The organism is Amphibiibacter pelophylacis (assembly GCF_037688875.1).
Lineage (GTDB): Bacteria > Pseudomonadota > Gammaproteobacteria > Burkholderiales > Burkholderiaceae_C > Amphibiibacter > Amphibiibacter pelophylacis.
This window is the reverse complement of sequence record NZ_JAWDIE010000001.1, coordinates 224727-275880: the sequence shown is the minus strand read 5'-3', so window position 1 is coordinate 275880 and position 51154 is coordinate 224727. Positions and strand designations below refer to the sequence as shown.

Below are 51154 nucleotides of genomic sequence, written 5' to 3'. Positions count from 1 at the left end.
ATTCCGGTCATTTCGGGACAGCGCTGCACCGTACAACTGATCGTTCCATGAAGATGTCGTCACCCCTCTTTCACCGCCGCCAGCGCGGCCTGACCCTGGTCGAAGTCATGGTCGGCCTGGCGCTGGGCCTGATCGTCGTCGGCGCCATCCTGTCCACTTATCTGACCGTCGCGCGCTCACAGGTGACGCAACTGGGCGAATCGCAGCTGTCGCAGAACAGTGGCAGCGCGATGGGTTTTATAGGCAGTGCTGTGCGTGACGCCGGCCTGACCGTGCCCGACACCAACTGGAACGATTTCAACCAGGACCTGCGTGTCCAGCCTCCCGGCGGGACCTTTGACCTTTTCGGAGCCCGTAACAAAAATCCCTCCGCCGGGAATAAGCCCTGGCCCAGCATCCAGATGATCACAAGTGGCGGGGTCAGCACGCTGGTTGTCCGCCGGGAAATCGACCCCGACAACAGCGCCGACCTCGATTGTCTCGGCCGCCCCTACCCCAAGGTTGCTGGCGGCAGAGCCTGGGGGATCGTGGAGTGCCGGTTCAATTTCGACACCACCAAGCGCGATCTGACCGTTCAGGCGGTGGGCCTGGCCAGCCCGATCACCGCTGCAGCTCCTCTGGTGCCAGCAGGCACCCTGTTTGACTATCAGATCCGCACCGCCCAGCAGCCAGCGGGTAATTTCTACAGCGCCACGCCTGTGCGCGGCGACATCAGCTACTTCGATGCAACAGACGCCACAGACTGGCCGCTGGTCGTGGGTGTTGAGCTGTGTCTTGTGCTTGCCAGCCCGACCGATCCAGCCGCGCGTCCCACCAGCTACACACGCTGCGATGGCTCAACCGCAACGGCGCCCACCACTGGCCCCGCCTACGCCTTTCGCATCGTCCGCTCGACCTTCCAGCTGCGCAACCGCTCGGCCGTCATGCCCTTCCTGAACCCGGACCCCGCATGAATACGACGACGCCATTCCTTCGCAGGAGCCGGACTGCCCCTGCGCCCTTACGCCAGAGCCAGCGCGGGGTCACGCTGTTCTTTGGCATGCTCTTTCTGCTGACCATCGTGCTGCTGACGCTGGGCGGCGTCGCCATGAGCCGTTATCAGCAGCGTCTGGCCCTGGCCATGAACGACCGCGAAGTCGCCTTCCAGAGCGCCACTCTGGCGTTGCGCGCCGCTGAACTTCGCCTGCAGGGCAAACAGGCGGATGGCTCCCGGGACACTGCGGGCGCAAGCAGCGGTGAAACGCAGGCCAGCAGCGGAGAGGCGCCCTGCGGCACAACGGCCACCCCGTTTCCCGCCAACGGTCGCTGTGTTTACGTGGCCGTGCCCGCAGCCAACCCCTATGCCGATGAGGGTGTCGTGTGGCGCAACGCCCCTGCCGCGACACTGCAGGGGTTCGCCGCACTGATTCCCTCCGGCCTTCGCGCGCCGACTTATGTGGTTGAAGAAATTCCGGACCAGTCCGTCGGTGACTCTTCCGGTAAAGGCGGCGCGTCCGTTTTCCGGATCACCGCTGTTGGCTGGGGCCGTTTTGACAGCACCCTCGTCCGGCTGCAGGAAACCTACCGGCCTTACTCCACTGGCAATCTTGGCCAATGACTGAATCTATGAACCCGTCCGCTGATCCCGCTCCCACCCCCGCCGCCCCGCGCCGCAAGCGTCCCCTGCTGGCTTTCTGGTTGAGTACAGCCGTGGCCGTGACCCTGCTGGGCTTGGGTTATTCGGTGGCCAGTGAGACCACACCGTCGGGCACGGTCGATCTGTCGCTGTTCTCGGGCCGGGGCGGTTCGGCCGGTTTTGCTGCGCCGGATCAGGTCACCTGGCTGGGGCAGTACAGCCCGCCGGAGCTCAACAGCACCAGCAGCTATCAGGTGGATCTGGGCTTTTCCAGCTCCAGCACCGGTGCGGGCCTGCCCACTGCGACCAGCATCACGCTGGACGCTCCGGGCAACGCAGACGCCGTTATCGCCGGTGCCGAGCCTGACAACATCATCAAACCCGAAGGCTGGAACGCCCGGTTTTTCGCCGATGACGGCAGTCCGCTGGCCGATGCCGACGGTAACCCGCGTACGCCCAATCCGGGTGAAGCCATACGATCGGCACGTTTCACTTACGAGCCGCTCAAAGCCCCTGCCGTGTTCAGCGCGACCAACTTCACCGGCACAGGCGATGGGTATCACCCCATATCCTTCATCAGCCCGGCCGCGGGAGGCGAGGCGCTGGTGCTCATCGTCAACCACCACTCCAACGCGGGTCCGCTGCAATGCCGCTTGCGCGCCGACGCGTCCAAGGCCTGTCCAGGGTTTCCGCAAAGTGCCACAGGCCAACCCACAGACGGCTTGTCGCTGATGGCCACGCCCGGGAAGACTTTGCCCGCCGGCAAAACCTTCCTGGGCGACATCATGACGCCCAGCACCATGCTCTTCTCCTACCTGGATTCGGCCACGGGCAAACTGTATGCTCCGGGCATTGCCGTGCGCAACGTTCCTGAAGCAGGCGTTAAAGGCCTCGACCTTGGTGTCGTCTGCACCGATCTGTCGTCGATTCCTTACAAATCATGCGGCTTCGCCAATTTCGGCCCATCCAATCCGATGGGCACAGAGTTGCAGACCCGGCTGACGGGCCTGGAAGCCGTGGGCTCGAGGGTGTTCCTGACCGATGCCACGGGCTATGTGTACTGCTACGACGCCCAGACCCAAAGCAAATGCAGCACCAATCCGGCCACAGGACAGACCTACAGACTGCCGCTGGACGAAACAAAACGCCAGGGCAATGGCAGCATTCTGACCCTGGGACAGGTCATGTTTTCATCGGTGGCTGACTCGGGCCTGCTGTTTGTGGCCGCGCAGTACAAGTCCAACAACCAGCAGGTGCTGACCTGCTTCAACACCAGCACCATGGCGCCGTGCGAGGGCCGCTGGCCCATCAACCTGGGCAACAGTGGCCCCGGCGGAACGCCTGTGCTCACATCACCCGGCACTGTGACGCCTGTACCGGACAAAGATGGCCAGCTGGCCGGTGTCTGCCTGCGCGCGCGCCCAGACACCGGAACGAGCGGACAAAGCCCGGGCAACCGGGCCGCCATCATGCCCGATGGCAGCCGCGTCAACACCCCCTTTATGGCGTGCTACACCGCCCAGGGCGACGACCTGCAGGTGCCGTGGGCGTTTTACGAGTTCGCCAGCCGTTACGGCACGATAGACAACAGCCCGGAAATGACTCCCAGCGGCAGCATGAAGCGCTGGTTCTGGTCGGGCACGTCCAACCCCTGGGGCAGCGCCTACACGGGCGCACGATTTGGCTCGCGGGTTTTTGGCAGCACCCAGGTCTGGGACCGCAACCAGGCTCCACGCGATCCCTCGTTCGCAGATTTCAATCTGAAAGGGCCGGCCATCAAAGACGCCGTCTGGTGCGTGGACATGGCCACCAACGCAGCATGCACAGGCCCGGACAACCAGTTTCCGGTTTTCGTGACCCAGGGCCGCCCTTATGTGATCCGGGCCGACAACACGCGGGACGACTGCATGTGGCTGCTGGGCGATCTGTCGGTGGGCTTTCCGTTTGAAGCCAGTACGGGCAAGGTCTGCAGTGACAAAGCCGTCACCTTCAACATCTTCACCAACCCGCGCAACTTTTACCGCTTTGACGACACGCTGGAAAAGCCGCCCGTCTACGAGCGCGTGGTGCTGAGCGGCCTGGAATGGGGCCGCGACATTTCCAACACCCCGGACGGCGTGCGCATCACCGTCTATGACACCAGCAAGCCCGGCCAGCCGCAGGTCAGCGAGTTTTATATGCCCCAGGGCCAGCTGTCCATGGACATGCCGCCCAACATCACCTACAGCAGCTACCCCAGCATACGTACTGAGGTGGTCATCAAGCGGCCCAACGCCGCCGTGCCCGAATTCAGCCGCACCGCGCAGGTGGATGTGCTGTGGAGCGGACCGCCGCTGCAGTTTGGCGTGCGCGGCAAAATCACCGATGCCAACATGTGCCTGATCAACGGCCAGGTCAGCGCCACCGCCACCCCCAGCACGACAGGCGCCGCCCTGCCCACGGCCACGGCCACGGGCAACGCCCTGGTGCGCGGGGTGCCCAGCAGCAACGACGGGCTGCAGCCCATCATCACCAACCGCTTCGGCCTGACCGCCGATTACGGCAGTGGCCCCAGCACCGTCAAGCTGCCGATCAGCCTGGTGCTGCGGCCCACTTACGACCAGGCCACCTACACCGGCGATCTGCTGCTGCGCGGGCTGGTCAGCTACAACCCGGCCTTCCCCGACAGCGCCAATGAGCGCGTGGTCGGCACAGGCGGCATCGTCTCCAGCACCACACCAGCCTTTGGTGCGCGCAATGTGCAGACGCTGAACGCCGCCGGGCTCCCCGTGCCCTTCGTCCGGGCCAGCCTGGACGCCAGCACCCTCGCCCTCCTGAACCGCAACAAGGCTGGGGTTGTCGATGGCAAATCCAGCGAGCGCATCGATTACCTGCGCGGCAAGCGCAGCGACGAGGTCGGCTACACCACGGCCGCCGGGGTCAAGGGGGCAGAGCTCTTCCGCCGCCGCGTCAACGCTGACGCCACTGCCGCCAGCGCCGATCTGCCGCCCCGCATCGGGCCAGTCATCAACGGGGGCGTGGCGATTGTCGATCCCAAGGCCAACAGCTTTTACAGCGGCGCGGCCAAGGGCTATGGCGATTTCATCCGCGCCACAGGCCGCACGCAACCCGTCGCGCTGGTCGCCAGCAACGACGGTATGGTTCACGCCTACCGCATTGACGGCACTTACGGCAACGCCGCAAGCATCGCCCTGAAGGAAACCTTCGCCTATATTCCGCGCGGCCTGGCGCCGCGCCTGCCCGGCCTGACCGAGCGCAGCGCCACGCAGCTGCTGGTCAACAGCTACTACCTGGACAGCACGCCCACCGTGGGCGATGTGGATCTGTCGGCGGGCGCAGGCAGCTCCTGGCGCACCGTGGCGGTGCTGCCCTTTGGTCGTAGCGTCAAGGGTGTGATGGCCCTGAATGTCACCAGCGCGGACAAGACCAACGCGGCCCCTGGCCTGTGGGAGTTCACCGACACAACCCCAGCCATCGGCGGCCAGCCCGATCCAGCGCAGGACATGGGGTTCATCACCTCACAGGCGGGTGCCAGCCCCAGCAATCCGTCGGTGTCCAGCCAGATCGCCCGCGTCAAATCGGGCGGCAGCCTGCGCTCAGCCTATGTGTTTGGCAACGGCTACGGCAGCACCAGCGGCAACGCCACGCTCTTCGTCGCCTACATGGATGGTGCGGTCAACGGCCAGCCGCAGTATGCGGGCGTGACGGTGCCCGACAAAGGCGGCAACGGCCTGTCCACGCCGCTGCTGGTCTCCGACGCCAGCGGCGAACTGCAGTACGCGCTGGCGGGCGACCTGAAAGGCAATCTGTGGCGCTTTGATTTCACCACGGGCACGATCAAGGTCAGCAAACTCTTCCAGACCACCCAGCCCATTGTCGCGGCACCCGCGCTGCTCAACACGGGGTCTGGCCTCTTCCTGGTGTTTGCCACGGGCCAGCCCCGGGTGGACCAGCTGCGCATTGAAACCAGCACCGGGCGCTACGCCATTTACGGCCTGAACCTGAATGGCGTGCTGGGCACTGTCAGCGGCAGTGCTGCTGCAGCGACCAGCCCCATCCTGCAGCGCCTGGGCGGCTCGGTGCTGGGCAGCGTCCCGGCCCTGAGCGTGGCCAGCGTGACCGCCACAACGGTGGACGGCCGCACGGCCCGCACACTGAAGGGCAGCAGCACCCTGAGCGCCAGCGGCTGGGTGATCAACCTGCCTGAGGGCGAAATGGTGCAGGGCAATGTGTTTGTCCACCCGACCAACAACCAGATCATCGTCACCGCGCTGACATCGGCCAGCGCCGGGGCGGTCTGCTCGGCCGGGGAAAGCATCCAGTACCGCATCAACCCGGAAACCGGCGCGGGCGAGGGCCGCTCCAACAACCCGACGCCGGGCAACAACAGCCAGCGCATCGCCCGCCAGGCGCCGCCTAACGCACAAGGCCAGCTGGCCGTGGGCGGTACAGTGGGCGGCAAAGACGCGGCCAGCGACAAGGCCGACCCCAACAAGACGCTGGACAAAGCCTATTACAGCGGCCGCCTGACCTGGCGCGAACTGTGATGCCCTCCCCTTCCGACCCTTACCGAGCAGAACGACCATGAACCGCATCCACCGCTACGCCGCACGCGGCTTCAGCCTGATCGAAATGATGATCGTCCTGGCCATCATCGCCATCCTGGCGGCCATCGTTTATCCGTCCTACACCAGCTATATGGTCAAGACGCGGCGCGCTGAGGCGGCGGGCATCCTGCAGGAAGCGGCCATGGCCATCGAGCGCCAGTACGGCCAGACGCGCGATTACAGCAAGATCACCCTGCCAACCGATCTGGCGAAGAGCCCGAAATCGGGCGACACCTTCTACACCGTGACGCTGGCCACACCGGACAGCCGCACTTACACGCTGACGGCCACCCCGACCACGCGCCAGCCGGATGCCGAGTGCGGCAATCTGATCCTGGATCAGGACGGCAACCGCACAGTCAGCGGCTCGCGCCCCGCAGCCGAATGCTGGGGCAGCTGAAACATCAGCGCCGGCTGAAACGCTTTACAGGTCGATCACCTCACCGCCGCCCGACGTGGGCTGCGGCAACAGGGCCTCAATGACGCTGCAGCAGTCGTTCACATGGCGCTTGCCAATCTGGTGCAGCGCCCAGGCCGCCATCACAGCGGCGGTGGCCTGCCCGGCCACGGGCACCCACTTCAGCACCTGACGCGCCGCCAGGCGCACCGCCATCTGCTTGAGTACGGCCAGCACCAGGCTGCGCGTGATGGTCTGGCCCACCAGCGGGCGGGCGCCGTCGCCCAGCTGCGCGCGCAGCTGCGTCTGCAGTGTGGGCGCCAGCAGGGCGATCTGCTCGGGCGCCAGACCAAAAGCGCGGTTGATGGCGGGCAGCAGCTCCATCAGCAGTGCCACGTCGGCCACGATGTCGGCGCCCGGCACCGGAATCAGCGCCGATCCGCCCGACGTGGCCGCGCGCTGACGCACCATGCCCAGGCACTGCGCGCGCACCTCTTCCAGCGCTTCACGCGACTGGATGCGCATCTGGCCCGGCTGGGGCGTGTCCCTGCGGGTCGTGGCAGGTGCCGCCATGGCGTTCAGGCCCTCGCCTGCAGGCGCGGTGCCCACGCTGGCGCGTCGTAGCCCACGGTGACGGCGCCATCGGGCCATTCAACCACCGGCCGCTTCATCAGCGAAGGATTTTCCTGCAGCGCCACGCAGGCGCTGGCGGCATCCACCACCGCGCCCTGCTGCGCGGCGGACAGGCCGCGCCAGGTGGTGCCGCGCCGGTTGACCAGCGCCTCCCAGCCCAGCGTCTGCATCCAGCCCTTTAGCGTCGGCGCATCCAGGGCCTGTTTTTTCACGTCAATGAAGACGACCTCGTGCCCGGCGTCCGCCAGCGCCTTGCGCGCCTTTTTGACGGTGTCGCAGTTGGGAATGCCGTACAGCCGGATCGGGGATGGGCTCATGAAGACTCCAAGGGAAGCAGTCAGAAAAAACGCTGCGGACACAAAAAAGCCCCGCACGTGCGAGGCTGTTATTTTGACCGAAGCTGAATTGTCTGGAGGCGCGACCCAGAGTCGAACTGGGCTAGACGGATTTGCAATCCGTTGCATAACCGCTTTGCTATCGCGCCACTAAAACCTGCTGACAAAAAAAGGAAGCCACGCTTCCTTTTTTGGAGTGTCTGGAGCGGGAAACGAGATTCGAACTCGCGACCTCAACCTTGGCAAGGTTGCGCTCTACCAACTGAGCTATTCCCGCATTGTTTCTGCGTTTTGTTGAAATCAACGAATCACAGAAGCAAGAATTATGACGGCTCCAGAAGACTTCGTCAAGCACTTCGTGAAATCCTGAAAATTTAGAGGGTTATCGCTCAGTGCTTGATCGCCCCACCCCGCGACGCCAGCGGCAAAACAGGCGTCTCGACGGGCGGCTGCACTTCGCTCACGGCGGTGTCCTCGTCGGCCAGGGGCTCGGGCTGGCGCTCCAGCGCCACTTCAAGCACCTGATCGATCCAGCGCACCGGAATGATCTCCATGCTGCCTTTGACGTTTTCGGGGATCTCCTGCAGATCCTTGGCGTTGTCCTGCGGAATCAGCACCGTGCGGATATTGCCCCGGTGCGCGGCCAGCAGCTTTTCCTTCAGGCCGCCAATCGCCGTCACCTCGCCGCGCAGGGTGATCTCACCGGTCATCGCGACCGACGCCTTCACCGGGATGCCGGTCAGCACCGAAATGATGGCCGTCGTCATGGCTGCACCGGCGCTTGGGCCGTCCTTGGGCGTGGCGCCGTCAGGCACGTGAATGTGGATGTCGCGCTTCTCGAACAGCTCCTCGCGGATGCCCAGACGCGCGGCGCGCGAGCGCACCACGGTACGCGCCGCTTCGACCGATTCCTTCATCACGTCGCCCAGCGAGCCGGTGCGGGTGATGCGGCCCTTGCCGCCCGTGACCGCCGCCTCGATGGTCAGCAGATCGCCGCCCACCTCGGTCCACGCAAGACCGACGACCTGCCCGATCTGGTTGTCCTTCTCGGCCTGACCGAAATCGTGGCGGCGCACGCCCAGGAAATCGTTCAGGTTGTCGGCATCGACGCGCACGCAGTCGGTGTATTTCTTGAGCTGGAAGCCCTTGACCACCTTGCGGCAGATTTTGGCCAGCTCGCGTTCCAGCGAGCGCACGCCCGCCTCGCGGGTGTAGTAGCGGATGATGTCGCGAATGGCGCTGTCCTGGACGTCGACCTCGCCGTCTTTCACGCCGTTGTTTTTTTTCTGCTTGGGCAGCAGGTAGCGCTGCGCGATGCTGAGCTTTTCGTCCTCGGTGTAACCCGACAGGCGGATCACTTCCATGCGGTCCAGCAGCGCGGGCGGCAGGTTCATGGAGTTGGACGTGGCCACGAACATCACGTCCGACAGGTCAAAATCGACCTCGAGGTAATGGTCGCTGAAAGTGTGGTTCTGCTCGGGATCGAGCACTTCCAGCAGCGCGCTGGAGGGGTCGCCCCGGAAATCCGAGCCCAGCTTGTCGATTTCGTCCAGCAGGAACAGTGGGTTGCGCGTGCCGACCTTGGACAGGTTCTGCAGCACCTTGCCCGGCATGGAGCCGATGTAGGTGCGGCGGTGGCCCCGGATCTCGGCCTCGTCGCGCACGCCGCCCAGCGCCATGCGCACGAACTTGCGGCCCGTGGCGCGCGCCACCGACTGGCCCAGCGAGGTCTTGCCTACGCCCGGTGGCCCGACCAGGCACAGGATGGGCGCCTTGACCTTGTCCACGCGCTGCTGCACCGCAAGGTATTCCAGGATGCGGTCCTTGACCTTTTCCAGGCCAAAGTGCTCTTCGTTGAGCACCGTCTCGGCCCAGCCCAGATCGTGCTTGACGCGCGTTTTTTTGCTCCAGGGCAGCGCCACCATGGTGTCGAGGTAGTTGCGCACCACCGTGGCTTCGGCCGACATGGGCGACATCAGCTTGAGCTTTTTGAGCTCGCTCTCGGCCTTCTTGCGCGCCTCCTGGGGCATGCGCTGGGCCTTGATTTTTTTCTCCAGCTCCTCCAGGTCGGCGCCTTCTTCGCCGTCGCCCAGCTCTTTCTGGATGGCCTTGACCTGCTCGTTGAGGTAGTACTCGCGCTGGCTCTTTTCCATCTGGCGCTTGACGCGGCCCCGGATGCGCTTCTCGACCTGCAGGATATCGACCTCCTGCTCCAGCAGCTCGAGCAGGCGCTCCAGGCGGGCGCGCACGTCGATGGCGTCCAGAATGGACTGCTTGGCCTCGAGCTTGAGCGGCAGGTGCCCGGCGATGGTGTCGGTCAGGCGGCCGGGCTGCTCGATGGCAGCGATGCTGGCCAGAATCTCGGGCGGAATCTTCTTGTTGAGCTTGACGTACTGGTCAAACTGCTGGGTGACGGCGCGGCGCAGGGCCTCGACCTCGGCCGTAGACGGCTCTTCGGGCGACACCGGCACCGATTCAACCAGGAAATATTCGCCGGAATCGTCAGCGCGGCGCAGCTGCGTGCGCTGCAGGCCTTCGACCAGCACCTTGACAGTGCCGTCGGGCAGCTTGAGCATCTGCAGCACATTGGCCACGCAGCCGACCTCGAACAGGTCTTCGGGGCCGGGCTCGTCCTTGCTGGCGGATTTCTGCGCGACCAGCACGATCTGGCGGCCGCTTTCCAGCGCTGATTCCAGCGCCTTGATGGATTTGGGCCGACCGACAAACAGCGGGATGACCATGTGCGGAAACACCACCACGTCGCGCAGCGGCAGCATGGGGTGTTCCAGCGGTTCGGAAGGCAAAAAGGGCGTGTCAGACATATAAACCTCTCTCGTTCCGTGCATGTGGGGGCGCAGGCCCGGAAGTCAAGTCAAGATAACACAGCCCGGACATGCCGGGCTGCAAAAGGACCTGATCGGGAGCGCGTGCGCGGGCCATCGCGGGACAGAAGCGGGAAAACCCGATCAGCCCCTCAGCGGACCAGCGCCGGGGCCACCCCGTCGTCTATGGTTTCGGCGGCAACAACCACGCGCTTGACATCCGACTGGCCGGGCAGCGCGAACATGGTGTCCATCAGGCTGCCCTCCAGGATGGAGCGCAGGCCGCGCGCGCCCGTCTTGCGCTTCAGGGCCTTGCGCGCGATGGCAATGAGCGCGTCGGGTTGAACCTCGAGCTCGACGCCGTCCATGCCCAGCAGCTGCTGGTACTGCTTGATCAGCGCGTTCTTGGGCTCGGTCAGGATCTGCACCAGCGCATCTTCGGTCAGCTCGCCCAAGGCGGCGACCACGGGCAGGCGGCCGATCAGCTCGGGGATCAGTCCGAACTTGATCAGGTCTTCGGGCTCGACGTCGCGGAACAGGTCGGAGACCTTGCGCTCCGACTTGGTCTTGACCGTCGCGCCAAAGCCGATGCCGGACTTTTCGGAGCGGTTCTGGATGATTTTCTCCAGGCCGTCGAAAGCACCGCCGCAGATGAACAGGATGTTGGTCGTGTTGACCTGCAGGAAATCCTGGTTGGGGTGCTTGCGCCCGCCCTGCGGCGGGATGGACGCCACCGTGCCTTCGACCAGCTTGAGCAGCGCCTGCTGCACGCCTTCGCCGGAGACGTCGCGGGTGATGCTGGGGTTGTCGCTCTTGCGCGAAATCTTGTCGATCTCGTCGATGTAAACGATGCCGCGCTGGGCGCGTTCGACGTCGTAATCGCAGTTCTGCAGCAGCTTGGAGATGATGTTCTCGACATCCTCGCCCACGTAGCCCGCCTCGGTCAGCGTCGTGGCATCGGCGATGACGAAGGGCACATTGAGCATGCGCGCCAGCGTCTGCGCCAGCAGCGTCTTGCCGCTGCCCGTCGGGCCGATCAGCAGGATGTTGCTCTTGGCCAGCTCGACCTCGGGCGCCGCCAGCGCGTGCGCGGCCTTGATGCGCGCCTTGGCCTTGTCGCCGCTGGCAGGCGGATAAGGCTGGCCCGTGGCGGGGTCGATCTCGGTGACAGCGGGCGTGTCGTCCAGCGTCACGCCCATGTGCAGCAGGCGCTTGTAGTGGTTGTACACCGCCACCGACAGCAGGCGCTTGGCCGCGTCCTGACCGATGACGTAGTCGTCCAGCTTTTCCTTGATCTCGGCCGGTGTGGGCAGCCCCTTGAGGGACTGCGCCAGCTCCTTGCGGGCCTCCTGCGCGTCGTCCTTGAGCAGGTCGACGCAGTCGCTCACGCAATGGTTGCAGATCAGGGTGGTTTTGTCGCCGATGAGGCGGGCCACCTGGTCTTCGCTGCGACCGCAGAACGAGCAGTGCAGGGGATCGGGCGTGTCACTCTTTTTGGCCATGTTCGGCAATCACTTTTTCGTTCGTCGGATGGCCTCAGGGGCGCTTTTCCAGCACCTGGTCGATCAGGCCGTACTCCTGGGCCTGCTGGGCGGTCATGAAGTAATCGCGCTCGGTGTCGATCTGGATTTTCTCCAGCGGCTGTCCGGTGCGCTCGGCCAGGATGCGGTTGAGCTGCTCGCGCGTTTTCAGGATCTCGCGGGCGTGGATCTCGATGTCCGTCGCCTGACCCTGCGCGCCGCCCAGAGGCTGGTGAATCATGATCTTGCTGTTGGGCAGCGAGAAACGCTTGCCCTTGGCGCCCGCAGCCAGCAGGAAAGCGCCCATGCTGGCGGCCATGCCCATACACAGCGTGGACACTTCGGGCTTGATGAACTGCATGGTGTCGAAAATCGACATGCCCGCGCTCACGCTGCCGCCCGGCGAGTTGATGTACAGCGAGATGTCCTTGTCGGGGTTCTCGCTCTCCAGAAACAGCAGCTGCGCCACCACCAGGTTGGCCGTCTGGTCGTTGACCGGGCCCACCAGGAAAATCACCCGCTCGCGCAGCAGGCGGCTGTAAATGTCGTAAGAGCGCTCACCGCGCCCTGACTGCTCGATCACCATGGGGACCAGCCCCAGGTTCTGCACGTCCTGCATGGCTTGGATGTTCATGTGCTGTCCTTGATGAAAATGTCTGCGGCGGAGCACCCGCGCCCCGCCAGAAGGGATGATGTGGGGCCGCAGCCCCGGACATCAAGCCTGCTGCATCAGTTCTTCGAAACCGACGGCTTTGTCGGTGACCTGAACCTGCGACAGGATCCACTGAGCCACATTGTTTTCCAGCACCACGGCCTCGACCTCGCCCATGCGCTGGCGGTCGCCCAGATACCACTGGACCACTTCGGCGGGCTTTTCGTAGCTCTGGGCGATTTCGTCCAGGTGCGCGCGCAGCTGCTCGGGCTTGGCCTGCAGGCTGTGCTGGCGGACCAGCTCCCCCACGGCCAGGCCCAGGCGCACGCGGCGCTCGGCCTGCTCGGTGAACGCATCCTCGGGGATGGGCATCTTGTCGGCGTCCTTCATGCCGCGCGCTTTCAGGTCGGCGCGCATCTGCTCGCCCATGCGCTGCGCTTCGCCCTTGACCAGCGCCGAAGGCAGATCAAAATCAACGACTTTGAGCAGCGCGTCCATGGCCGCGGCCTTGTTGCGGGCCAGCACGCGGAATTTCACCTCGCGCTCCAGGTTCTTGCGGATGTCGGCGCGCAGGCCGTCCACGGTGCCGTCGGCCACGTTCAGCGACTGGGCGAAAGCGTCATCGACCTCAGGCAGGTGCTGCTGCTCGAGCTTTTTCACCGTGACCAGGAAGTCGGCTTCCTTGCCCGCGACGTCCTTGCCGTGGTAATCCTCGGGGAACTGCAGCGGGAAGGTCTTGGATTCGCCGACCTTCATGCCGCGCACGGCCTGGTCGAACTGCTCCAGCATCTGGCCTTCGCCGACGATGAACTGGAAATCCTGGGCGGCGCCGCCCGCAAAGGGCTCGCCGTCGATCTTGCCTTCGAAGTCGATGGTGACGCGGTCACCGGCTTCGGTCGCGACCGAGGCGGCGCGCTGGCTGAAGGTGCGGCGCTGGGCGCGCAGGATACCCACGGTGCGGTCGATGGCACCGTCGTTGACTTCGGCGCTGACCTTGTCCACGGCCACAGCGCTCAGATCGCCGAGGGTGATTTCGGGGTAGACCTCGAAGGTGGCGTGAAACTGCATGCCCGCGGCCTGGTCTTCGGCCTTCTGGCCTTCGACGGGAGCGATGTCCGGCGCACCGGCCACGCGCAGACCGGCTTCGCGGGCGGTCTGGTCAAAGGCTGCGCCCAGCTGGTCATTGAGCACCTCGTACTGCACCGAATAGCCAAAGCGCTGGTTGACCACCGACATCGGCACCTTGCCCGGACGGAAGCCGTCGGCTTTGACGGTGCGGGCGAGTTTCTTCAGGCGCTTGTCCACCTCGGCCGAAACCGCCTGCGGCGAGAGGGTGAGGGTCACGCGGCGCTGCAGCTTCTCCAGGGTTTCAACGGCGACTGTCATGATGTATTTTCCTTGTGCAAATCCAGACTGGGGTTGATCGGATCGCCCTTGACCCACAGGCGGCGCACAGCGCAGCGCCACGCCGGTCACGGCGAATCCGGCATTATCGCATCGTCGCGGCCCACCCGGCGGACCGGATCCGGCAAAGTCGCCCGGCAAAAAACAAAGGGCCGCACCCGCAAGGGCCGGCCCCAGGCGCCTGCCGCGAAGCAGGCCGCTGATGCAGCGGGGATTATTCGCCCAGCATTTTGTGGAATTTGTCGCGCACGGCGCCGACGTCCTTCATGGCGGCCTTGGCGGCGGTCAGATCGCCCTTGTCGGCGACAGCCTTGACCTTGACCAGGCTGGCGTCCAGCTCGGTCATGCCCTGTTTCCAGGCGGCGGGGTTCTTGCCGTACTGGACTTCCTTGCCTTTGGCGGTGGCGGCCTGCAGCTGGGCCAGCGCGGTGTTGAAATCACCGATGGTCTTGCTTTGCATGACGGCGCCGAAATCCGTCTTGAACTCTTTCATCGTGTCTTTAACGGGGCCTGCGTGGGCGTTAGCGGCCGGAGCGAGCAGGGCCAGGCCCAGGGTTGCGGATGCCAACAGGGCGCGAACGCCGTTCGAAGAGGTGGTGAACATGAGATCTCCTAGAAAAGATGGGGCAGATGATAAGGGCTGTGGACACGCTTAATGTGTGCAAATGTTGCACAGGTGCATCGCGCCGCGCTGGTGTGGGGTTTCCTGGACGGCGCTGCGGCCGATTTACGACAGAAATCCTGGACAATCGATGTTAGCGCTGCCACAGTCCCCGAAACCCATTCAGAAGATCGCCCGGACCCAGGCGCGTGACAATGCAGCCCTCAGCCTTCTTCTGATTCCGAACAAGGAAAATCAATGGCCTTCGATCTAGTCCTTTTTGGCGGCACCGGCGATCTGGCCTGGCGCAAACTGCTCCCGGCCCTCTTCCAGGCCTTCCGCCATGGCACGCTGCCCGAAGGGGGCCGCATCCTGGGCATGGCCCGCGACGAGCGCACCGACGACGAATACCGCGCCTTTATCAAGGAGCGCTTTGACGATGTCGAACCCTCCAAGCGCCCCAGTGACGACGAGTTCGCGGCCTTCGCCGAGCGCCTCTTCTACCGCCGGATGGATCTGTCCCGGCCTGACGACTACATCACCCTGCGCGACTGGCTGGGCGAACGCCCCGGAGTGCCTTCGGTGCTGTACCTGGCCGTCAGCCCCAGCCTTTTCCCGGTGGTCTGCGAGCAGCTGGGCGCTCACGGCCTGAACCACGACGGCATCCGCGTGGTGCTGGAAAAACCGCTGGGCCACGACCTGGACAGCGCGCAGGAAATCAACACCATCGTGCGCCGCGTGTTCACCGAAAACCAGGCGCTGCGCATCGACCATTACCTGGGCAAGCCCTCGGTGCAGAACCTGACGGCGCTGCGCTTTGGCAACGCGCTGTTTGAACCGCTGTGGCGCCGCGAGAGCATCGCCAGCGTGCAGATCACCCTGGCCGAAAGCCTGGGCGTGGGCACGCGCGGCGATTTTTACGACGGCACCGGCGCGCTGCGCGACATGATCCAGAACCACGCGCTGCAGCTGCTGACCATGATCGCCATGGAGCCGCCCGCCAGCAACGAAGCCCACGCCATCCGCGACGAAAAGCTCAAGGTGCTGCGCTCGCTCAAGCCCTTCGATGCCGTCAGCGTCGCGCGCGACGTGGTGCGCGGTCAGTACCGCGCCGGGCAGATCAACGGCCAGGCCGTTCCGGGCTATCTGGACGAAGTCAAGGTGCCGCCGGGCAGCACCTGCGAGACCTTTGTCGCGCTGCGCACCGAGATCCAGAACTGGCGCTGGGCGGGCGTGCCGTTTTACCTGCGCACCGGCAAGCGCCTGGCGACGCGCGACGCGCAGATCGTCATCAACTTCCGCCAGGTGCCTCACCCCATCTTCCCCGGCGCGGCGGGAGCCAACCGCCTGGTGATCAAGCTGCAGCCCGAGGACGGGCTGGAACTGCACCTCATGGCCGCCAAGGGCGCGGGCAATTCGGACGCACTGACGCCCGTGCGCCTGGACCTGGATTTCGACCGCGCCTTCTCGGGCACCAAACGCGTCGGCGCTTACGAGCGCCTGCTGCTGGACGCCATCGGCGGGCGCCTGAACCTGTTCGTACGCAGCGACGAGCAGGAACAGGCCTGGCGCTGGGTTGAACCCATCCTGGAGCACTGGCGCACCGACCCGCAAGGTCCGCGCCCCTACGCCGCCGGCAGCTGGGGCCCGGCCTCGGCCAGCGCGCTGGTCGCGCGGGATAACGAGGCTTGGGCGGAGGAGCAGTAAGGGCGGCAAATCCTCCAGGTCGCGGGTATGCTATGCCATTGGGGCCCACAATGGGCTCAGACCGGATGCTCATATGCCTTACGACCTGACCCAGGAGCAGCGCGACCGCTACCGCAGCATCTCGATGCGCGCCCGCCAGCGCAAAGTCGATCTGCTCAAAATGGCGCGCCTGTCCAGTTCACCGCTGAACCTGCAGGACAGGCTGGACGTGCGCGACCTGATGCCGCAATGCGAACCCAGCGGCTTGCGCTGCCTGTCGCTCTTTACCGGCGGCGGTGGGCTTGATCTCGGTTTCGAACGCGCCGGTTTTGAGCACGCGGCCTGCTTCGAATTGCTGGACATCTGCGGCGAAACCCTGAACGCCAATCGCCCGGGATGGGATATCCACGCTGGAGATCAGGCCGGTGACGTGCAACAGGCCGACTTCAGTGTCTACAGAGGTGTTGACGTGGTTCATGGTGGCCCGCCCTGCCAGCCTTTCTCGGTGGCGGGCAAACAGGCCGGCGCCGATGATCCGCGCAATATGTGGGGCGACTTCATCCGGTGCATCCATGAGGCCAAACCGCGTGCATTTGTCGCGGAAAACGTCGTCGGTCTGCTGGACAGGAAATTTGACTCGTTTGTCCAGCGCGTGATCCTGGATCCGCTGGAAAAAGACTACACCGTGTTCCGTTTCAGGCTCGCGGCCCATGACTTTGGCGTCCCGCAGGCCCGCCGCCGGGTGTTTTTTGTCGGCATCAGCCATGCAGAAGACGCCAGCCGCTTTGTTCAGCCAGAGCCTACGCATGGCGACGTCAGCACCCTGTTCGGTCCCTTGCTGCCCCGCAACACGGCGCGCCGCAGCCTCGGTTTGCCCGACACGGGTTTTGATGTGGTGGCTCCCACGCTGCGCTCGGGCTTTACGGGCCCGCGCAAAACCACCGGCATTCTCAACAGCAAGGCCTCGCTGAAAATCTGGAACGATCTGGGCATCTGGCCCAACGGCGTCCAGCACGATCACGCGCTGGCCATGGCTTACCCTCCGGAGAACGGGCATTTCCGGCTGTCCACCGCCGATTGCGCACTGCTCCAGGGCTTTCCGCCGGACTGGATCTTCAGTGGCGCCGTCTACCAGGTGCTGGGCCAGATCGGCAACAGCGTCTGCCCGCCAGTGGCCTATGCCGTCGCCCGGGCTGTGGCTGACACCCTCGGGGAAAGTCACAGCAGTCCTCAACTTGAGCATGGCGCACATTTCCCGCTGGCGGCGAATGCTGTTCGTGATCGGCTTTTACAGCCGTGACCGGCACCGGCCGGAACTGCAGCACTGCCTGTGCCTGACCCCGATGGACCTGGAACCCTGGATCGCGTCCATCGAGGAAAAAATCGCTATCGATTTCCATCTGTCCAAACTGGCTTCGCGCCGTTTGACTCTGGACGACCTTCACGAGGTCTGCGGCGAGAAAAGCAGCTACACGCTGGCAGAAGCCAAACGGTTGCACAGGCAGCAGTGGAGTGCCCAGCAATACACTGAGGCTCTGGACGTGCAAGTGGATGACGAAGCGCGCCTGTCACCCGCTGGGATGCTGAATCTTCTGCAACTGCGCTCTCGCTACATCGCCGAGCGGGGCGCAACGCTCAACAATCCGCACATCACGAGCAGCGTGCTGCGACCGTTTCTGACTTCAGACCGGCTTGCGCCCGCGAACCAGTGGGCCTCGCACATCCGCTCGGTGGCGCTCGATTTCCTGTCGGAACACCCCGGACATCCTGCCGCACAGCGTATCTGATGCCTTCAGTGCGCCCTCAATACCCCCGCTCCCACTCCACCTGATGCTGCAGTGGCTGGCCGCTTCGGCTGGCGGCGACGTTGCTGGCGACGAGTTCGGCGCCGGTTTCGGGGCTGGTTTTGGCCGCGATGTGCGGCAGAACGGTGACGCGCGGGTGCGTCCAGTAGCGGTGGTCTTGCGGCAGTGGCTCGGTGTTGAAGACATCCAGAACAGCGCGGTGCAGATGGCCGTTGTCCAGCGCGGCGAGCAGGTCGTCGTCGATCACATGACCGCCGCGCGCCAGGTTGATCAGGCTGGCGCCCTGGGGCAGCGCGGCCAGTCGGGCGGCGTTGTAAAAGCCGCGCGTCTGCGCGGTGAGCGGTAACAGGTTGATGGCGATGCGGGTGTCCGCCAGCAGGGCGTCCAGATCCTGCGCGGCGGGTTCGCCCACCACGGCCTGCTGGCCGTTCCAGCTGATCTGGCGGGTGCCTGCGCGCGACCAGGCACGCACCGGGTAGCCCAGGCTGGCGATCTGCCGCGCCACGGCCAGGCCCAACTCGCCCGCGCCCAGCACGGTGACCGGGCAGTTGCGGGCCAGCGGCTGCTGGCGCTCCAGCCACTGGCGCTGCGCCTGCTGGTCCTGGTAACCGAAGAAATCGCGGTGCAGCGACAGCACCGCCCAGACCGCTGTCTGCGCCATGGCCTGCGTCATGCGCGGATCAACCATGCGGGCCAGTGGAATGTGGCGCGGCCAGTCGGGCTGGCTGGTCAGCTTCTCGACGCCCGCCCACAGCGACTGGATCAGACGCAGGTGCGGCAGCGCGGCCAGCTGCGCCACCTGCGCCGGGCTGGGGTTGGCGACCAGGGCGATGTCGATGCGGGAGCGCAGCGCTGCATCACTGTCCAGCGCAGGCCAGGGCTGATCGCCGATGTTGAACACCCAGTCGTTGCCCGGCAGGGCCTGGCGCAGCGCGTCCTGCCAGATCGCCACGTCGTGCTGCGGCAGCGTGCCGCACAGGTAGATCGTCGTCATGCGCCCCCCATAACGGCCAGGGCGTCCAGCATGTCGTAGCAGGCGCCCATGTTGTGATAGTCGGCCTTGCCGGCCGTGCATTTCTCGTCGGTCAGCGCGGCGTTGTCCGGCGCCAGAATGCGGAACCACGCCCCGTGGCGGTGATCGACAAAGTGCGTCCAGGCGTAATCCCAGAGCTGCCCGTAGCGCTGGCGGCACAGCGCGCTGTAAGCCGGATCGGCGGCGGCCTCGTGCGCCGCAGCATGCAGCAGCGCGGCCAGCGTTTCGGCCTGGACCCAGTGGTATTTGTGGCCGTCGAACGGCTGCCACTGCGTGTCCTGCGCCGGATCGCCCTGCGGGGCGAAGCCGTAGATCAGGCCGCCGTGCGCCGCGTCCCAGCCCTGCTCCCAGCCGGTATCCAGCATGAGGCGCGCCCTCGGCACCAGCCACTGCGGCACCTGGCGTCCGGCACGGCGCAGGGCGTGGGCGAGCTGCAACAGCAGCTTGGCCCACTCGGTCTGGTGGCCGGTCTGAAAGCCCCAGGGCTTGAAGATATTGGACGTGTCGCCCCGGTTGTAATCCCAGTCGGGCTGCCAGGCGGCGGTGAAATGCTCCCAGACCAGGCCGTGGCTGGCGTTGGCCAGATCGTGGGCCACACGCTCGGCCAGCAGGGCAGCACGGTCCAGGTAAGCCGCTTCGCCCGTCGCGTCCCAGGCGGCCAGGAAGGCCTCGCAGCTGTGCATATTGGCGTTCTGGCCGCGATACGGTGGGATCTGGCCTGAAGCGTCGCGTTCGTCAGCGAAAAGCTGGTGCTCCTGAGACCAGAAGGCCGCGTCCATCGTGGCCACGGCGGACTCCAGTGCGGCGCGGGCGGCGGCGTGCTCGGCCTGGTCGCGCTCAGAGCCGCTGCGCTGGGCCAGATCGCGGCACAGCGCGGTCATCTGCGCGTGCGCCAGCACGACAAAGGCGTGGCCGTAGGCGTAATCGGTGGCGTCGTCCACGGCGGTGACGCGGCCGTCAAACTGCATCTGCCACAGGTAGCGCCGACCGCCGGGCAGCGCCGGGTCCAGCACGGTGTGCGCCTGTTCGACGAAGTTCAGCGCGTGGCGTGCGCGCTGGTGCCAGACGGCAGCCAGCGGGTGATCGGGGAAGCGCCGCGCCGCCTTGGCGTGGGTGAAGACGAAGCGCGTGCTGCTGACCAGATGCCGGGTCGTCCGGTTGAAGACCGTGCCGTCGTCGCGCAGGAAGTGGAAAAACCCGCCCGCCGGATCGACCGCCCCCTCAAAAAAAGCCAGGGTGTCCTGGATGTGACGCGCCAGGACAACGGCGCTGTCAAACATCGGGGCGGGCGGGATCGGGCGGCGCGGGGATGAAGGCATCGTGGAAGCAGTCCGGTCAGCCGAGGCGTTTTCCGGTTTTGGTGATGAAAAGGTGATTGTGCGCCGAAGTCCAGTCCAGGCCCACCAGTTCCCCCACACGGTGCGTGACCTTGCCCGCCACGCGCGCGGTGACGTGGCCCACGGGCGTGTCCACCTGCACATAGGTTTCGGGGCCGGTGGGCTCCAGCATCAGGATGTGGCCGGTGAGCTTGGCCTCGGTCGGATTGCACAGCGTCAGGTCTTCCGGACGCACGCCGTAATCCACCCCGCCGCCCTGCGCGGCAATGGCGGTGCGCTGGCTTTCGGTGGTCGGCAGCTCTTTGTCGCGGCCCACCAGGCGGCCGTTGTCCCAGGCGCAGTGCACGAAGTTCATCGACGGCGAGCCGATGAACTCGGCCACAAAGCGCGTCGCCGGGCGGCTGTAGATGTCATCGGGCGTGCCGAACTGCTGGACTTCGCCGTCGCGCATCACGGCGATGCGGTCGCCCAGCGTCATGGCCTCGACCTGGTCGTGCGTCACGTACACGGTGGTGGTTTTGGTGCGCTGGTGCAGCAGCTTGATCTCGGCGCGCATCTCGACGCGCAGCTTGGCGTCCAGGTTGGAGAGCGGCTCGTCGAACAGGAAGAGCTTGGGGTGACGCGCCAGGGCGCGGCCCATGGCCACGCGCTGGCGCTGGCCGCCCGAAAGCTGGCCCGGCTTGCGATCCAGCAGATGGCCGATCTGCAGCATTTCGGCCACGCGCTGGACCTCTTTGTCGCGCTCGACCTTGGGCACTTTGCGCATTTCCAGCGCGAAGGCGATGTTCTGCGCCACGTTCATGTTCGGGTAGAGCGCGTAGCTCTGGAACACCATCGCGATGTCGCGGTCCTTGCTGGGCAGGTGGGTGATATCACGATCGCCCAGCAGGATGGCGCCCGAGGTGGGCACGTCCAGACCGGCGATCTGCGACAGCAGCGTCGATTTGCCGCAGCCCGAAGGCCCGACGAGGATCAGGAACTCGCCTGTTTCGATTTCGATGTTGATGCCCTTGAGGATCTCCACTTGACCAAAGGTCTTGCGCACCTCACGGATAGACAAAGCACTCATGCTGACTCCTTAACCTTTGACCGCGCCAGCCGTCAGGCCACGCACGAAATATTTCCCGGCCAGCACATAAACCAGCAGGGTGGGCAGACCGGCGATCATGGCCGCCGCCATGTCCACGTTGTATTCCTTGACCGAGGTGGTGGTGTTGGCCAGGTTGTTCAGACCGACCGTGATGGGCTTGCTGTCCGCGCCCGAAAACACCACGCCGTAAAGGAAATCGTTCCAGATGTTGGTGAACTGCCAGATCAGCGTCACAACCAGGATGGGCGTGGACAGCGGCAGGATGATGCGCCAGAAGATGCGCCAGAAGCCCGCGCCATCCAGCATCGCCGCCTTGACCAGCTCGTCGGGCAGGCCGACGTAGTAGTTGCGGAAGAACAGCGTGGTGCTGGGGATACCGGCGATCACGTGGATCAGGATCAGGCCGCTGATCGAGCTGGCGATGCCCAGATAGCCCAGCACCTGGCTCATGGGCAGCAGCACGACCTGCATGGGCATGAAGACCCCGAACAGCAGCAGCGCGAACATGAATTCGCTCCCCCGGAACTTCCACTTGGACAGCACATAGCCGTTGATGGCGCCCACGGCGGTCGAGATCAGCACCGCAGGCACGACCAGGTAGACCGAGTTCATGAAGAAGGGCTTGAGCCCGTTGCAGTCCACGCCCGTGCAGGCGGTGGACCAGGCCTTGGACCAGGCCGCGAAGCTGGGGCTGGTGGGAATGGACATCAGGTTGCCGTTGCGGATCTGGTCCAGATCCTTGAACGACGTGGACACCATGACATACAGCGGCGTCAGGAAAAAGGCCGCAAAAACCAGCAGCAGCGCCCACAGGATGATGCGGTGGATCTGCAGCCCGGTCCCGCCGGGAGTGACAGTGGATGGCGCGCTCATTTGCGGGTCCTCAGCTCGGAGTAAAGATACGGCACCACGATGGCGGCCACGGTGGCCAGCATCACGGTCGCGCTGGCGGCGCCAAGACCGATCTGGCCCCGGCTGAACGCCATGGTGTACATGAAGGTCGCGGGCAGGTCGGACGCGTAGCCCGGGCCTCCGGCCGTCAGCGCCATCACCAGGTCAAAACTCTTGATCGCCAGGTGCGAGACGATCATCAGCGTGCTGAAGAACACCGGGCGCAGGCTGGGGATCAGGATGCGCATGTAGATGCGCGGCAGGCTGGCACCATCGACCTGGGCGGCCTTGATGATGGAATCGTCAATGCCGCGCAGGCCCGCCAGGAAGAGCGCCATCACAAAGCCCGCGCTCTGCCAGATGCCCGCGATGGCCACGGTGTAGATCGCCTTGTCCGAATCGATCAGCCAGTCGAAACTGAAGCTGGTCCAGCCCCAGGCGTGCATCACGCGGTCCAGACCGAGGCCCGGGTTCATGATCCACTTCCAGACCGTGCCCGTCACGATGAAGGACAGCGCCATCGGGTAGAGGTAAATGGTGCGCAGGACGCCTTCGGCGCGGATCTTCTGATCCAGCAGGATGGCCAGCAGCAGGCCCAGCGCCATGCCGCCGCCGATGAAACACAGGCCGAACTTGCCCAGGTTGGTGATGGCCACCCACCAGCGGTCGTTGTTCCACAGGGCCACGTAATGCTCGAGGCCCACGAATTCGTCGTAGTTGGGCAGCAGGCGCGACGGCGTCATCGACAGCCAGCCGTTCCAGAAAATCAGCCCGTAAATGAACAGGAAAGAGATGACAAAGCTCGGCGCGACCACCAGTTTGGGCAACCAGGGCGTGCGCAGGCTGGACGGTGCAGACATGGGGTGTCCTTTTCTCGTCTGGGGCATGCGGACAAAAAAATTCTCCCGGCGGGCCGCAGGGCGGTTGCCGGGAGAACGGGCCAGCCGCGCCACAGGGCGCAGGCTGGCGTGGGCCTTACTGCGTCATCGCGGCGGTCGCGATGCGCTTGGCGGCGTCGGCCGCGCTCAGGCTGTCGTTGTTCCAGTACTGGCTGACGACGTCCTTGACGGCACCCGCAGCAGCGGACGACAGGGCCATGCCGTGGGCCACCGACGGCAGCAGCGTGCCGGTCTTGCTGGTGGCCACGAAATCGCGCGAGGAGTCCTTGGCGCAGCTGTCAAACTTGGACAGATCCATGTTCAGACGAACCGGGATCGAGCCCTTGAGCAGGTTGAAGGTTTCCTGGAACTCGGGCGCCATGATGGCCTGGGCCAGATCGTTCTGGGCCTTGATCTTGGCAGCGTCCTTCAGCTTGAAGAAGGCGAAGGAATCCACGTTGAAGGTGAAATCCTTGGTGGTGCCCGGAGCAGGAGCGCACAGAAAGTCCTTGCCCGGCGCCTTGTTGGCGGCGAGGAATTCGCCCTTGGCCCAGTCGCCCATGAACTGCATGCCGGCTTCGCCCTTGATGACCATCTGCGTGGCCAGGTTCCAGTCGCGGCCCGGCGCGTTCTTGTCGGTGTAGGGCTTGATCTTGCGATAGGTCTCCAGCACCTTGATCATGGTCGGGCTGTTCAGGCTGGCCGCTTCGGGCTTGACCATGGTCTTCTTGTAGAAGTCGGGACCGCCCACGCCCAGCAGCACGTCTTCAAACGTGGTGAAATCCTGCCAGTCCTGACCGCCGTGGGCCAAGGGGATGATGCCGGCCTTCTTGAACTTTTCGGCGGTGGCAAAGAACTCGTCCCATGTCGTCGGGGCCTTGGTGACACCGGCCTTCTTCATGGCGTCGGTGCTCATCCACAGCCAGTTCACGCGGTGCACGTTGACCGGAGCGGCCACGTACTTGCCCTTGTACTTCATCACGTCAGCGACGACCTTGGGCAGTACGCTGTCCCACTTCTCGGCCGTGGCCACGGGGGTGATGTCGGCCAGAACGCCTTCCTGCGCCCATTCCTGGATGGACGGGCCCTTGATCTGGGCCGCAGCCGGGGCGTTGCCCGACAGCACGCGCGACTTCAGCACAGTCATGGCGGAATCACCACCGCCACCGGCCACGGCGAAGTCCTTCCAGGTGTCGCCTTTCTTTTCCAGCGTGGCCTTCAGGGATGCGACGGCCTTGGCCTCGCCGCCCGACGTCCACCAGTGCAGCACTTCAACTTCGCCCGCCTGCGCCGCCGTGGCGGTCAGCACGCCGCCCAGCATCAGGGACAGGCTCAGGGGACGGATCCATTGGGAAACACGTTTCATATTGGGCACCAGAATTGTTGGTTGAAAAGACCAGATGTGAGGATCGTCACGCAGTCAGGCGCACGCCGAACCGGGAACAGGGCGGACTTTAATGTTTTGTTCATGTTTGCCGCCAGAGGGAATTCCCTGGGTGGCCGCGTCCAGGGCCTGCGCCAGGGGACCGGGCGGCAGCGGCTGGCCCCACACGTCCGCGTGAACCAGCTCCTGCAGGGGCAGGCGCTGGCGCCATCCAGCCAGCGCCAGTTCGGGCTGCGGCAGAAAGGCGCTGACATAGCCCAGACATAGATAGGCGACCGGCACGACCGTGTCGGGCAGGCCCAGCACCCGGGCCAGCTCGACGGGTTCCAGAATGCTGACCCAGCCCACACCCACGCCTTCGGCGCGCGCGGCCAGCCACAGGTTCTGAACCGCCAGGCAGGCGCTGAACAGATCGGCCTCCAGCACCGTATTGCGGCCCAGCACATGGGGTCCACCCCGGCTGCGGTCGCAGGTGATGCACAGGTTGAGCGGACTGTCCAGAATCCCCTCAAGTTTGAGCCTGCGGTAGCGCTCGGCCTGCTCGCCACTGAAACGCGCGGCGGCGCGTTCGTTCTCTCGGGCGTACTGGGCTTTGATCTGCTCACGCACCTCGCGGCTTTCGATGACGATGAAATCCCAAGGCTGCATGAAACCCACTGATGGCGCGTGGTGTGCCGCCTGCAGCAGGCGCGCCAGCACTTCGGGCGGCACCGGGCCCGGCAGAAACTGCGAGCGCACGTCGCGGCGCTCGAAAATGGCGCGGTAGACTCCGTCGCGCTCCGTGGCAGAAAACCGCAGGTCAGCCATCGCCATCAGCCCGCCACCGAAGGCGCCGGTGGCTGACTGGCCTGCGCCGCCTGTTCAGCGCTCAGGCGCACGACCACGCTGCTGACCATCACGCTGTTGGGCACCAGCACCTGCCGCCCCTGCGCATCGCGCAGCGTGGTGTAGCCCAGCGAGAGCAGCTCGACGCAGGCCGTGGTCACGCCCGCAGGCGCCGACACCTGCACCCAGTCGCCCACCCGCACCGGGCGGTAGAGCACCAGCGACAGCCCGGCCACCAGGTTGCCCAGCGTGTTCTGCGCTGCCAGGCCGATCACGACCGAGACGATGCTCACCCCCGTCAGCAGTGCCGTGCCCAGCGCGCGCAGGTCGGGCACCAGGTGCGCGTAAAGCACAAAAGTGCCCAGATAGACCATGACCTGGCCCAGCGCACTGGCAAACGCCAGGCCTGTGACATCCGTCAGATGCGGCGCTACCCGCCGCGTCAGCCGACGCACCAGCGCCGCCAGCACCAGCGCTGCGACCAGGAAAACCGCCCCGAGCGAAAGGGCACCGATCAATGTTTTGGGATCGAAAAGCGTGTTCATGGGGCCAGACTTTAACGGCAAGCGATCAGCGCTCCGCCAGCATCCAGCCTGCGGCCTTCTCCGCCAGCATCAGCACGGGGCTGTTGGTGTTGCCGCTGGTGATGGTGGGCATGACGCTGGCATCCACCACGCGCAGGCCGCGCACACCGCGCACGCGCAGGCGACTGTCGAGCACCGCCTGCGGGTCGCCGTCGCGGCCCATGCGGGCGGTGCCGACGGGGTGAAAGATGGTGCTGGCGATATCGCCGATGGCGCGCAGCAGGTCGGCTTCATCCTGAAGATCGGTGCCGGGCTTGATCTCGCGCGGGGCGTAGGGCGCCAGCGCAGGCTGCGCGGCGATGCGCCGGACCAGCGCCAGGCTCTCCAGCGCGACCTGGCGGTCTTCCCCGGTGGCCAGGTAGCTGGGGGCGATCTCGGGCTCGTGGTCGGTGCCCGGCTGGCGCAGGCGGATGTGGCCGCGGCTGGTCGGGCGAAGGTTGCAGACGCTGGCGGTGATCGCCGGGAAACGGTGCAGCGGCTCGCCAAACGCATCCAGCGACAGCGGCTGCACATGAAACTGCACATTGGGCCGCACGTGCGCGCCCGAGGTGCAGGCAAAAGCGCCGAGCTGGCTGGGCGCCATGCTCATCGGGCCGGATCGCGTCAGAGCGTATTCGAGCGCAATGCGCGCGCGCCCCAGCCAGGAGTTCGCCAGCGTGTTGAGCGTGCGTGCGCCCGAGACGCCAAACACCGTGCGGATCTGCAGATGATCCTGCAGGTTGGCGCCCACACCGGGCATATCCTGCCGCACCGGTATGCCCAGGCGCTGCAGCAGATCGCCCGGCCCCAGGCCCGAGGCCTGCAAAATCTGTGGTGTGGCCACCGCCCCCGCCGACAGGATGACGCCCTGCGCCGCCGTCAGCGCGGTGCGCCCCTGGGCCTGACGCACCTGCACGCCGCTGCAGTGCCAGCCCCCGCCGCTGTCCGGCGCCACAATGAGCGATTCCACATGCGCCCCCGTCCAGACGGTGAGATTGCGCCGGTGCCGCGCCGGGCGCAGAAAGGCCTTGGCCGTGTTCCAGCGCCAGCCCCGGTGCTGGTTGACCTCGAAATAGCCCACGCCCGCGTTGCTGCCCTGGTTGAAATCGGGCGTGGGCGCGATGCCCGCCTGCTCGCAGGCCTGCGCGTAGGCGTCCAGAATGTCCCAGCGCAGGCGCTGGCGGCTGACTTTCCACTCGCCATCCTGGCCGTGGGCGCGCAGAAAGCCGTCCAGCGCCGCGCCCGTCAGGCCCGGGTCGGCGGCCTGCAGGCGCCAGTGGTCCTCGTGCGCGATGAAGTGCGGCAGGCAGTTGTCCCAGCGCCAGGCATCGTCGCCCGTGGCGTCGGCCCAGCCGTCGTAATCCTCGCGCTGGCCGCGCATGTAAATCATGCCGTTGATGCTGCTGCAGCCGCCCAGCGTGCGCCCGCGCGGGTAGCGCAGACGGCGGCCGTTCAGGCCCGGTTCGGCGGCGGTCTGGAAGCGCCAGTCGGTGGCCGGGTGGCCGATGCAGTACAGGTAGCCCACCGGGATGTGAATCCAGGGCGAGCGGTCCGGGCCGCCCGCTTCGATCAGCAGCACGCGGCGCGCCGGATCGCGGCTCAGGCGGTTGGCCAGCAGGCAGCCGGCCGTTCCGGCCCCGATGATGATGTGGTCAAAGTGCGCGGCAGAGTCCATGTCAGCCCCAGCAGAAAAGATGATCAGGCCGGATCGCCCGCCGGCAGCACCAGCGCCACGCACTGGGTCTGCTGCAGGGCCAGGAAATTGTCGTCGGCGATGAGCACCAGCGTGCGCTCGCCCGTGGGCAGCGTCGGCCCCCAGGCCATGCCTTCCAGATTGTCGATGCGCGGCAGGGCCGCCCCGGTGATCTGGCCGAAATCGACCAGCACCGTGCTGCGCATGGGCTGTATCTGCCTGGGATCCAGCCGCAGCTGGCCCAGCGTGTCGCTGCCGGTGCGCGTATCGGCCAGCACCAGGCGCACTTCAAAGCCTCGGGTGATGCTGAACGCGCGCTCCAGCACCAGCAGGTGATGCGGCCCCCAGGCCAGCAGCTCGCTGACGCCGATAAAGGCGCGACCAAAGCCGTGCGGCCCTTCGCTCAGGGCGTAAGCGCGCTGGGCGATGGCGCGGCGGCCGTCCAGGTCGTAGCGGGTGAAGCGGCGCAGATCACCATCCTGCTTCAGGGCGCCTTCCATGCCCAGCCAGAGCTGGCGCGTGCCTGGCACCAGCGCCAGGCCTTCCAGCGTCTGGTTGTTGCGCGGGCCAACGCCCTGGGCCATCGTGACCAGCTCGGCGGGCAGCGGCAGCTCGTCCACGGCGCGGCCATCGCGGCGCGTCAGCGTCAGGGCGGGCGGCTCGCCGCGATCGATGTCGCCCTCGCTGGTCCAGACCAGCAGATCGGTGCCAGGGAGCAGGCGCAATCCTTCCGGATCGGGGATGGGGCCGCTGCGCGCCCGCCCCTGCCAGCCCGACGGTCCCGGATAGAGCCGCCCGTCCGGCTGGCGCAGCGCAATCATCTGGCGAAACTGCGGTGCGGCCACGCCATGCGGATTCAGGGCCAGATCGAAGGTGTAGAGCCGCGCCGGGGCGCGCTGCGAGCGGTCGTCACTCAGCGCCCACCACAGGCCAGTGATGGGGTTGTAATCCAGCCCCGACAGCCCGCCCACGGGCGTGCCATCCACCACCAGCCCGGGCCGCGCCGAACTGCTGCCCAGCAGCCGCCAGCCAGAAGGCAGCGCGGGCCGTTCGGGCGTCCCGGACGCCGTACTGTCCGGGCGATGCAGGGCGCATCCGGCCAGGGCCGTGGTGGCGCTGGCGAGGGCCAGGCCGAGCAAAGTGCGGCGTGAAATCTGCGGATATGCCGTACCGAGGCTCAAGCGCCCTCCCCCGAGGCTTCCTGAACCACTTCATCCAGCAGCTCCTGCGGAACGCCCCGGCGCCTTAAGGCCGCCAGAAGGCGCATCTGCGTGTCGCTAACCGCAAACAGGGCTTCATCCCGCCGCAGCCCTTCGCTCAGATAGGATTTGAGCAGCGTCTGATAACCTGCCATGCCGCGCTGGGGCGCAATGGCTTTCATGGAGTCGATCACGTCGACCGGCACGCGCACAGTGATCGAGATCATGGCGCGGTTTTTGTCCAGTCTGGTTTTGAGGGTGTCAGGAATGCTCATGTTCACGTCGCTCCAGCGCAGTGGCCTTGCGGGCCGAGATGATGCGGATGAACGCATCGTCCATCTGGACATGCACCACAAACAGCAGGCGGGACTGGGCATCAAAGCCCACGACCGCGTCGCGCGCCTCGTCGTTGCGTGAGGCATCCACCAGCCGCAGAAACGGATCAAAAAAGACCGAAGCTGCCTGCTCGAACGTCACACCCCCGTGCTTGATCGCATTGCTGGCGGCTTTGTGCGTGTCCCAGACAAAATCGGCCCCGTTCAGGTGGAAGTGGGTATCCATGCATTCAATGATGCCCTGTTGTATTGACAATGTAAATACCGCCTCAGGGCTGCGACCCAAGTCACCCCAGCGCCGCAATCACCTCCGGCGGGGCCTGGACCAGCTCGATCAGGACGCCTTCGCCCGCGATCGGGAACTCGTCGCTGGCCTTGGGGTGCAGGAAGCAGATGTCGTGACCGGCCGCGCCGCGCCGGATGCCACCAGGGGCAAAGCGCACGCCTTTCGCGGTCAGCCACTCGACGGCGCGGGGCAGATCGTCGATCCACAGGCCGATGTGGTTGAGCGGCGTGGCGTGGACAGCCGGTTTTTTGTCCACGTCCAGCGGCTGCATCAGATCGACTTCCAACGTGTAGGGGCCGTGGCCCATGGAGAGAATGTCCTCGTCCACGTTCTCGCGCTCGCTGCGGAAGGTGCCGGTCACCGGCAGCCCCAGCGCATCGACCCACAGGGCTTTGAGCCGGTTCTTGTCGGTGCCACCGATGGCGACCTGCTGCAGGCCCAGAACCTTGAAAGGACGCGGCGCGGCGGCGGCGCTCATGACTGGAACTCCACAATCGCCTGATCCACCGTCAGGCTCTCGCCCGCCTGGGCCAGCACTTTGGCGACCACGCCGTCGGCGCTGGCGAGCAGGACGTTCTCCATTTTCATGGCCTCGATGACGGCGACGCGCTCGCCCGCCTGCACCTTCTGGCCGGGCTGGACAGCCACCTGGACCAGCAGCCCGGGCATGGGCGACAGCACGAAGCGGCTCAGGTCGGGCGGCGGCTTGTGCGGCATCAGGCGGTGCAGGTCGGCCATGCGCGGTGAAACCACCATGGCCTCCAGGCGCGTGCCGTTGTGCTGCAGCGCCAGCGCCAGCGGGTTGCGCGGCGTGCCGCGTTCGGCCTGGGCGGTGAAGGCGCGGCCGTTGCACAGGCCGCTGATGCCGATGTCGTTCAGGCGCGAGGGGCTGCTGAGCGTGTAATCGCGGCCGTTGACGCTGACCGTGGCGCTGGCGCCGTCGCCCGGGGTTTCGACGACGCGCACCGGCGTGTAGCGGTGCTGGCCATCAGAGGCCAGGGCGATCACGGTGTAATCAGTGCCGATCTTGACGTCATAGCCCGGCAGCTGGCCACTCAGACCGGCGGCGCGCTGGCGCGATTTGCGCCGCAGGAAGGCCGCCAGCGCAACCAGGAAATCCGGATCGTCCGCCACGACCAGATCGCTGCGGAATCCATCCGGGTAGTTTTTGGCGATGAAGCCGGTGTTGAAATCGCCCGACACGAAATCCGGGTGCGCCAGCAGCGCCGACTGGAAGGGGACGTTGCTGCTGATGCCGCGAATCACGAAGCCGTTAAGCGCCTCGCGCATTTTGGCGATGGCATCCAGGCGGTCCGTGCCGTGGACGATGAGCTTGGCGATCATCGAGTCGTAGTACATCGGAATCTCGCCGCCCTCGGTCACGCCGGTGTCCACGCGCACGCCCAGGCGCTCGTGCGTGTTGGCCTGCCACATGCTGGGCACGGGCGGCGCGAAGCGCACCAGGCGCCCGGTCGAAGGCAGGAAGTTGCGCAGCGGGTCTTCCGCATTGATGCGGCACTCCAGCGCCCAGCCGTCGCGCTTCACTTCAGCCTGCGTGAAGCCCAGCTTTTCGCCCGCCGCAACGCGGATCATCTGCTCGACCAGGTCCAGCCCGGTGATGCATTCGGTGACCGGATGCTCGACCTGCAGGCGCGTGTTCATCTCCAGGAAGTAAAAATCCTGATCCTTGCCGACGACGAATTCGACCGTGCCCGCGCTTTCGTACTTCACCGCTTTGGCCAGCGCCACGGCCTGCTCGCCCATGGCCTTGCGCGTGGCGTCGGAGATGAAGGGCGACGGCGCTTCTTCGATGACCTTCTGGTGGCGGCGCTGGATGGAGCACTCGCGCTCGTTGAGATAAACCACGTTGCCGTGGCTGTCGCCCAGGATCTGGATCTCGATGTGGCGCGGCTGCTCGACGAACTTCTCGATGAAGATGCGGTCGTCGCCAAAGCTGTTGCGCGCTTCGTTCTGGCAGGCCGTGAAACCTTCGAACGCCTCCTTGTCGTTGAAGGCCACGCGCAGGCCCTTGCCGCCGCCGCCCGCGCTGGCCTTGATCATCACCGGGTAGCCGATGCCCTGCGCGATGCCCACGGCGTCCTGAGCCGACGCGATCGGGTCGTTGTAGCCGGGAATGGTGTTGACTTTTGCCTCGTTCGCCAGCTTTTTGGACGCAATCTTGTCGCCCATGGCCGCGATGCTGTGCGCTTTGGGGCCAATGAAGGCAATGCCCTCGGCCTCGCAGCGGCGCGCGAAATCTTCGTTCTCCGACAGGAAGCCATAGCCCGGGTGCAGCGCCTGCGCGCCCGTGGCCTTGCACGCCGCGATGATTTTTTCGGCGACGAGGTAGCTCTCGCGCGACGGCGCCGGGCCCAGCAGCACAGCCTCGTCGGCCATCTGCACGTGGCGCGCGTTGCGGTCGGCCTCGGAGTACACCGCCACGGTGGCGATGCCCATGCGGCGGGCCGTGGCGATGACGCGGCAGGCGATTTCACCGCGGTTGGCGATCAGGATTTTGGTGAACATGGGGGTGCCTCAGATGCTAGAAAATTGAGCCATCAGCGCCTTGCGCTGCGCCGTGAAATGCCACCAGGGCTGGCGGGGACCGCCATTCATGAAGTCATGGGCGGCCAGAAAAACGTCGAGCACGCAGGGGTCGTGGCGCCGCCCCATGGGACCGCGCAGGCGCTCGTAGGCGGCCCGCGGATCCATGTCGCGCACCTGCTGCGGCGTGTCTATGCCAATGCCCCGCAGATCGGCCGCCAGCGACACCCCGATGTTGGGGATGTCGGTCAGGCGCTGCGCCTCAGCGGCCACCTGGGCTTTGGGTGGGGCTTTGCTCATGTGGCCATCCGATTACAGCGGAATATTCCCATGCTTGCGCCACGGGTTGTCGACCTTTTTGTCCTTGAGCATCACCAGGCTGCGACAGATGCGCTTGCGCGTTTCAGACGGCAGGATCACATCGTCGATGAAACCGCGCGCCCCGGCCACGAAGGGGTTGGCGAAGCGGGCCTTGTACTCGGCCTCGCGCTGGGCCAGTTTGGCCGGGTCTTTTTTCTCTTCGCGGAAGATGATTTCCACCGCACCCTTGGCGCCCATGACCGCGATCTCGGCGTTGGGCCACGCAAAGTTGACATCGCCGCGCAGGTGTTTGGAGCTCATCACGTCGTAGGCGCCGCCGTAGGCCTTGCGCGTGATGACGGTGATTTTCGGCACCGTGCACTCGGCGTAGGCGTAGAGCAGCTTGGCGCCGTGCTTGATGATGCCGCCGTACTCCTGCGTGGTGCCGGGCATGAAGCCAGGCACGTCCACAAAAGTCACCACCGGGATGTTGAAAGCGTCGCAGAAGCGCACGAAGCGCGCCGCCTTGATGCTGGATTTGATGTCCAGACAGCCCGCCAGCACCAGCGGCTGGTTGGCGACGATGCCCACCGTCTGGCCGTTCAGGCGCGCAAAGCCGATCAGGATGTTTTTGGCGTACTCGGGCTGCAGCTCGAAGAAATCGCCGTCGTCCACCGTCTTGAGAATCAGCTCCTTCATGTCGTAGGGCAGATTTGGGTTGTCGGGCACCAGCGTGTCCAGACTGCGCTCGGCGCGGTCGATGGGGTCGGCGCTGGGGCGCACGGGCGCTTTCTCGCGGTTGGACAGCGGCAGGTAGTTGTAGAGGCGGCGCAGCATGAGCAGCGCTTCAATGTCGTTCTCGAAGGCCATGTCGGCCACGCCGCTGCGCGTGGTGTGGGTCAGCGCGCCGCCCAGTTCCTCAGCGGTCACCTCTTCGTGCGTCACCGTCTTCACCACCTCGGGGCCGGTGACGAACATGTAGCTGCTGTCCTTGACCATGAAAATGAAGTCGGTCATGGCCGGGCTGTAGACCGCGCCGCCCGCGCTGGGGCCCATGATCAGGCTGATCTGCGGGATGACGCCGCTGGCCATCGCGTTGCGCTGGAAGACCTCGGCGTAGCCGCCCAGAGACGCCACGCCCTCCTGGATGCGCGCGCCGCCCGAATCGTTCAGGCCGATCACGGGGGCGCCGACTTTCATCGCCTGATCCATGATCTTGCAGATTTTTTCGGCGTGCGCCTCGGAGAGCGCGCCGCCAAATACGGTGAAATCCTGGCTGAAGACGAAAACCAGCCGACCGTTGATCATGCCGTAGCCCGTGACCACGCCGTCGCCGGGCACCTTCTGGGCTTCCATGCCGAAATCGGTGCAACGGTGTTCGACGAACATGTCCCACTCTTCGAAGGTGCCTTCGTCCAGAAGCACCTCCAGGCGCTCGCGGGCGGTGAGTTTGCCCTTGGCGTGCTGCGCATCAATGCGTTTCTGGCCCCCGCCCAGGCGGGCGGCGGAGCGTTTCTGTTCCAGCTGCTGCAGGATGTCTTGCATGAATGACCTCGTCTCTACGTCGTCTCTACGGGCTTGTCAGGGGCCCGGACCGCGGCCCGGGCGTTGTTCTGCACACATTCTGGCGCAAGTTCTTGCCAGGGCCTGACACCGCGCTGTCATCGGGGGAGAACGGCGTGGCCAATGCCGGTCTGGCAGGGGGCTGTGAGGGTGCGGCGGAAGGGGTGGCGAATGGGGATTGAAAAAATTTCAGCTTTTTTTGAAAAAGGCTGTAAGAACCGGCGCGCTGCTGCGTCAAAAGGGGGCGAGACAGATTGTTCTGCTTTGATTTTTCCCGATAACCCCTCCGCCAGGAACTGCATTTCACAGCGTCCGGCCCTTTCAAGAAAGAAACCATCATGAGCACCCTGACCCAGAAAACCGCTTCCGCCGCCGTCCTGTTCGCCCTGGGCAGCGCCCTGGCCATGGCCCAGGTTCCCGCCCACGCCGCTGACACCAAAATGGAAAAGTGCTACGGCGTCGCGCTGAAGGGCAAGAACGACTGCAAGGCTGGCGCTGGCACCACCTGCGCGGGCACCGCCAAGGTCGATTACCAGGCCAATTCGTGGAAATCGGTTCCCGCTGGCACCTGCCTGAAGACCGAATCCAAAACCTCGCCCACCGGTTTCGGCCAGCTGGAAGAGTTCAAGGCCAAGTCCTGATCCCTTGAGCTGCTGATTTCCCCGTATTCATTTCAAACATCCTGATTTTTCAACCCCTTAAGAAAGAAACCATCATGAGCACCCTGACCCAGAAAACCGCTTCCGCCGCCGTCCTGTTCGCCCTGGGCAGCGCCCTGGCCATGGCCCAGGTTCCCGCCCACGCCGCTGACACCAAAATGGAAAAGTGCTACGGCGTCGCGCTGAAAGGCAAGAACGACTGCAAGGCTGGCGCGGGCACCACCTGCGCAGGCACCGCCAAGGTCGATTACCAGGCCAACTCGTGGAAATCGGTTCCTGCAGGCACCTGCGTGAAGACCGAATCCAAGACCTCGCCCACCGGTTTCGGCCAGCTGGAAGAGTTCAAGGCCAAGTCCTGATCCCTTGAGCGTCTGATCGCCTGATTCCCTGACCGTCTGATTGTTGACCGTCCGACCCCGAGCCCTGCCATGAATACCCCGCACCCCTCCATTTCCGGATTGCCCCCACGCGCTGGCGTGGGTCTGAAGCCGCAGCACGGCGACGAGATTCTTGCGTCGCGCCCCGAGCTGGGCTTCTTCGAAGTGCACGCCGAGAACTACATGGTGGCCGGTGGCCCGATGCACGAGCAGCTGGGTCGCCTGTGCGGGCGGGACGGCTCGGGGCCTTACGCGCTGTCGATCCATGGCGTGGGCCTGTCGATCGGCGCCGAAGCTGGGCTATCAAAGGACCACCTGCAGCGCCTGCGCGCACTGCTGGACCGCTATCAGCCCGCTTCTTTCTCCGAACATCTGGCGTGGTCCACCCACGACGACGCCTTTCTGAATGACTTGCTGCCCGTGCCCTACACGGCGCAGACCCTGGAGCGTGTGTGCAGCCACGTCGATCAGGTGCAAAGCACGCTGGGCCGCCGCATGCTGCTGGAAAACCCGGCCACCTACGTCGAATTTGCCGCGTCCACCTGGAACGAGGCCGATTTCATGGCTGAAGTCATCCGGCGCACCGGCTGCGGCCTGCTGCTGGACGTGAACAACGCGTACATCTCCTGCGTCAACCACGGCCGCAATATCCCCGCCTACATGGCCGCGCTGCCGCTGGCTGCGGTGGGCGAAATCCACCTGGCGGGCTACTTCCCCGAACAGGACAGCCTGGGTCAGACCCTGCTGATCGACAGCCACGGCGCGCCGGTCGCCGAGGCGGTGTGGTCGCTCTACGCCCGCGTGATCGAAGAGATTGGCCCCCAGCCCACCCTGATCGAATGGGACAACGACGTGCCCGACTGGTCGGTGCTTTACAGCGAAGCGCAGCGTGCGCAGTCCATCATGGACGAGCTGACTGTGGCGGTGCCGGTATGAACACGTCCGCGACCCTGGCCCCCGCACAAAGCCAGACCGACTGGCGCCTGGCCCTGCTGGACCCCGAGCAGCCCGCGCCCCAAGGCCTGAAAACCTGGAACGGCTCCGACCCCGCTCACCGCTTTGCTGTTTACCGCAACAACGTCATCGTGACCTTGATGGACGCGGTGGCCGACAGCTTTCCCGTCGTCCACGCTTGGCTGGGCAGCGATCTGTTCCGCGATCTGGCCCGCGCTTTTGTGCGCAGCCACCCGCCGGCCACGCCCATCATGGCCGACTATGGCAGCGCGTTCCCCGATTTTGTGACGAGCCTGGCGGCGCAGACGGACGCCCTGCCGCACGATGTGGCCGCAGCCATCGCCGACCTGGCGCGGCTGGAGCTGGCCGTGATCCAGGTGATCAACGAGGTCGACGCCCCGCCGCTGCCGCAGCAGGTGCTGGCTCAGGCGCTGCAGGATGCTGACAGCCTGCCGCTGCTGCGCCTGGCGCTGCAGCCCTCGCTGCGCGTGCTCAGCCTGAACCACGACGTGCTGCCTGTCTGGGCCAGCCACCAGGAGGGCGAGGCCGTCACCGCTCCGCAGCCCGCCGACACCCACGCGCTGGTCTGGCGCGAAGGCAGCGCGGTGCGCCTGCTGCACCTCACCCCTGGCGACGCGCAGGCCCTGCGCGATCTGCAGGGTGGCAGCCCCCTGGGCGAGCTGCTGGAACGCTACAGCGGCGACCCCAGCTTTGATCTGATGCGCCTGCTGGGCCTGCTGATCCGCGAATCCCTGCTGGCGGACGACTGAACGCTTTTTTCTTCTCTCTTTTTTTCGAGAATCACCATGACTTCATCTTCCCCTGCCGCAGCAGTGGCGCGGCTGGTCCGCCGCTGCTTTGCCCTTTTCGAACAGATTCCCTACAGCCTGATCGCTTTTCTGGGGCGCTTTTCCATCGCCGCCGTGTTCTGGCTGTCGGGCCAGACCAAGGTCGAGGGCTTCGCCATCGACCTCATCGGCGGCAGCGTCCAGCTGGGCTGGCCGCACCTGTCGGATTCAGCCATTTCGCTCTTCCAGACCGAGTACGCGCTGCCGCTGCTGCCCCCGGCGCTGGCCGCGCTGATGGCGGCGATCGCCGAACACGTCTTCTCGACGATGCTGCTGCTGGGCATCGGGTCGCGCTTTGCCGCGCTGGGCCTGCTGGGCATGACTTCGGTGATCGAGATTTTTGTCTACCCCGACGCTTACCCCACGCACGGCACCTGGGCGACCATCCTGCTGCTCATCATCTGGCGCGGCCCGGGCTGGCTGTCGCTGGACCACTGGATCAGCCGCCGTTTCGTGGCCAATCCGGTTGGGCGATAATCGCAGCATCATGCTGACCTGCCGCGAAGCCACCGAACGATTGTCCGAATCTCAGGATCGCCCCCTGAGTGCCGGGGAAACCCTGGGGCTCAAAGTCCACCTGGCCGTCTGCAAGAGCTGCCGCCGCACCGGCCAGCAGATGGCACTGCTGCGGCGCTTCTCGCGCCAGTACACCGAGCGCAGCGATGCGCTCCCGCCCGAGCCCCGCGACGGCGCCTGAACCCGAGCCCGCGCGTTCAGGCCCCGGCGGGGGCATCCCCGTCAAACCACTTCATCTCCAGACACTGGCGCAGGCGCATCCGGGCGCGGTAGAGCAGGACGTTCAGGTTGGAGATGGTCACACCGGCCTCCTCACAGATCTCGGGGCTTTCCAGCCCGATGAACTCGCGCATCATGAACACACGGGCCTGCTGCGGCGGCAGCAGCTCCAGGCAAGTCTCGAAAATCGTCCAGAACTGCTGATCCTGCAGCGCCCCGTCGGGGCTGCCCCAGGCCTTCGGGCGTCCATCGGCATCCCAGTGTCCGCGCGCATCAAACAGCTCGCCCAGATCCTGTTCGGCGTCCTCATCCAGCGGGGTGGTGCTGACTTCGGCCAGACGCGTGCGCTGGCGCAGGATGTCGATGATCTTGTTTTTCAGAATGGCGAAGACCCAGGTTTTCAGCGCGGCCTGGCCGTTGAACCGGTCCTGATAGCGCAGCGCCGACAGCAGCGCTTCCTGCACGGCATCCTCGGCCAGATGAACATCGCGCAGCTGCAGCTGGGCAAACTGCAGCATCTGGCGCCGCAAAGGCCCCAGGACCGCGGCGTCCGAGAGATCGCCGCTGGAGTGGTTGGTGGACATACTGAACTGCACTTTTCCCGGATGAGGCCCATAAATAATTCACAGGCACAATTTTAATCCGATAGCCAGTTTCTATGGCAGCTTATATCGAATCCCAGGCAATTCAGGCGGGAAAATTGCGCCGAAGCACAACACTTTCACCGAGTCGACTGACACCGGCCCAGGGGGGTAACACCGCGTGCCAAAATCGGCTGAGGCACCCGGTTTTGCCGTCAGCCCTAGCATCGGGTTTTGCGTCTAATGGAGTGTTTTCATGGTTTTACGCGCTGGCCTGCTGCGCCATCTGGCTTGTGTTCTGGCGCTGGCTCTGCCGGGTTTTCTGGCGGCCTGCTCGTCCACACGCCCACCCGAGGGATTGACGGCGGTCACGCCCTTCGACATCCAGAGCTACCAGGGCCGCTGGTATGAGGTGGCGCGGCTGGATCACTCTTTCGAGCGCGGCCTGAGCGACGTCACCGCCCAGTACAGCCTGCAGAAAGATGGCAGTGTGCGTGTCGTCAACCGCGGCTACGACGCCGCCAAAGGCGGTTGGAACGAAGCCGTCGGCCGCGCGCTATTTACGGGCGAAACCCGCACAGGGTCTTTGAAGGTTTCCTTCTTCGGACCATTTTACGGCGGCTACCACGTCATCGCGCTCGACAAGGGTTACCAGTGGGCCGTGGTCGTCGGGCCGGATCGTGGCTACTGCTGGATCCTGTCGCGCAGCAAAACGATCTCGCCCGCGCTGCGCAGCGATCTGACCGCACGCGTTCGTGCGGCGGGCATCAACCCGGACGATCTGATCTGGATGTCGCAGCAGCGCCAGGATCCAGCGTCCTGAGCGCGGGGGAGCGGCCGTCATGAGCTACACCGTGGTCTGGTTCAAGCGCGATCTGCGCGTACAAGACCACGCGCCCTTGCACCACGCTGCCGGGCGGGGGCCTGTGCTGGCGCTCTATGTGCTTGAACCCAGCCTGTGGGCGCAGCCCGACGCGGCGCTGCAGCACCTGAACTTCCTGCGCGAAACCCTGCGCGATCTGGCCCTGCAGTTGCGGCCCCTGGGCGCCACGCTGCAACTGGCCGTGGGCGAAGTGCCGGAGGTGCTGGCCCGGCTGCACGCCAGCCAGCCCTTTGCGCGCCTGATGTCGCACGAAGAGACCGGCAACGGCCATACTTTCGAGCGTGACAAGGCCGTGGCGCGTTGGTGTGCGCAGGCTGGTGTGCAATGGCAGGAATGGCCGCAGCACGGCGTGGTGCGCCGCCTGCCGTCGCGCAAGGTCTGGACGGCGCGCTGGAAGGCGCTCATGCACGCTGCGCCCTGGCCCACGCCGCAGCCCGGCGAGATTCAGGGCCTGACCCTGCCCTGGGGCGGCGAGCGCTGGCCGGATGCGCAGCCGCTGGGCCTGAGCGGCCCCGGTCTGGAGACGCCCGAACCCGCGCAGCGCCAAAAAGGCGGACGCACGCTGGCGCTGCAGGTGCTTCATGACTTTCTGGAGCAGCGCAGCCGCAGCTACCGGGGCGGCATTTCGTCGCCCCTGAGCGCGCCGACAGCCTGCTCTCGCCTGTCACCGCATCTGGCGCTGGGGAGCCTGGGCATGCGCGAGCTGGTCCAGGCCACCACCGCGCACCTGCAGCGGCTGCGCGAGCAGGCCGACCCCGACAGCGCCTGGCAGCGCAAGGGCCTGAGCGCTTTTCTGAGCCGTCTGCACTGGCACTGCCACTTCATCCAGAAGCTGGAGGACGAACCGGCGCTGGAGTTTTTCAACGTCCACCGAGGCTACGACGGCCTGCGCGAGGACAGTTTCAACCCGGCGCATTTCGACGCCCTGACGGCCGGGCGCACCGGCTGGCCCATGGTCGATGCCTGCGTGGCGCAGTTGCGCGCCACGGGCTGGATCAACTTCCGCATGCGCGCCATGCTGGTTTCGGTGGCGGCCTACGCGCTGTGGCTGCACTGGCGGCCCGTCGGGCTGTGGCTGGCGCGGCAGTTCCTGGATTACGAGCCCGGCATCCACTGGAGCCAGATGCAGATGCAGTCGGGCACCACCGGCATCAACACCACGCGCGTTTACAACCCCGTCAAGCAGGCGCAAGACCACGACCCCGACGGTCATTTCGTGCGCCGCTGGCTGCCCGCGCTGCGCCGCGTGCCCGACGCCTGGCTGAACCAGCCCTGGCTGATGCCGCCCGATGTTCGGGCGCGCTGCGGCGTGGCCGTGCGCCCGGACGGCGACTGGGTGGACAGCATTCCGCAGCCGCAGGTCGATCTGGCCAGCGCCACGCGCGAGGCCAAGGCGCGGCTGTACGAGCGGCGCGGCCAGCCCGAGGTGCGCGAGGCCAAGGCCGCGATTGTCGAAAAGCACGGCTCGCGCCTGATCCGTCCGCGCGCCAAACGCAGCGCGGCGTCTTCCCGGGCGGCAGCCAAATCCTCCCCCCCGACACAGCAGCAGCTCGACTTGGGCATTTAGCCATGCACGCCAAACCGCATCTCCCTGAAAAACCCTGCCTGCACTGCGCCCGGCCCTTCGCCTGGCGCAAAAAATGGGCGCGCTGCTGGGAGGAAGTCCGCTTCTGCTCCGAGCGCTGCAAGCGTGAGCACAAATCCGCCCAACCATCCGCTCACCCATCCGGCCACACCAACTCACGCGCGAGGAGCGCGGCATGAGCACCGTGCTGCTGTGGCTGCGCAACGACCTGCGCCTGCACGACAACCTGGCCCTGCACCGTGCGCTGGCGCTGGCTGCCACAGGTGAGGGCACGCCGCACCTGATCCCGGTGGTGGTCCTGCCCGACGTGCACGAGGCCAGCCCCTGGGGCCCGTTGCGCTGGGGGCCCCAGCGGCGCGCCTGGCGGGCCAGCGCGATCCGTGATCTGGCGGCGCAGCTGGACGCTTTGGGCTGTCCGCTGGCCGTCTGCGCCGGGCCGCCTGCCACTGCGCTGCCGCGTCTGGCGCAGCGGGCGAGCGCGCAGCAGCTGGTCTGCGAGGACATCCCCGCGCCGGAAGAAGCGCTAGAAGTCGCGGACCTGCGCCGCGCAGGGTTGACCGTGCACGCGGTCTGGCACAGCAGCCTGCTGGAGCCAGCCGAGCTGCCTTGGCAAGAGAGCCGTCTGCCCGCCGTGTTCACCGCTTTTCGCCAGGCCATCGAGCGCGCGGGCATCCAGCCGCGTCAGCCGCTGCCTGCGCCGCAAACGCTGCCGCCCTGGCCGCCGGGGGTGGAGCTTCCTCCCGAACTGAAGGGCGATCTGGACGCTTTCGCAGGCGACGTTGTGATCAGCGCGCAGGATTCGCGTTCCTCGTTGCCGATGCCCGCGCCAGGCAGCGGCATGGAGCCCGGCGGCGAGCGCGCCGCGCTGGCCCACCTGACGCAGTATCTGGCGCGCGGCCTGCCGCACAGCTACAAGCGCACGCGTAACGGCCTGACGGGCGTGGATTTTTCGAGCAAATGGTCGCCCGCGCTGGCCTGCGGCGCGCTGTCGGCGCGGCGCATCATGGCCGATCTGCGCCAGTTCGAATCGTTTCACGGCGCCAGCGACGGCAGCTACTGGCTGTGGTTCGAGCTGCTCTGGCGCGATCATTTCCGCTTTCTGCACCGCCAGCACGGTGCGCGCCTGTTCCGGGGCCGGGGGCTGTCCGATCAGCCCGTGGCGGCGCACAACGCCCGGGGCTACACGCGCTGGTGCGAAGGGCGAACCGGCTGGCCGCTGGTCGACGCTGCGATGCGCGAGCTGGCCGCCACCGGATCCTTAAGCAACCGTCTGCGCCAGGTCGTGGCCAGCGTGCTGGTGCACGATCTGGGCGGCGACTGGCGCGCCGGTGCGGCGTGGTTCGAGCACTGCCTGGTCGATTTCGATGTCTGCAGCAACCAGGGCAACTGGCTGTACATCGCCGGACGCGGCACCGACCCGCGCGGCGGGCGGCGCATGAACGTGGACAAACAGGCCGCCGAGCACGATCCCCACAGCCATTACCGCCAGATGTGGAGCACCGCATGAGCGAATCCGCCCCCGCGCCCGCCCACACCCTGCGCCTGGTTCTGGGCGATCAGCTGGACCCGCTCCACCCCTGGTTCGAGGCGGTGGACGCCGGCGTGGTTTATACGCTGATGGAAGTCCGTCAGGAGACGGATTACGTGCTGCACCACGCGCAGAAAATCCTGGCGATTTTTGCCGCGATGCGCGATTTCGCCCGCCACCTGCGCGAGGGCGGGCACCGCGTGCGTTACGTCGCGCTGGATGATTCCAGCAACCGCCACGACATCCCCGCCAACCTGGTCGCGCTGGCCGCGCACTATGGCGTTCGCCACATCGAGTGGCAGAACCCCGACGAATGGCGGCTGGATCAGCAGCTGCAGAACTGGGCCGCGCAGGATCACGGCTATCCCGCAAAAGCCGTGGACAGTGCCCACTTCCTGACCGGTCGGCACGATATGGCGGCGATCTTCAAGGGCCGCAAACAGTGGTTGATGGAGCACTTTTACCGCCAGCAGCGCCGCCGCCTGGGGCTTTTGATGACGCCAGACGGCCAGCCCGAGGGCGGCCAGTGGAATTTCGACGCCGACAACCGCAAGCCCTGGCGCGGCACGCCGCCCGAACCGCCCGACGCGCGCCCCGTGCACGATCACAGCGCGCTGTGGGCTGTGCTGCAGCGCAGCGGGGTGGCCAGCATGGGCGAGGCGCAGGCCGACCAGGTGCGCTGGCCCGTCAACCGCGCCGAGGCGCTGGCGCTGCTGGACGCCTTCATCACCCACGCGCTGCCGCATTTCGGTGATTTTGAAGACGCCATCAGCGAGCGGGCACCGCGCCTCTTTCATTCGCTGCTGTCTTTCGCGCTGAACGTGAAAATGCTGCGCCCGCTGGAAGTCGTGCAGCGCGCCGAGGCCGCTTATCGGGCCGGGGCAGCGCCACTGGCGGCGGTGGAAGGCTTTATCCGCCAGATCATCGGCTGGCGCGAGTACGTGCGCGGCATTTACTGGGCGCACATGCCGGGCTACGACACGCGCAACGCGCTGCAGCACGAGCGGCCGCTTCCCGCCTGGTTCTGGAGCGGCGACACGAAGATGCGCTGCCTGCAGCAGGCCATCGGCCAGTCGCTGCGCACGGCGCACGCCCACCACATCCAGCGCCTGATGGTGATCGGCAACTTTGCGCTGCTGGCCGGTCTGGACCCGCAGGCGCTGCATCGCTGGTACCTGGGCGTTTACATCGACGCCTTCGAGTGGGTCGAGCTGCCCAACACCCTGGGCATGAGCCAGTGGGCCGACGGCGGCCTGATCGCCACCAAACCCTACGTCAGCAGCGCCGCTTACCTGCAGCGCATGGGCGATTCGTGCAGCAGCTGCGCCTACCGCGCCAAGGAGAAAACCGGCCCCAGCGCCTGCCCCTTCAACGCGCTGTACTGGGATTTTTTCGCGCGCCACGAGGGCCGCCTGCGTGGCAACCCGCGCCTGGCGCTGGTCTACCGCCAGCTCGACCGCCTGCCGGGCGCCGACGTGCAGGCCCTGCGCGAGCAGGCCCAAACCCACCTGAACCGACTGGAGACGCTATGACCGCCGCAACTGCAGCCCCCGCCATGAATTCCCTCCCCAGCGGCTACCGTGCACTGGTCGTCGGCGCCAGCGGCGCAATTGGCGGTGCGCTGCTGGCGCATCTGCAGGCCGATCCGCGCTGCGGTCACGCGATGGGCCTGTCGCGCCAGACCTCGCCCGGGATCGATCTGCGCGACGAGGACAGCATCGCCCGCGCCGCCTCGCAGGTGGGCGAGCTGTTGGGTGGCGCGCCGCTGAACCTGCTGCTGGTCGCCACCGGCCAGCTCCACGGCGAGATCGGTGGGCCAGAGAAGCGCCTGGCGCAGCTGAACCAGCGCCAGATGCTGGACACTTTTGCGCTCAACACCGTCGGGCCTGCGCTGGTGCTGGCGCGGTTTGCGCCGCTGCTGGCGCGGCAGGAGCGCGCCCTGGTGGGCGTGCTGTCGGCCAAGGTCGGCAGCATCGGCGACAACCGCCTGGGCGGCTGGACCAGCTACCGCGCGTCCAAGGCGGCGCTGAACATGGTGCTGAAAACCTCGGCGATCGAGCTTTCGCGCACGCACCCGCTGCTGGCCATCGCCGCGCTGCATCCGGGCACGGTGGCGTCCAGGCTGTCGGCGCCCTTCCGCTCCGGGCACGAGACACGCGCGCCGCAGGACGCGGCGGCCGATCTGCTGCGCGTGATGGACGGTCTGGCGTGTGAGCAATCCGGCAGTTTCTGGGCTTACGACGGCCAGCCGCTGGTCTGGTAAGGCAGTCCGGAAGACCGGAACGAGGGCGGCGCCACGGGCAGGTGGCAGCGGAAGGTGGTGCCGGGCGCGTCGTCCGCGCCGTCCAGCAGCTCGATATCGCCGCCGTTGATCTGCAGCAGGCTGCGCACGACGATCAGGCCGAGGCCTCCGCTGCCAGACCCTGCCCCGGTGTGCGGTCCCGGACGCGTGAGGCTGCGGGTGAAGAGGTTTTCGCGCACCTTGGGGTCGATACCGCCGCCGTTGTCAGCGACATCAATCCAGACGCGGTCCGCTGAGCTGTGCAGGCGCACCTCGATGCGGCTGCCGGGCGGCGTGTGACGGATGGCGTTGTCCAGCAGGTTGCTGAGCACGCGCTCGACCATACCCACGTCGGCGCGCACCATGGGCAGACCGCGCTCCAGGCTGACGGCCAGCGTCTGCTGGCGCGATTCGGCGGTCAGTTCGCACTTCTGCAGCACGTCCTGCAGCAGGTCGGGCAGACCGAACACTTCAGGGTCGGGCTTGACCAGGCCCGATTCCAGCCGCGCCAGCTCGAACAGGCCTTCGGCCAGGCGGGCCATTTTCTGGCTCTGCGCCAGGGCGATGTCCAGATAGCGCTCGCGCTGCGCAGCGTCCAGGCGGTCGCCCTTCAGGCGCAGCGTCTCCAGGTAGCCATGGATGGAGGTCAGCGGCGTGCGCAAATCGTGCGAAATGTGCGAGATCAGCTGGCGGCGCTGCTGGTCCTGACTGGTCAGCTCGCGCCACTGCTCGGCGATGCGCTCGCCCATGTGCACGAAGGCCTCGCGCAGGGTGGCGATGTCGTCGCCCTGCCGACCCGGCCCGGCGCGCGGCAGCAGCGCCGCGCGTTCGCCATGCGCGTCGAAATCGCGAACGGCCGCCGTCAGTTCGCGCAGCGGCCGGGTGATGGAGCGGAAAGCCACCAGCCCCATGGCCAGCGCCAGCAGCAGCACACCGCCCAGCGTCAGCAGCGACTGGCTCAGCGTGTCGCTGATGTTGTTCTGGCTGTCGGCCGCATCGTGGCTGGCGCCACGCAGCACCACGTACACAAAGCCCGCGTTGCGGTTATTGACTTTCACGGGCGCCACACTGAACACCTTGCGCGCCGTCTGGTGCTGAGGATCGTCGCCCACAATGGGCAGGGCGCCGCCGCGCAGGAAGGCGCGGATGGGCACCATGTCGATCTGTCGGCGCTTGAGCCGCCCTTCGGGCGAGGCGTCGTCAACGATGCGGCCCGTCTCATCCAGCAGATAGACATCGACCGACGGGTTGACCTGCATCAGCGAATCAAACAGGCTGCGGATGGCCTGCGGGCGCCAGCCGCTGGCATCCATGAGCTGCGCGCTGCCGGCAATGTGGCCGGCCAGGTTGTAGGAGACGCGCTGGATCACTTCCCGCTCGTGACGGCGGCTGGACTGCACCTGCAGCGCAGCCGACAGGCCGCTGGACAGCAGCAGCAGCGCCACAAACACCAGCGAGAGCCGCTGCGAGAGCGACAGGGCCCAGCGGCGCGGCGCGGCCTGTTCCGGGCTCATGCCGCCTCCGCAAACTTGTAACCGTGCCCCCACACGGTCAGGATGCGTTGCGGCTCGGCGGTGTTCTGCTCGATTTTCAGCCGCAGGCGGTTGATGTGGGTGTTGACCGTGTGCTCGTAGCCGTCGTGCTGGTAGCCCCAGACCTCGCGCAGCAGATCCATGCGCGAGAACACGCGGCCCGGGTGGCGGGCAAAAAAGTGCAGCAGATCGAATTCGCGCGGGGTGAGGTCCAGCAGCTCGCCGCCCAGGCTCACGGTGCGCGCCAGCGGGTCGATGCGCAGATCGCCGCTGACCAGCTCGCCCGCATCGGACCGGGCGTTGCGCGCCAGGGCGTCGCTGCGCCGCAGCAGGGCGCGCACGCGGGCCAGCAGCTCCATCACCGAGAAGGGTTTGGGCAGGTAATCGTCGGCGCCCAGCTCCAGCCCCAGGATGCGGTGCACCTCGCTGGAGCGCGCGCTGGTGATGATGATGGGCACATAGCGGTCCAGCGTGCGGGCGCGCTTGCAGATTTCGAGGCCATCCACGCCCGGCAGCATCAGGTCCAGCACCAGGGCGTCCCAGCCGCCACGTTCCAGCAGACGCCAGCCCTCGCCGCCGTCGGCGGTGTGCGTCACGTCGTAGCCCTCGTCGCGCAGGTGCAGCTGGAGCAGATCGGCAATGCTGGCATCGTCTTCCACGATGAGTATGGTTCTGGCCGCGGCCATGCCGCCTCCTCTCTGTGTTGAGGTCCGTTCTGTTTTAAATGCCCCAATCATTTTGTCCCAGACCGGCCCGCAGCACCACTCCAGGGTTATCACAATTTGTTGAACATTTGCTTGATCTTTGGTGACGATTGCAAGGTCAGCGGCCGGTACGATAGCGTCCATTAAATGCCACTGCGACGACAAACTTCAAGCTATCACCTCATGAATACCGCCACCACCCCTCCCCGCAAAACCCTGCAGCCCCTGTGGCTGCGTGCGGTGCACTGGATTAACGTGCTGGCCGTCCTGGTGATGATACTCAGCGGCTGGCGTATTTATAACGCATCACCCATTTTCAGTTTCAGCTTTCCGGGTGAATATACGCTGGGCGGCTGGCTGGGTGGCGCAATCCTGTGGCATTTCGCAGCCATGTGGGTGCTGGTGCTCAATGGCCTGCTGTACCTGGGCATGAATCTGGGCACGGGCCGGATGCGCCAGCGGTTTTTCCCGCTGTCGCTGGGCGGAATGATCCGGGATATGGTCGATGCGCTGCGCGGCAAGCTCAGCCACGGCGATCTGTCCCAGTACAACCAGGTGCAGCGCGTGGCTTATCTGCTGGCGCTGGCCGATCTGGTGCTGCTGGTGCTGTCGGGTCTGGCGGTATGGAAGCCAGTACAGCTGAGCTGGATCACCACGCTGCTGGGCGGATTCCAGGGCGCTCGCACCGTGCATTTTGTGGCGATGGCGCTGCTGGTGGCCTTCATTGTGGTGCACGTGCTGATGGTGGTGCTGGTGCCGCGCACCCTGCGCATCATGATCATCGGCCGCTGACCCAACGCATCCCTTCGGAGACCCTTCATGTCATTTCCGCTCTTCTCCCGCAAAGCCACCCCGTCGGTGGACTCTGAACTGGTGCTGCAGGACGCTCGCAAAATCATCAGCCGTCAGATCAGCGAACCCAGCCGTCGTTCGTTTCTGACCCGCAGCCTGAGCCTGGGCGGTCTGGCACTGCTCAGCGGCTGCGCCATCGACGATAACGATCAGGTTGAAAACGTCCTGATGTCGGTGTCGCGCTGGAACGATCGCGTTCAGGCCGCCCTGTTCAACCCGAACACGATGGCCCCGACCTTCCCGGCCTCCATGATCACCCGGCCCTTCCCTTTCAACGCCTTTTACGGCGAGGACGAAGCGCCCGAAGTCGACGAAGCCGATTACGAATTGAGCGTCACGGGTCTGGTTGCCGACAAAAAATCCTGGCGCCTGGACGAGCTGCGCGCCATGCCGCAGACCGATCAGATCACCCGCCACATCTGCGTGGAAGGCTGGAGTGCCATTGGCCGCTGGGGCGGCGTGCGTTTCTCGGATTTTCTCAAGCGCGTCGGTGCCGATACCACGGCAAAATACGTGGGCTTCAAATGCGCGGACGATTATTACACCAGCATTGATATGCCCACTGCCCTGCACGCGCAGACCCAGCTGACCCTGACTTACGACGGCCAGACCCTGCCGCGCAAGTACGGTTTCCCGATGAAAGTGCGGATTCCCACCAAGCTGGGCTACAAGAATCCCAAACACATTGAATCGATTTTCGTCACCAACACCTATCCCGGCGGTTACTGGGAAGACCAGGGTTACAACTGGTTTGGTGGCAGCTGATTCCGATTTATTCCATTTCCCCCTGTTTTTTACCTGGCTGAATGACAGCCGCACACCTAGGAGCTTCTCATGAAAAAAATCTCTACCACTCTGCTGACCCTGTGCCTGGCTTTGGGCGCTGGCACCGCCTTCGCTCAGGACGCCATGAGCAAAGATGCCATGGCCAAAGACGCCATGGGCAAACCGGCCGCCATGGCCAAAGATGCCATGGGCAAGGGTGATGCCATGGGCAAAGACGCTATGGCCAAAGATGCCATGGGCAAAGACGCCATGGGCAAGATGGGCAAAGGCGACGCCATGGGCAAAATGGGCAAGCACGACGGCATGATGAAAAAAGACAAAATGGGCAAGATGAAAAAGCTGACCCCCGCCCAGAAGGCCGCTCGCGACCTGGCCGACCCCAGCAAAGGCGGCACGATGTAATTGCAGCCCCGCTGCAAATCAAAAACCCCGCGCCGGCGGGGTTTTTTTATGGGCGCAGGAATCAGCGCGGCATGTCGCGTGTCAGGTCGTGCTGGCGCGGCGCGTGCGCACGTCAGCGGCCAGCTGCTTGAGCAGCGCTTCGGTATCGGCCCAGTTCAGGCAGGCGTCGGTGATGGACACGCCGTACTGCAGCGGCTGGCCCGGAACCAGATCCTGGCGCCCCGCGTTGATGTGGCTCTCGACCATCAGACCGACGATGTGGCGGTCGCCCCCGGCGATCTGGCCACCGACGTCTGCGGCGACCTCGATCTGTTTCTGGTGCTGTTTGCTGCTGTTGGCGTGCGAGGTATCGACCATCAGGCGCGGCGCCAGGCCGCCTTTTTCCAGCACCTGGACGGTCGCGGCCACGTCGGCAGCACTGTAGTTGGGCGCCTTGCCGCCGCGCAGGATGACGTGGCAGTCGGGATTGCCGCGCGTCTCGAAAATTGCCGCCTGGCCCATATTCGTCATGCCCATGAAGGCGTGAGCGTTGCTGGCCGCAGTGATGGCGTCGGCAGCGACCTTGATGTTGCCGTCGGTGCCGTTCTTGAAACCGATCGGGCAGGACAGGCCGGACGCAAGCTGGCGGTGGCTCTGGCTCTCGGTGGTGCGCGCGCCGATGGCGCCCCAGGCAATCAGGTCGGCGATGAACTGCGGGCTGAGCAGATCCAGGAACTCGGTGCCCGCGGGCAGACCCAGCGCGGCGATGTCCAGCAACAGACGGCGAGCATGGTGCAAGCCCTCGTTCATGGCGAAGCTGCCGTCCAGATGCGGGTCGTTGATGTAGCCCTTCCAGCCCACGGTGGTGCGCGGCTTCTCGAAATAAACGCGCATCACCACCAGCAGATCGGGCGACAGCGTGGTGGCCAGCGCCTGCAGGCGGCGGGCGTAATCCATGGCCTGGTCGTGGTCGTGGATGGAACACGGCCCGACGATGACAAACACCCGGTCATCCTCGCCGCGCAGGATGCGCGCGATGCCCGCACGCGCCTGCGTCACCACCGCCAGATGGGCGGTACTGGCGGGCAAGGCCTCGCGCAGCAGCGCCGGGGTGATCAGCGGGCGCACGCTGCTGATGTGGACGTCGTCCACGCTGGTCATGTCCAGAGTGCTGGGCGGTTCGATGTCGGGGCGCAGGGCGGTCGGGCTCACGTCGGGTTCCTATGAAACGGGTTCTTGGTTTGATTGAGCAATTCTATCAGCCGGTCCAGGCCTATCAGTCGCGGGCGGCGACTTCGATGGCGCGGGCGATGGCGGCCGGGTCACTGAACCACACCTCGTGGCTGCCGGAGCACTCCACGTAGCGGAACAGGCCCAGGCGCTCGGACAGCCGGGGGTGCCAGCCCAGAGCCTGCGGCAGTGCGGTGTCCATGCGGCAGTTGATGTAGCTCTTGCCGATGGGGCAGGCGGCCATGGGCTGGCTGAGCGTGATCGAGTCGGTGAAGGTCTTGTACGGCTGCGGGTTCAGCACAGCAAAGGCCGACTGCGCCAGCGCCATGTCGCCGTCGTTGATGAAGGCCTCGCGCCAGACGGGGAAGGGCAACATCACCGCGCCGCCCGAGGCCTGCGCCATCGGGTCGAACATCGCCACATAGTGCGGCGGCACCATGTCGTTCAGGCACTCGCCCGGCTGCGGCACGAAGGCGTTGACGTAAACCAGGCGCGCCAGGCGCTGCGGCATCAGGTCAGCGGCGCGCGAGATCACCATGCCGCCGTAGCTGTGTCCCACCAGGCGGATGTTGTCCAGGCCGCTGGCTTCCAGCGCCTCGCACAGCGACTGGGCGGCGTCTTCCAGGCCCGTGCTGGCACGGTCGTCCTGCGGGCGGTTGCCAGCGAGCGTCGGGCACAGCACGGTGTGACCGGCCTGGCGCAGCAGCGCCGCTGTGGGCTCCATTTCGGCCCCGGTGTGCCAGGCGCCGTGGACGAGGACGATGTTGAGTGCACTCATGAAGGGTTCTCCTGAAAAGGATGGCTAAGGCGGCCGGGGCTGATGTTCCGCACAGGCCCGGGAACACCCCGGGCTGCGTCCATTAGAGCAGATGCGGGCGATCCGGCAACTCGTTGTCTGGCGCGGGGACCAGACCTGCGGTCGCCGTCTCTTGCGGAAGCTGTTCGCGCAGGGCCGAAATGGCCGCCAGGAAGGCGTCTTCGGCGCTGCCCCCGCCCTGCAGCGCCAGGCGCTGGGCGGCAATCATCACCTGCCAGGCGCTGGCGGGCAGGCGCTGGCTGACGCCGCGGTCGGCGACGATTTCGATCGCGCGGTCGGCCAGCAGCACGTAAACCAGCACGCCGGAGTTGTGCGCCGTGTCCCACACGCCCAGCTGGCCAAAGAGGGCCAGCGCGCGCTCGCGCACGGGGGCGTCGCGCCACAGATCGCTGAAGGGCAGGCTGGCTTCAAGGCACAGGCGCA

At 65.9% G+C, this 51154-nt stretch carries 51 protein-coding genes and 2 tRNA genes (1 of these 53 running past the window's edge); 22 read left to right on the top strand and 31 right to left on the bottom strand.

All coding sequences use genetic code 11. From position 1 onward, the window contains the following. The first annotated feature begins 47 nt into the window (after window positions 1–47). Genes RV045_RS01310 through RV045_RS01295 form a run of 4 tightly spaced genes read left to right on the top strand, consistent with a single transcriptional unit; the run spans window position 48 to window position 6622 of the window. On the top strand, window positions 48–953 hold the full coding sequence (locus tag RV045_RS01310; protein WP_423233948.1) for a PilW family protein: 906 nt from the start codon (window positions 48–50) through the stop codon (window positions 951–953). Next, complete coding sequence (locus tag RV045_RS01305) at window positions 950–1597, top strand: pilus assembly PilX family protein (protein WP_423233947.1); 648 nt, start codon at window positions 950–952, stop codon at window positions 1595–1597. Before RV045_RS01310 ends, RV045_RS01305 begins: the two co-directional genes overlap by 4 nt. 8 nt (window positions 1598–1605) lie before the next feature. Then, on the top strand, window positions 1606–6162 hold the full coding sequence (locus RV045_RS01300; protein WP_423233946.1) for a pilus assembly protein: 4557 nt from the start codon (window positions 1606–1608) through the stop codon (window positions 6160–6162). Window positions 6163–6199: 37 nt separating this feature from the next. Beyond that, entirely contained in the window at window positions 6200–6622 is a 423-nt protein-coding gene (locus RV045_RS01295) for a type IV pilin protein (protein WP_423233945.1), read from the top strand. Between the two features lie 24 nt (window positions 6623–6646). Here RV045_RS01295 and RV045_RS01290 read toward each other — a convergent pair whose 3' ends face one another. From RV045_RS01290 to RV045_RS01250, 9 genes are all read right to left on the bottom strand, one after another. After that, window positions 6647–7228: a hypothetical protein gene (locus tag RV045_RS01290; protein ID WP_423233944.1), complete on the bottom strand. Its 582-nt coding sequence runs from the start codon at window positions 7226–7228 to the stop codon at window positions 6647–6649. Further along, window positions 7198–7569, bottom strand: a complete 372-nt coding sequence (locus RV045_RS01285) for an arsenate reductase (RefSeq protein WP_423233943.1) — start codon at window positions 7567–7569, stop codon at window positions 7198–7200. Before RV045_RS01285 ends, RV045_RS01290 begins: the two co-directional genes overlap by 31 nt. Window positions 7570–7662: 93 nt before the next feature. Continuing rightward, window positions 7663–7736 (bottom strand) — tRNA-Cys (locus RV045_RS01280). A 52-nt stretch (window positions 7737–7788) separates the two neighbouring features. Further along, window positions 7789–7864: transfer RNA gene (locus tag RV045_RS01275), tRNA-Gly, on the bottom strand. A gap of 112 nt (window positions 7865–7976) precedes the next feature. After that, window positions 7977–10409 (bottom strand): endopeptidase La, encoded by a 2433-nt coding sequence (lon, locus tag RV045_RS01270; RefSeq protein WP_423233942.1) that lies wholly within the window; start codon window positions 10407–10409, stop codon window positions 7977–7979. Between the two features lie 152 nt (window positions 10410–10561). Continuing rightward, window positions 10562–11911 carry an ATP-dependent Clp protease ATP-binding subunit ClpX gene (clpX, locus tag RV045_RS01265; RefSeq protein WP_423233941.1) on the bottom strand — a complete coding sequence of 450 codons (1350 nt, stop codon included), beginning with the start codon at window positions 11909–11911 and terminating at the stop codon, window positions 10562–10564. A 34-nt stretch (window positions 11912–11945) separates the two neighbouring features. Next, window positions 11946–12563: an ATP-dependent Clp endopeptidase proteolytic subunit ClpP gene (gene clpP, locus RV045_RS01260; RefSeq protein ID WP_423233940.1), complete on the bottom strand. Its 618-nt coding sequence runs from the start codon at window positions 12561–12563 to the stop codon at window positions 11946–11948. An 81-nt stretch (window positions 12564–12644) separates the two neighbouring features. Further along, complete coding sequence (tig, locus tag RV045_RS01255; RefSeq protein WP_423233939.1) at window positions 12645–13967, bottom strand: trigger factor; 1323 nt, start codon at window positions 13965–13967, stop codon at window positions 12645–12647. Between the two features lie 232 nt (window positions 13968–14199). Next, on the bottom strand, window positions 14200–14589 hold the full coding sequence (locus tag RV045_RS01250; protein WP_423233938.1) for a cytochrome b562: 390 nt from the start codon (window positions 14587–14589) through the stop codon (window positions 14200–14202). A 255-nt stretch (window positions 14590–14844) separates the two neighbouring features. On the opposite strand from RV045_RS01250, the gene zwf reads away from it, so the two are divergent. The 3 genes from zwf (at window position 14845) to RV045_RS01235 (ending at window position 18059) form a co-directional block, all read left to right on the top strand. Next, window positions 14845–16293 (top strand): glucose-6-phosphate dehydrogenase, encoded by a 1449-nt coding sequence (gene zwf / locus RV045_RS01245; protein WP_423233937.1) that lies wholly within the window; start codon window positions 14845–14847, stop codon window positions 16291–16293. Window positions 16294–16417: 124 nt separating this feature from the next. Next, window positions 16418–17572, top strand: a complete 1155-nt coding sequence (locus RV045_RS01240) for a DNA cytosine methyltransferase (RefSeq protein WP_423233936.1) — start codon at window positions 16418–16420, stop codon at window positions 17570–17572. Next, complete coding sequence (locus RV045_RS01235; protein ID WP_423233935.1) at window positions 17541–18059, top strand: hypothetical protein; 519 nt, start codon at window positions 17541–17543, stop codon at window positions 18057–18059. Before RV045_RS01240 ends, RV045_RS01235 begins: the two co-directional genes overlap by 32 nt. Window positions 18060–18075: 16 nt before the next feature. Here RV045_RS01235 and RV045_RS01230 read toward each other — a convergent pair whose 3' ends face one another. From RV045_RS01230 to RV045_RS01155, 16 genes are all read right to left on the bottom strand, one after another. Then, window positions 18076–19071 carry a 2-hydroxyacid dehydrogenase gene (locus RV045_RS01230; RefSeq protein WP_423233934.1) on the bottom strand — a complete coding sequence of 332 codons (996 nt, stop codon included), beginning with the start codon at window positions 19069–19071 and terminating at the stop codon, window positions 18076–18078. Beyond that, window positions 19068–20429, bottom strand: a complete 1362-nt coding sequence (locus RV045_RS01225) for an AGE family epimerase/isomerase (RefSeq protein ID WP_423233933.1) — start codon at window positions 20427–20429, stop codon at window positions 19068–19070. Before RV045_RS01225 ends, RV045_RS01230 begins: the two co-directional genes overlap by 4 nt. 16 nt (window positions 20430–20445) lie before the next feature. Continuing rightward, window positions 20446–21516 carry an ABC transporter ATP-binding protein gene (locus tag RV045_RS01220; RefSeq protein ID WP_423233932.1) on the bottom strand — a complete coding sequence of 357 codons (1071 nt, stop codon included), beginning with the start codon at window positions 21514–21516 and terminating at the stop codon, window positions 20446–20448. 9 nt (window positions 21517–21525) lie between these two features. Next, window positions 21526–22410, bottom strand: a complete 885-nt coding sequence (locus RV045_RS01215) for a carbohydrate ABC transporter permease (RefSeq protein WP_423233931.1) — start codon at window positions 22408–22410, stop codon at window positions 21526–21528. Beyond that, window positions 22407–23288 carry a carbohydrate ABC transporter permease gene (locus RV045_RS01210; RefSeq protein WP_423233930.1) on the bottom strand — a complete coding sequence of 294 codons (882 nt, stop codon included), beginning with the start codon at window positions 23286–23288 and terminating at the stop codon, window positions 22407–22409. Before RV045_RS01210 ends, RV045_RS01215 begins: the two co-directional genes overlap by 4 nt. Window positions 23289–23403: 115 nt before the next feature. Beyond that, on the bottom strand, window positions 23404–24627 hold the full coding sequence (locus tag RV045_RS01205; protein ID WP_423233955.1) for an ABC transporter substrate-binding protein: 1224 nt from the start codon (window positions 24625–24627) through the stop codon (window positions 23404–23406). A 99-nt stretch (window positions 24628–24726) separates the two neighbouring features. Continuing rightward, window positions 24727–25503: a 5,6-dimethylbenzimidazole synthase gene (gene bluB / locus RV045_RS01200; RefSeq protein ID WP_423233929.1), complete on the bottom strand. Its 777-nt coding sequence runs from the start codon at window positions 25501–25503 to the stop codon at window positions 24727–24729. Beyond that, entirely contained in the window at window positions 25503–26060 is a 558-nt protein-coding gene (locus RV045_RS01195; protein WP_423233928.1) for a mechanosensitive ion channel family protein, read from the bottom strand. Before RV045_RS01195 ends, bluB begins: the two co-directional genes overlap by 1 nt. A 25-nt stretch (window positions 26061–26085) precedes the next feature. Beyond that, window positions 26086–27753: a GMC family oxidoreductase gene (locus RV045_RS01190; RefSeq protein WP_423233927.1), complete on the bottom strand. Its 1668-nt coding sequence runs from the start codon at window positions 27751–27753 to the stop codon at window positions 26086–26088. A gap of 23 nt (window positions 27754–27776) precedes the next feature. Continuing rightward, window positions 27777–28952 carry an esterase-like activity of phytase family protein gene (locus RV045_RS01185; RefSeq protein WP_423233926.1) on the bottom strand — a complete coding sequence of 392 codons (1176 nt, stop codon included), beginning with the start codon at window positions 28950–28952 and terminating at the stop codon, window positions 27777–27779. After that, on the bottom strand, window positions 28949–29245 hold the full coding sequence (locus RV045_RS01180) for a hypothetical protein (protein ID WP_423233925.1): 297 nt from the start codon (window positions 29243–29245) through the stop codon (window positions 28949–28951). The genes RV045_RS01185 and RV045_RS01180 overlap by 4 nt, the downstream gene beginning before the upstream one ends. Further along, window positions 29232–29531: a BrnT family toxin gene (locus RV045_RS01175; protein WP_423233924.1), complete on the bottom strand. Its 300-nt coding sequence runs from the start codon at window positions 29529–29531 to the stop codon at window positions 29232–29234. The genes RV045_RS01180 and RV045_RS01175 overlap by 14 nt, the downstream gene beginning before the upstream one ends. Window positions 29532–29592: 61 nt before the next feature. After that, complete coding sequence (locus tag RV045_RS01170; RefSeq protein ID WP_423233923.1) at window positions 29593–30069, bottom strand: VOC family protein; 477 nt, start codon at window positions 30067–30069, stop codon at window positions 29593–29595. Next, on the bottom strand, window positions 30066–32117 hold the full coding sequence (locus RV045_RS01165; RefSeq protein ID WP_423233922.1) for an acetyl-CoA carboxylase biotin carboxylase subunit: 2052 nt from the start codon (window positions 32115–32117) through the stop codon (window positions 30066–30068). Before RV045_RS01165 ends, RV045_RS01170 begins: the two co-directional genes overlap by 4 nt. A gap of 9 nt (window positions 32118–32126) precedes the next feature. Further along, the gene (locus RV045_RS01160) at window positions 32127–32435 is read right to left on the bottom strand and encodes a helix-hairpin-helix domain-containing protein (protein WP_423233921.1); all 309 of its coding nucleotides are present in this window, start codon (window positions 32433–32435) and stop codon (window positions 32127–32129) included. A 12-nt stretch (window positions 32436–32447) separates the two neighbouring features. Beyond that, window positions 32448–33980 carry an acyl-CoA carboxylase subunit beta gene (locus tag RV045_RS01155; protein ID WP_423233920.1) on the bottom strand — a complete coding sequence of 511 codons (1533 nt, stop codon included), beginning with the start codon at window positions 33978–33980 and terminating at the stop codon, window positions 32448–32450. A gap of 356 nt (window positions 33981–34336) precedes the next feature. Between RV045_RS01155 and RV045_RS01150 the strand changes: the two genes are divergently transcribed. The 6 genes from RV045_RS01150 (at window position 34337) to RV045_RS01125 (ending at window position 37533) form a co-directional block, all read left to right on the top strand. Next, complete coding sequence (locus tag RV045_RS01150) at window positions 34337–34639, top strand: BufA1 family periplasmic bufferin-type metallophore (RefSeq protein ID WP_423233919.1); 303 nt, start codon at window positions 34337–34339, stop codon at window positions 34637–34639. Window positions 34640–34713: 74 nt separating this feature from the next. Then, window positions 34714–35016 (top strand): BufA1 family periplasmic bufferin-type metallophore, encoded by a 303-nt coding sequence (locus RV045_RS01145; protein WP_423233918.1) that lies wholly within the window; start codon window positions 34714–34716, stop codon window positions 35014–35016. Window positions 35017–35085: 69 nt separating this feature from the next. Beyond that, window positions 35086–35970, top strand: coding sequence for an MNIO family bufferin maturase (gene bufB, locus RV045_RS01140; protein ID WP_423233917.1), 885 nt, complete (start codon window positions 35086–35088; stop codon window positions 35968–35970). Further along, window positions 35967–36758: an HvfC/BufC family peptide modification chaperone gene (locus RV045_RS01135; RefSeq protein WP_423233916.1), complete on the top strand. Its 792-nt coding sequence runs from the start codon at window positions 35967–35969 to the stop codon at window positions 36756–36758. Before bufB ends, RV045_RS01135 begins: the two co-directional genes overlap by 4 nt. A gap of 36 nt (window positions 36759–36794) precedes the next feature. Beyond that, complete coding sequence (locus RV045_RS01130) at window positions 36795–37313, top strand: DoxX family protein (RefSeq protein WP_423233915.1); 519 nt, start codon at window positions 36795–36797, stop codon at window positions 37311–37313. A gap of 10 nt (window positions 37314–37323) precedes the next feature. Continuing rightward, window positions 37324–37533 (top strand): zf-HC2 domain-containing protein, encoded by a 210-nt coding sequence (locus RV045_RS01125; RefSeq protein WP_423233914.1) that lies wholly within the window; start codon window positions 37324–37326, stop codon window positions 37531–37533. Between the two features lie 16 nt (window positions 37534–37549). Here RV045_RS01125 and RV045_RS01120 read toward each other — a convergent pair whose 3' ends face one another. Continuing rightward, the gene (locus tag RV045_RS01120; RefSeq protein WP_423233913.1) at window positions 37550–38155 is read right to left on the bottom strand and encodes an RNA polymerase factor sigma-70; all 606 of its coding nucleotides are present in this window, start codon (window positions 38153–38155) and stop codon (window positions 37550–37552) included. A 253-nt stretch (window positions 38156–38408) separates the two neighbouring features. Here RV045_RS01120 and RV045_RS01115 point away from each other — a divergent pair, with 253 nt between their 5' ends. The 6 genes from RV045_RS01115 to RV045_RS01090 are packed head-to-tail and all read left to right on the top strand — an operon-like array spanning window position 38409 to window position 44411. Next, window positions 38409–38975 (top strand): lipocalin family protein, encoded by a 567-nt coding sequence (locus RV045_RS01115; RefSeq protein ID WP_423233912.1) that lies wholly within the window; start codon window positions 38409–38411, stop codon window positions 38973–38975. A 19-nt stretch (window positions 38976–38994) separates the two neighbouring features. Then, the gene (locus RV045_RS01110) at window positions 38995–40602 is read left to right on the top strand and encodes a cryptochrome/deoxyribodipyrimidine photo-lyase family protein (protein ID WP_423233911.1); all 1608 of its coding nucleotides are present in this window, start codon (window positions 38995–38997) and stop codon (window positions 40600–40602) included. Window positions 40603–40604: 2 nt separating this feature from the next. Then, window positions 40605–40799 (top strand): DUF2256 domain-containing protein, encoded by a 195-nt coding sequence (locus tag RV045_RS01105; RefSeq protein WP_423233910.1) that lies wholly within the window; start codon window positions 40605–40607, stop codon window positions 40797–40799. Then, window positions 40796–42127, top strand: a complete 1332-nt coding sequence (locus RV045_RS01100) for a DASH family cryptochrome (RefSeq protein WP_423233909.1) — start codon at window positions 40796–40798, stop codon at window positions 42125–42127. The genes RV045_RS01105 and RV045_RS01100 overlap by 4 nt, the downstream gene beginning before the upstream one ends. Then, window positions 42124–43680, top strand: coding sequence for a cryptochrome/photolyase family protein (locus RV045_RS01095; RefSeq protein ID WP_423233908.1), 1557 nt, complete (start codon window positions 42124–42126; stop codon window positions 43678–43680). Before RV045_RS01100 ends, RV045_RS01095 begins: the two co-directional genes overlap by 4 nt. A gap of 23 nt (window positions 43681–43703) precedes the next feature. Beyond that, window positions 43704–44411: an SDR family NAD(P)-dependent oxidoreductase gene (locus RV045_RS01090; RefSeq protein WP_423233907.1), complete on the top strand. Its 708-nt coding sequence runs from the start codon at window positions 43704–43706 to the stop codon at window positions 44409–44411. Here RV045_RS01090 and RV045_RS01085 read toward each other — a convergent pair. Both RV045_RS01085 and RV045_RS01080 read right to left on the bottom strand, forming a co-directional pair. Continuing rightward, the gene (locus tag RV045_RS01085) at window positions 44384–45943 is read right to left on the bottom strand and encodes a sensor histidine kinase (protein WP_423233906.1); all 1560 of its coding nucleotides are present in this window, start codon (window positions 45941–45943) and stop codon (window positions 44384–44386) included. The two genes, RV045_RS01090 and RV045_RS01085, sit on opposite strands and share 28 nt — an antisense overlap. Then, window positions 45940–46647, bottom strand: a complete 708-nt coding sequence (locus tag RV045_RS01080) for a response regulator transcription factor (RefSeq protein ID WP_423233905.1) — start codon at window positions 46645–46647, stop codon at window positions 45940–45942. Before RV045_RS01080 ends, RV045_RS01085 begins: the two co-directional genes overlap by 4 nt. Window positions 46648–46848: 201 nt before the next feature. On the opposite strand from RV045_RS01080, the gene RV045_RS01075 reads away from it, so the two are divergent. From RV045_RS01075 to RV045_RS01065, 3 genes are all read left to right on the top strand, one after another. After that, a complete protein-coding gene (locus RV045_RS01075) occupies window positions 46849–47457 on the top strand; it encodes a cytochrome b/b6 domain-containing protein (protein WP_423233904.1) in 609 nt (202 codons plus the stop codon). Between the two features lie 27 nt (window positions 47458–47484). Next, complete coding sequence (locus RV045_RS01070; protein ID WP_423233903.1) at window positions 47485–48282, top strand: molybdopterin-dependent oxidoreductase; 798 nt, start codon at window positions 47485–47487, stop codon at window positions 48280–48282. Between the two features lie 69 nt (window positions 48283–48351). After that, on the top strand, window positions 48352–48705 hold the full coding sequence (locus RV045_RS01065; RefSeq protein WP_423233902.1) for a hypothetical protein: 354 nt from the start codon (window positions 48352–48354) through the stop codon (window positions 48703–48705). Window positions 48706–48786: 81 nt separating this feature from the next. On the opposite strand, the gene RV045_RS01060 is transcribed toward RV045_RS01065, so the two are convergent. The 3 genes from RV045_RS01060 to RV045_RS01050 form a co-directional block, all read right to left on the bottom strand. Further along, window positions 48787–49845 carry a 3-deoxy-7-phosphoheptulonate synthase gene (locus RV045_RS01060; protein WP_423233954.1) on the bottom strand — a complete coding sequence of 353 codons (1059 nt, stop codon included), beginning with the start codon at window positions 49843–49845 and terminating at the stop codon, window positions 48787–48789. Window positions 49846–49960: 115 nt separating this feature from the next. Then, window positions 49961–50692 carry an alpha/beta hydrolase gene (locus tag RV045_RS01055; protein WP_423233901.1) on the bottom strand — a complete coding sequence of 244 codons (732 nt, stop codon included), beginning with the start codon at window positions 50690–50692 and terminating at the stop codon, window positions 49961–49963. Between the two features lie 82 nt (window positions 50693–50774). After that, window positions 50775–51154 carry the 3' portion of a TPM domain-containing protein gene (locus RV045_RS01050; protein WP_423233900.1) on the bottom strand. It continues 136 nt past the right edge of the window, so only the last 380 of its 516 coding nucleotides appear in the window; the start codon falls outside the window, past its right edge; it ends in the stop codon at window positions 50775–50777.

Bases quoted from the DNA above. Each gene is read 5' to 3' on its own strand.
- RV045_RS01240 (WP_423233936.1), top strand. From the start codon at position 16,418: ATGCGCGCCCGCCAGCGCAAAGTCGATCTGCTCAAAATGGCGCGCCTG.
- RV045_RS01085 (WP_423233906.1), bottom strand. From the start codon at position 45,943: ATGAGCCCGGAACAGGCCGCGCCGCGCCGCTGGGCCCTGTCGCTCTCG.
- tig (WP_423233939.1), bottom strand. From the start codon at position 13,967: ATGACAGTCGCCGTTGAAACCCTGGAGAAGCTGCAGCGCCGCGTGACC.
- RV045_RS01195 (WP_423233928.1), bottom strand. From the start codon at position 26,060: ATGAACACGCTTTTCGATCCCAAAACATTGATCGGTGCCCTTTCGCTC.
- RV045_RS01095 (WP_423233908.1), top strand. From the start codon at position 42,124: ATGAGCGAATCCGCCCCCGCGCCCGCCCACACCCTGCGCCTGGTTCTG.
- RV045_RS01310 (WP_423233948.1), top strand. From the start codon at position 48: ATGAAGATGTCGTCACCCCTCTTTCACCGCCGCCAGCGCGGCCTGACC.
- RV045_RS01230 (WP_423233934.1), bottom strand. From the start codon at position 19,071: ATGACGACGATCTACCTGTGCGGCACGCTGCCGCAGCACGACGTGGCG.
- RV045_RS01150 (WP_423233919.1), top strand. From the start codon at position 34,337: ATGAGCACCCTGACCCAGAAAACCGCTTCCGCCGCCGTCCTGTTCGCC.
- RV045_RS01180 (WP_423233925.1), bottom strand. From the start codon at position 29,245: ATGAGCATTCCTGACACCCTCAAAACCAGACTGGACAAAAACCGCGCC.
- RV045_RS01110 (WP_423233911.1), top strand. From the start codon at position 38,995: ATGAGCTACACCGTGGTCTGGTTCAAGCGCGATCTGCGCGTACAAGAC.
- RV045_RS01175 (WP_423233924.1), bottom strand. From the start codon at position 29,531: ATGGATACCCACTTCCACCTGAACGGGGCCGATTTTGTCTGGGACACG.
- RV045_RS01220 (WP_423233932.1), bottom strand. From the start codon at position 21,516: ATGAGTGCTTTGTCTATCCGTGAGGTGCGCAAGACCTTTGGTCAAGTG.
- RV045_RS01120 (WP_423233913.1), bottom strand. From the start codon at position 38,155: ATGTCCACCAACCACTCCAGCGGCGATCTCTCGGACGCCGCGGTCCTG.
- RV045_RS01145 (WP_423233918.1), top strand. From the start codon at position 34,714: ATGAGCACCCTGACCCAGAAAACCGCTTCCGCCGCCGTCCTGTTCGCC.
- RV045_RS01250 (WP_423233938.1), bottom strand. From the start codon at position 14,589: ATGTTCACCACCTCTTCGAACGGCGTTCGCGCCCTGTTGGCATCCGCA.
- bufB (WP_423233917.1), top strand. From the start codon at position 35,086: ATGAATACCCCGCACCCCTCCATTTCCGGATTGCCCCCACGCGCTGGC.
- RV045_RS01070 (WP_423233903.1), top strand. From the start codon at position 47,485: ATGTCATTTCCGCTCTTCTCCCGCAAAGCCACCCCGTCGGTGGACTCT.
- RV045_RS01285 (WP_423233943.1), bottom strand. From the start codon at position 7,569: ATGAGCCCATCCCCGATCCGGCTGTACGGCATTCCCAACTGCGACACC.
- clpP (WP_423233940.1), bottom strand. From the start codon at position 12,563: ATGAACATCCAAGCCATGCAGGACGTGCAGAACCTGGGGCTGGTCCCC.
- RV045_RS01105 (WP_423233910.1), top strand. From the start codon at position 40,605: ATGCACGCCAAACCGCATCTCCCTGAAAAACCCTGCCTGCACTGCGCC.
- RV045_RS01155 (WP_423233920.1), bottom strand. From the start codon at position 33,980: ATGCAAGACATCCTGCAGCAGCTGGAACAGAAACGCTCCGCCGCCCGC.
- RV045_RS01215 (WP_423233931.1), bottom strand. From the start codon at position 22,410: ATGAGCGCGCCATCCACTGTCACTCCCGGCGGGACCGGGCTGCAGATC.
- RV045_RS01300 (WP_423233946.1), top strand. From the start codon at position 1,606: ATGAACCCGTCCGCTGATCCCGCTCCCACCCCCGCCGCCCCGCGCCGC.
- RV045_RS01235 (WP_423233935.1), top strand. From the start codon at position 17,541: ATGCTGTTCGTGATCGGCTTTTACAGCCGTGACCGGCACCGGCCGGAA.
- RV045_RS01100 (WP_423233909.1), top strand. From the start codon at position 40,796: ATGAGCACCGTGCTGCTGTGGCTGCGCAACGACCTGCGCCTGCACGAC.
- RV045_RS01165 (WP_423233922.1), bottom strand. From the start codon at position 32,117: ATGTTCACCAAAATCCTGATCGCCAACCGCGGTGAAATCGCCTGCCGC.
- RV045_RS01160 (WP_423233921.1), bottom strand. From the start codon at position 32,435: ATGAGCAAAGCCCCACCCAAAGCCCAGGTGGCCGCTGAGGCGCAGCGC.
- RV045_RS01065 (WP_423233902.1), top strand. From the start codon at position 48,352: ATGAAAAAAATCTCTACCACTCTGCTGACCCTGTGCCTGGCTTTGGGC.
- RV045_RS01225 (WP_423233933.1), bottom strand. From the start codon at position 20,429: ATGCCTTCATCCCCGCGCCGCCCGATCCCGCCCGCCCCGATGTTTGAC.
- RV045_RS01135 (WP_423233916.1), top strand. From the start codon at position 35,967: ATGAACACGTCCGCGACCCTGGCCCCCGCACAAAGCCAGACCGACTGG.
- RV045_RS01170 (WP_423233923.1), bottom strand. From the start codon at position 30,069: ATGAGCGCCGCCGCCGCGCCGCGTCCTTTCAAGGTTCTGGGCCTGCAG.
- RV045_RS01055 (WP_423233901.1), bottom strand. From the start codon at position 50,692: ATGAGTGCACTCAACATCGTCCTCGTCCACGGCGCCTGGCACACCGGG.
- lon (WP_423233942.1), bottom strand. From the start codon at position 10,409: ATGTCTGACACGCCCTTTTTGCCTTCCGAACCGCTGGAACACCCCATG.
- RV045_RS01125 (WP_423233914.1), top strand. From the start codon at position 37,324: ATGCTGACCTGCCGCGAAGCCACCGAACGATTGTCCGAATCTCAGGAT.
- RV045_RS01060 (WP_423233954.1), bottom strand. From the start codon at position 49,845: ATGACCAGCGTGGACGACGTCCACATCAGCAGCGTGCGCCCGCTGATC.
- RV045_RS01115 (WP_423233912.1), top strand. From the start codon at position 38,409: ATGGTTTTACGCGCTGGCCTGCTGCGCCATCTGGCTTGTGTTCTGGCG.
- RV045_RS01305 (WP_423233947.1), top strand. From the start codon at position 950: ATGAATACGACGACGCCATTCCTTCGCAGGAGCCGGACTGCCCCTGCG.
- RV045_RS01090 (WP_423233907.1), top strand. From the start codon at position 43,704: ATGAATTCCCTCCCCAGCGGCTACCGTGCACTGGTCGTCGGCGCCAGC.
- clpX (WP_423233941.1), bottom strand. From the start codon at position 11,911: ATGGCCAAAAAGAGTGACACGCCCGATCCCCTGCACTGCTCGTTCTGC.
- RV045_RS01130 (WP_423233915.1), top strand. From the start codon at position 36,795: ATGACTTCATCTTCCCCTGCCGCAGCAGTGGCGCGGCTGGTCCGCCGC.
- RV045_RS01210 (WP_423233930.1), bottom strand. From the start codon at position 23,288: ATGTCTGCACCGTCCAGCCTGCGCACGCCCTGGTTGCCCAAACTGGTG.
- bluB (WP_423233929.1), bottom strand. From the start codon at position 25,503: ATGGCGATGGCTGACCTGCGGTTTTCTGCCACGGAGCGCGACGGAGTC.
- RV045_RS01295 (WP_423233945.1), top strand. From the start codon at position 6,200: ATGAACCGCATCCACCGCTACGCCGCACGCGGCTTCAGCCTGATCGAA.
- RV045_RS01205 (WP_423233955.1), bottom strand. From the start codon at position 24,627: ATGCTGGGCGGCGTGCTGACCGCCACGGCGGCGCAGGCGGGCGAAGTT.
- RV045_RS01075 (WP_423233904.1), top strand. From the start codon at position 46,849: ATGAATACCGCCACCACCCCTCCCCGCAAAACCCTGCAGCCCCTGTGG.
- RV045_RS01080 (WP_423233905.1), bottom strand. From the start codon at position 46,647: ATGGCCGCGGCCAGAACCATACTCATCGTGGAAGACGATGCCAGCATT.
- RV045_RS01190 (WP_423233927.1), bottom strand. From the start codon at position 27,753: ATGGACTCTGCCGCGCACTTTGACCACATCATCATCGGGGCCGGAACG.
- zwf (WP_423233937.1), top strand. From the start codon at position 14,845: ATGGCCTTCGATCTAGTCCTTTTTGGCGGCACCGGCGATCTGGCCTGG.